Source organism: Rhodocytophaga aerolata, from assembly GCF_030503435.1.
In the GTDB taxonomy this organism is placed as follows: Bacteria; Bacteroidota; Bacteroidia; order Cytophagales; family 172606-1; genus Rhodocytophaga; species Rhodocytophaga aerolata.
Map to the genome: position 1 here is coordinate 807,401 of NZ_JAUKPO010000001.1, position 57,671 is coordinate 865,071.

A 57,671-nucleotide genomic window follows, 5' to 3' on the forward strand; every position below is an offset into this window, starting at 1 on the left:
TCTACTAATATCTGTTGCACATCCTGGCCCTGTGCCTGCAACTTGCCATCCTGCATGGCGATACCTGGCATTTTCTGCACCAGATCCTGGGCACTGGCATCCGGTGCTGTTTTAAAAGCCCCTGCATTAAACTGGGAAGTATCGCCTTTTTGTTCGCCAGCCAGCGTTTGTCCTATTATTTCTATCTCCTGCAAAGCAGTTGCTTCTTCCTGCAATGCCAGTATACCTACATTCAATGCCGACTCGCCTACCACAATGGGCTTGCTGAATGGGGCAAAGCCCAGGTAACTTACTTTAATCAGGTACTTTCCGGGTACTACTTGCTCGAATTTGAATTTGCCATTCAGGTCGGTAACAATGCCTTTTGTGGAACTATCGGCGATTTGCTGAAGAATAACGGCTGCACCGGGCAGATTAGTTTTATCACTTGCCTGCTGTACACTGCCATAGACATCAACTTTTTGGGAATAAACTTGCTGGAAGGTAAGAAGTAAAATAAAAACTAGTAAAAGGTTTCTCATGCAGTAGTATACTCAAGTATATCCTCTAAAGTATATACTTCAGTTCCGGAATGGAATAAGAGCCCGATAAGCACGTACATTTACTTACTCAACCGGGATATCTTCAGCCTAAATTTTCAACCGTTTATTTATCAAGCCATTCCTTGAAGCCTGGCGTACGGTCGCTGCTGACAATAATTTCTTCCGGAATCTCTGGGTACACCTCTACTTTCAGTCGGCCTTTAAAGTAGGGATGTATGGCTCTTACAGCATCAATATAGACAATAAATTTCCGGCTGATCCGGAAAAACACATCCGGGTTGAGCATCAGTTCTACTTGTTCCAGCGAATAATCTACCGGAAATTTCTGCCCGGCTGTAGTCATCAGCATAGATACTTTTTGTTCGGAGAAGAAGTAAGCTATTTCCGAGGTCTTAACAGCCCGGATGTTCATTCCATTTTTTACCAGGAAGCGGGATTTGTATTTGTCCGATCCGGGAGTAAGCTTTTTTATAATGGATTCAATATCCGGAAGCTTGGGAGGGCCAATGAGAGTTTTCTTTAACTCTTCCAGCTTATGGAGGCTGGTCACCAGTTGTTGATATTTTACAGGTTTTAATAAGTACGAAATACTGTTTACCTCAAAGGCATCCAGGGCATACTGATCGTAGGAAGTAGTAAAAATAACCGGACAAGTGACTTTTACATTTCTGAAAATTTCAAAACAGAGGCCATCCGACAATTGGATATCTACCAATAGCAGGTCAGGCTGGCTGTGGGTATTAAACCAGGCTACAGCACTTTCTACCGATGGCAGCACTTCCAGAATTTGTATCGTACTGTCGTAGCGGTGAACCAGATCAGTAAGCCGTTCGGCGGCCAGAGCCTCGTCTTCTATAATGAGTATTTTCATGTTGGGTGCGAGAGTTGCCATGTCTGTTCTGCAAAGGAATATCTTAGAAGCTGTTTGAATTAATTTCTTTAAACCACAAACATGCCTTTTCAGCTGCAACTTCGTTACTTTTTCGGTCTGTAGCCTCCGGCTACGCTCCTACAAAGTGCCTCGTTTCGCTTGAAAATTCATTGTTTTCGCTATTAAGCTATTAAATTAATAACTCAAACAGCTTCTCAGGCTTTTTCCAGATTTAATAGCGGAAGCTTTACAGTGAAATGTGTATCGCTGGGCACTACCTCCAAGGCTTTATCAGACAGGTATTCGTATCTTTTTCTAATATTGGCCAGGCCGGATTTGGCTGTAAACGATTCAATGGTTTTCACTTGTAAGTTATTTTGCACCACTATTGTATCCCCTTCGGCAAATATGTGAACAGTAAGCGGCGTTGTTTGAGATACCTTATTGTGCTTTACGGCATTTTCTACCAGCATCTGTAAGGACAAAGGTGGTATGTGTCGGCTAAGTAACGGCCTGGGTATATCTATTTGAATAAATAGTTGCTCCTTAAACCGTTTCTCCAGCAAATACCTGTACGACTCTATAAATTCCAGTTCGGTACGCAACTCTATTGACTCTACATTTTTGTTTTTCAGCACATAGCGGTATACATCCGAAAAATGCTCTAAAAATTCCTGGGCCGCATTCTTATCTTTATCTATAAGCAGGGAAAGTATATTCAGGTTGTTGAACAAAAAATGCGGGTCCAGGTGGTTTCTGAGCGAATCCAGCTGCGACTGGATGTTTTCCTGTTTGAGCTGCTGCGAATAGATAAAACTCTTTTTCCATTGCAGCATAAAGTAAATGCCAAAGTTTATCGAGATTACCGGAATAACAAACAATAAGCCGTACAGATTAAGCACTATCAATTGTTCGGTATCTGGGGCCAGGCCTAGAAAATAGGTTTTAAATAAGTAATAGGTGCCGTTTACACAAGCCAGAGAATAGAGGCTGCTGATGAAAAGCTGAATAAAAAACCGGGTAGAAACATATTTTTCCCAAGGCAGAAAACGATTGAGCCAGATAACCAATTGCCGGTTGCCTACCCATAACAGCACCGTTACACAAATAATCCAGTAAAAAGCAATATAGTAGATAAAGTCTACTTTTGCTTCAATAGACAATACCAGCAACAGGATTATTACTATGCCGGCAATAATATATGCTATGTTCCGTAACCAAACCAAATGCCTGCCGATTTGCTTAATGAGTAAAAGTTACATAATCTACTTTATTCCAGGGAACATACGTTGGTTTTTTTGAACTATTGGTAATTAAAATTCCCCAGTTTTTATCTGTTACATCATTTGTTCCGGTTAACTCTATTGTTTTTCCATTGGTGAATGTAACAGCCGCGTACCTATCGTTTTTGCGTTGAACAGACTTAATATGGGAGAAGCAGATATGATATAGCAGTTCTTTTGATTTTCCTTTCAGCAATTCCATGCTCATACTTTCGTCCAGGTCAAAAATAAGGGAGCCTTGTTGAATGGTGCCATCCATCAGTTTCACTTTGCCCGAAAGTGCTTTTGGCTTTCTATAGTCAGTATACGGTACTGGTTGCGGCACTTTAGTTGTAAAGGCTGCTTTCTGAAAATCATGCCATTTAATTTTAATTGTAACAGATTCGGCTGTTTTCACTAGTATGCCATGATTAGATTTTCCTACATCATCCGTATCAGACAGCTCTATTTTTTCGCCGGAAACTAATGTTAGGCGGCAGGTATTGTCGGCTATCTTTTCTATATGGCTAACTTCAGAAAACTGAAAGGCTTTTTTTGTTTCTCCTTGCTTGCCATCCAGGTAATGCATGTTCAGGCTTTCGTCCATATCCCATTGAATAAAGCCTGTTATTTCGCCTGAAGTAGTCGTAACTGTTCCGTATAAGGGAATAATGGTAGGAGCAAGCACATGAGATGGCGTACTTTTGAACACTACAGATTTAATAGCAGCCCACTCTAGTTTACTTCGCCGCCCTTGCTTATCTAATATATAAATTTTACGGCCGGTATCCTCCTGCCCGGAAACGTCTACGGTTGTGCCATTTTTTAAGGTGAGCCTGGCCGATTTTTCTCCGGTAACCGTAATAGAGCGGATATATCCAAACTGGCATTCAAATACATGTTGCTTGGCAGGATACCGGTTTTCCCAGAGCCGCATGAAGCCCCAATCCATTTTTTCGGTTTTCTCTTCTTCACTTAAGCGTTTAATTTCATCTGAACTCAAAAATTGAAGCACTTTATTCTCTTGCTTAGTAGCCCTAAAAATATCATTCCAGTGTAGCTCATTCCGGCTCCATTGAATCACTCCTTCATGGGTTGTATTGTCTACCATGGTTATTTTCCCATAGATGAAGCCTGCCTGAATTTGCCCGTGGGCAAGCAAAACAGGTATACATAGAAATAAGGAAAGCAGAATACCTATACAATTTTTTATCCGATAGAGGAACAAAACCAATTTGTTTAATGCGAAAAATCAGTCAATTTACACGAATTTATCTTTTTGAAAGCTAAAAAAAAAGCAGCATCCGCCAAACTGGGATAACTGCTTACTAGAAGAGGATAGTATGCTGATAAGATGGAACCGCATTTATCCTACTACTCTTGTTGTGAGAACACAACATTGCTCCTTACTCCCACTCAATGGTGGCTGGCGGCTTCGAGCTGATATCGTATACCACACGGTTTACTCCTTTTACTTTATTAATAATTTCACTGGAAACATCGGCTAGAAATTCATGCGGTAAATGTGCCCAGTCGGCAGTCATGCCATCTACACTGGTTACGGCCCGCAAGGCCACTACACTTTCATAGGTACGTTCATCCCCCATAACCCCAACCGACTGCACGGGAAGCAGAATAGCTCCTGCCTGCCATACTTCATTGTAAAATCCCCTTTCTTTGAGCGAAGTAATGAATATATCGTCTACTTCTTGCAATGTCTGCACTTTTTCGGCAGTAACCTCACCTAGTATCCGGATAGCCAAGCCAGGCCCGGGGAATGGATGGCGGCTAATAATATTATCCGGGATAGCTAATGTCCGGCCTACCACCCGTACTTCATCTTTGAATAAGGTATTCAGTGGCTCTACTACTTTAAGCTGCATTTTCTCCGGCAACCCACCCACATTGTGGTGCGATTTGATGGTAACAGACGGGCCTTTGACAGAAACAGATTCGATTACATCCGGGTAGATGGTTCCTTGCCCCAGCCATTTTACGCCCTGAATTTTGTGAGCCTCCGCATCAAACACATCAATAAATGTGCGGCCAATAGCCTTGCGTTTCAGTTCAGGGTCACTAATACCTGCCAGGGCATCATAGAAGCGGCTTTTGGCATTTACTCCTTTCACATTCAGCCCCAAATCTTTATATGAATGCAATACATCTTCAAATTCCCGCTTGCGTAGCAGTCCGCTGTCTACAAAGATACAATAGAGATTTTCGCCAATTGCTTCATGAATAAGCATGGCTGCCACACTGGAATCTACTCCACCCGATAGTCCTAAAACCACTCTGTCGTTCCCTAATTTCTCCCGCAACTGCCTGACTGTACTTTCTATAAAAATTTCCGGAGTCCAGTTTTGGGAACATCCGCAAATGTCTACCACAAAATTTTTCAGCAACACTTTCCCCTCTACTGTATGAGTTACTTCCGGATGGAACTGAATACCATAGGTTTCTTCCCCGGCAACTTTAAAGGCAGCTACTTTAACAGAGTCGGTGCTGGCTATAATTTCATATGCGGCCGGAAGCTGCGTAATGGTATCTCCATGCGACATCCATACTTGGGTAGCCTGGCTCAGATTTTTTAGCAGTGGATTAGCAGACTGAATGTATTGCAACCTGGCGCGTCCGTATTCCCGGCTGCTGGATGGCAGTACTTCTCCCCCATTCTGAAAAGCCATTAGCTGTGCGCCATAACAAACACCTAACACGGGTATTTTGCCGGTAATGGCCTGCAACTGTGGCTGCGGCGAACGGTGGTCGCGTACAGAACAAGGGCTGCCTGATAGAATTATACCTTTTATAGAAGAATCTTGATCAGGAATATGGGTGAACGGATGTATCTCACAATAAACATTTAACTCTCTGACGCGGCGGGCTATGAGTTGGGTGTACTGGGAACCAAAATCCAGTATGATTATTTTCTCTGTCATGCTGCAAAGGTAATGCTTTGTTTGTGTAAAGAAAATTATTGTCTGCCAAGCCGTAAGACAATTTGCTAGAATAGTATGCGTTTTTTGTAACCAAAGTCACTATAATCAAGTACTCATTCCAACCCATTTACTCATTTTTTCAATCTACACCTATGAAGATCAACTACCTTGTGTTATGCATTCTGGGAATGCTTATGCTATCGGTTTCCACGGTAGAAGCACAGCAGCGCAAACCTGCCTCCCGCACCAGAGTACTGGATATTGATGATATGCCGAAAAATGTAATTAAATTGAATATACTTAGCCTGGCAGTGGGTACCGTTTCCGGATTTTATGAACGGGTGATTAATGAACAAATGAGTTTTCAGCTAGGCGCCAGTTACACCAACATCAGCAGCGACTGGATACTGGATGTACGCTACAAGGGATATACGATTACGCCAGAGTTCAGGTATTATCTATCGTCTACAGAAGCACCCAGAGGCTTTTATGCCGCGCCATTTGTGCGTTACCGCCGCTCCGACGTAACAGGCAATATTACCAGAGATGGAAGGGAAATACCAGCTAATGGTAAAATTTCTGCGTATGGTGCCGGACTGATGGTTGGCGGGCAGTGGATCATTGGAAGACACTTTTCTTTGGATGCGTTTGTAGGACCTTCATTGAATGCACGTTCAATTAAAGTAAACACACCTGATGTAACAGAAAAAGAATTTCCAGTGCCCAATATACTGGGCGTTTTTGGGCTGCGCGCAGGCATTACAGTGGGCGTAGCTTTCTAACAAGAACTTATTCTCATTTTTTAAAGGCTTCAAACATGTAGTTCCTTTTGTATCACTATTGCATCTTTGCTTATTTTACTGTAGGATGTAAAGGGTATATAAAAGGATTTTTATTAAATGTTAGAGAGAATTAGTAACTCACAACCCATTTTATAACTTTTCATAAAAGAACAACTTCCTACCAGTGTAGGAAGTTATTCTTTTCAAGTTTGAATTTCCCCTGAAATATTCCTGAAAATAGAATATAATTCTGTTAATCAAGACTTTAACTAACTATCATTTCTTAAGAAAGAATTTTTCTCTTAAACTACCTAACGAATTCCTGACACTTTTTATCAGCGGTTGAGTTAATTGTAAAATATCATTCTTTTTTCTTACACTTCAATTTTTGCGTATATAACACATTATTTGGAAGTATGAGGGTCTGTCTGTTACACTTGTAACATCACAAAACAATAAACATTACCCTCAAATGAAAAAAATTACCCTCCTGTTTTTCATGTTTGTAGCTGTTATGCTGGCTTCGAACTCAGTAATGGCTCAAAAGCAAAATGTTATTAAACTTAACCCTTTAAGTTTAGCATTAGGCAACATTTCCGTTTCCTACGAAAGATTTTTAAGCGAGAGAGCTTCTCTGCAATTGCATGGTGCCTATTGGTTAGGTGGTTCTATTGGTGACACTAAGTGGAACGGTATGACCTTAACTCCAGAATTCCGTTATTATGTGAGCAACAATGAAAGACCAAAAGGCTTTTATTTAGCTCCGTTTGGTAAATATCAGAGCTTTACTGCAAAAAGTAAAGAAGTTGACTCTAAAGCTAGTATCAGCCGGGTAGGTGGTGGTGCTGCTTTCGGTTACCAGTTCTTGTTTGGCAGAGTAACCTGGGATACTTTCTTAGGTCCTCAGTATTTATCTAACACTGTAAAATATTCAGGTGAAGGTAGCGATGAGCAAGTAAATATCGACAGATTTGCTGGTAACTTCGGTTTGCGTTTCGGTACTACTATTGGTATTGCCTTCTAAGCAACAATTTACATTTCTTAAACACGAATAAAGAGGGCCTGAATAGGGCTCTCTTTTACTTTTTACATACCTTTATAGCATAAATTTTTAGCCTTGATTTATGCACCCACATACATCTGCTGCTTACTGGATTGAAAAACTACAAATGCTGCCACATCCGGAGGGCGGGTATTATGCAGAAACCTATAGAAGCAGCGAAACAATAGAGGCCGGCTACTTACCCAGCCGGTATAATGGCGACCGCACCTTTAGCACGGCTATTTATTTTCTGGTGGAAGGCAGTAAATTTTCTGCACTTCACCGGATTGCTTCTGACGAACTTTGGCATTTTTATACTGGGAGTACCTTAACTGTTTATGCTATAGCGCCTGATGGACATTTGCAGACCATCCATTTGGGAAATAATCCGGAAGCCGGGGAGGTTTTTCAGGCAGTAGTAAAAGCCGGATGCTGGTTTGGCTCTAAGGTGGAAGATCCTACAGGGTTTGCATTGGTGGGTTGTACGGTAGCTCCAGGGTTTGATTTTGCCGATTTTGAACTCGCTAACCGCAAAGAACTGGTAACTCTATATCCGCAGCATGGCCATATTATTGAAGCCTTTACAAATCCACTATAGGCTATTTAACTAAAGTTAAAGTTTTTTAATAATCGGATTAAAAGCTTTAGAAAATACCATAACCTGACTGCCTATAGCAAGTTGCTCGGCTTCCTCTTTGGTAGCAATTGTTTTAATAATGCTATTTCCAGTTAGGATTTCAATAATGTATACTACCTCACCAGGCACTATGCGGACTACTTCACCAGTCAGTTGTATTTTGCTGCTCAGGCGTTTTTCGCTGAATACTTCATCTGGCTTCCCACTTTTACTAATGCTGCCTTCTTCTATAATAAGCACTTTATTTGCCAGCCTGTATATTTCTGCCAGATCGTGACTAACAAGTAACGTAGTTGTCTGGAATTGCCGGTGCAGCAGATGGATTTCTTCCCGCAGTTTATGCCGCATCTCCTGGTCAAGCGCAGATAAGGGCTCATCTAGCAGGAGTATGCTGGGACGGCGAACCAATGCCCGGGCCAGGGCAATCCGCTGTTTCTGTCCGCCGGATAGTGTAGTGGGTTTGCGGTGTGCCAACTTCTCCATAGACACCATAGTTAGCAGCTGTTTAATAAATTCCTGATCTGGTTTATTTCCTGAGGCATATTGCAGGTTTTCCAGAACAGTCATGTTGGGAAATAAGGCAAAATCCTGAAATACAAATCCAATGCTACGTTTTTGCGGAGGCAGATTAATTTTTTTCTGTGTGTCCAGCCATACCTGGCCATCTACTTCTATATAGCCCTGTTCCGGTTGAATCAAGCCGGCTAACAAACGTAAAAAGGTAGTTTTTCCTGCCCCAGATCTACCATAAATGGCAGTAAAGCTACCCGTTTCCAGAGAGGTTTCTATCTGTAATGCCTTTTCTCCTTCACTCATCGATAAGGTTTTTCTCACCTGTATCCGGATCATTCTTTTGTATAGTTTAGTAACCGCTTATTTATTATATAAACCAGGAGCAGTATCGTAAAAGAGAGCAGAAGTAAGATAGAGGAATACACGTGAGCAGCTTCGTAATTCAGGGTTTCTACTTCGTCGTAGATAGCAATAGAGGCTACTTTAGTTTCTTCCGGAATGTTGCCCCCAATCATTAATACCAATCCGAATTCTCCAATGGTATGAGCAAAAGAAAGTACGATTCCTGAGAATAGCGCAGGCTTTATATTGGGCAGCAATACTTGAAACATTGTTTGTAGTTTGCTTTTTCCTAAGGTATACGAGGCTTCTTTCAGGCTTGCAGGCAAAGCCTCCAATCCCGCTTGTATGGGTTGTACCATAAACGGCAGGCTATAAAGAATGGATGCCACCACTAATCCTTCAAAGGAAAAAACCAACCGTATATCAAATACCCTTTCCAGAAAACTGCCTAACCAACCTGTAGGACTAAATGCCAGTAATAAATAAAAGCCTAGTACTGAAGGCGGTAGTACCAAAGGTAAACTAATGAAGGCTTCCAGTATAGACTTGCTTTTGTGTGTAATGCCAGCCAGAAAAGAAGCCAGCGGAATTCCCAGGATCAGCAAGAAGAAGGTGGTAGTAAAAGCCAGTTGAAAGGTAAGCAGCAGCGGGCCATAATCTATGTTCATGAATCAGATAGCTTCCATAATAGATATTTCATTTGTTTTTACCAGGCCCTCTACGTGGTCGCCTACTTGTAAATGCAACCTGTGAACAGATTGGGTGGTAATAATGGAATATAATAGCTGTCCTTTAAAATCCAAGGCAATTTTAGATACTATTTTTCCAGGCTCAATTGACCGGATAATCCCCGGAAAACGGTTCCGTAAGCTTAGCCCTCCTGTTAAATGCTTGGCTATAGACATTTCAGTTTCTTTAAAAATAAGGAATACATTATTTGCCTGTTTCAGATAAGAAGCCGTTTGCGGGGTATCTATCACTAATGAAAAAAATTCTGTTCCTTCTGCCAGTATTCCTACCAGAGAGATATTGCCATCTGTTTCAATACTTGTAATTACGCCATTGAGCTGATTCATGGGAGACGGTAGCCGTAGGTTTGAAAGATATTTTTTGCTTTGGTGGTGAATAGAAAATCATAAAATTGCCGGGCTGCTGCCTGGTTGCGGGTTGCAGCACTTTTCAACATAACCACTCCTTGTGCAATAGGTGTATACGTCTGTTGATCTACCTCTATCCATTGCCCTTTATTCTGCATGGAAGGTTCTTGTACAACTGATTTAGCTGTAAAGGCCAGGTCTGCTACTCCAGTTAATAAATACTGATTAACGCCGGCAATACTTTCGGCATACACCAGCTTGGGTTCTGCTTGGTCGTATAGCCTATTTTTACGCAGTGCCTGCACGGCTGCTTCTCCATAAGGAGCCAGTTTAGGATTTGCTATGGCTATTTTTTTTACAGATACCTCATTTACGGTTTGTAAACCTTTATTTAAATTTTTATCTATTAAACTCCACATCACTAACACGCCATAGGCATATACGTTAGGTTTATCTTCTGTTAAACCACTATCATATAAAGCTTGTGGGTATTTCATATCCGCTGAAAGGAACACATCAAATGGGGCCCCTTGTTGTATTTGTGTGGTTAGCTTGCCAGAAGAGCTAATAATTAACTGTGTATCAATCCCTGTTTCTTTTTCAAACGATCCTTTTAAAGCTTCCGCTACAAATTGTGCATTAGCCGCTACCGCTACTCTAATCTTTTGACTATACCCAGGCTGAAACAAACTTATAAAAACAAGCAAGCATATATATCGCATAGGAGATAATTACTATAATTTGGCCACTTTAATCGATTTTACCCATCGTACATGCCTGGGACCTGTAATGGTATCGGCTGTACAGATGAGCACAAAGGGACCATCCTCCACTATTTCTTTGCTGTTCTCCTCAAATAAAACATATACAGAGTCTCCGGTTTTATTGTTATATAGTTCATTCCATGAAAAAAGCACCTCATAGCCATCAGTTGCAGAAATAAGTACATAATACTTTCCTCTTTCTTTAGAATTGGCCATAGTTATTTTTGCTTCGTTCAGCAAATCTTTTAATAGCACCCCTTTATAACTGCCTATGGTACGTTTTACTTCGCCTTTAGAAGAGACAATAGTATAATTTTTTCCTTCCACTACCTTCCTTTTCTTTAAAGAAGCCACTGAAATGGAAAGAGGCTTTTCTACCAATCCTTCTACCTGCACTTCTGTAACAGATGGAAAGGCAGGTGTATCACTAGCTTTGGCTTGCGCAAGCACTTCAATACCAAACACATATAAAAGCAACAAGCAAACAATATTTTTCATAGAATAGCATCGATATATACACCAATATACAACGAAAACTAGTATTTGCCAGCTACGCAAGGTCTCAGGTTGAAAAAGTTTTATGAAAGGCTGCTTTTTCTTGCTCCAAAAATGTACAAAAACGTTGATGAAGCGCTTTAAAATAGACTATTAATTCTTCCCCATACGCTGTTATTTGTGCTCCTCCGCCACTTTGCCCGCCTTTTTGTGTTATCACCACAGGTTGATCGGCAACTTCATTTAATTCATCAATTAGCAGCCAGGCTTTTCTATACGACAAGTTCATTGCTTTGGCTGCCTGTGAAATAGACCCATGCTCTTTAATTAATTCCATTAGCTGAACCTTACCAGGCCCAATAAATTTAATATCATTCACTTCTATCCATATTCTTCCTTTTACTTCTACTGGTTTATTCATACCCATTATTACTAAGCTAATCCTAATTTCTGGTGTGCAATTCTTAACAATTCATTCATTGTGCGCCAGTTACGGGTAGTGGCCATTACCTGGAGTTTTCTTTCAAAAAATGTATTAGTTAATTTGGTTCGCCCATAGCCATTAGGGCAATACAGGTATATTACTTTATCATCCATCACGAATTCATCTGGCTCAAAAGTAAGCGCCTGGCATTTTTCTATAGCCTGCAAAGCAGGCGCATGCTGTAAAAAAGTAACATGTAGTTTATCTTTTTCTATATTATGGCGTTGCAAAAATGGATTTCGGGTTATAACTGCCTCCAAATCAGTAGCTGTGCTGATAAATACTGGTATGTCAAAAGTATACTCTTTATATAGGGCTTTTGTAATAAGCTCCGCCAGATAATCCGCATCTGAATGTGATGAGGTAAATACTACATTTCCGCTTTGTATATAGGTTCGTACGTTTTCCAGATCTAGCCCTTGGTATAGCTTTTCTAACTCCTGCATACGCACTTTTTTAGTGCCACTCACATTGATGCCCCGAAGCATAGTTACATAAGTTATCATAGTCTGTCTGAGTAAAAAACGTTGAAATTAACTGGTTTCATCAACTATCAAAGCTTCTTGTATCCATTGCCTCACTTGCGGCCAGTTGATCTGGGAAATGGAGACATAATGCACGGCTATTACTTCTTTTCTACCATTGCTTTGTAGCAATCCTTCTTCATTGCTCATCAGGTATCCTTTGCAAAAACCTAAAGCCACTCCTTCGGTAAGTCCGCCGTTTGGTACAGAGGCCGGCCATATAAAACAAACTCTGCTTTTTCTATAGTAGTAAGGAACACCATATGAAAGTTTCTCACGCAGCATAGGGGCCGTCTCTAAAATACAATTTCGCAGACCAAGAATTATCTTTTTTTCATTCTCTGGTAAGTTAGCAATCAGGTCTTTTACAAACATTGGATATGTTATGGGATATGAAGGTAAAAAGGTGTTTCTGCCTCGATTTCGCCATTGAGCATAATACCCAGGGTATGCTTTCCCGGATATAAAGTGCGGGTAGAATAGTGCTGCAGCTTCACTTTTTTGCGGATGGTAAACTTCTCTCCCCTGTCTAATTTTTTTTCGGCCAAGTAAAATACTTTTTTGCTTGCTTTGCCATTTTGCCTGGCGAAATCAATTATGTATTGAAGCCTTATTTCTACTGCTTGCCGGGCCATACAGGAAAAAGTAAACTCTAGGGTTTCATTCAATTGAAAAGTATCCTTATTTAAAATCACGGGAAATACTTCCACTACCTGTTTTGCTCCAAATCCGAATAATTGAAGGGCGTGTTCATGGCCAGTTTTAAGTAAGGTACGGCAAGCATGTTTGAGTAATTTATCTGTATTGGAATTAGCATTCTTCCATCTTGCCGCAAGTTGTAATACTACCTGAGGATGATCTTTAGATATATCATTTAAGTTATTTGCTACACTGCGGCGTACATACTCTGATGGATCAGCTTTTAAGTTTTCCAGAATAGGTAGAATAAGTGAAGGATCATTTTTCAGGAATGGGACAGCCATAGCCCAAGGGAGCCGTGGACGGCAACCTTCACTAGCTAATCTCCTTACATGTAAGTTGGGGTGCGTAGACCATACGAGCATGGTTTGGAGCATTTGCTGCGGATAAGTTAGTAAAAATGGCCGTACAGCAAATTCTGCACTGGCAAGAGAAGTTATTTCCTGTAAGGCATTAACTGATGGCTCAAAATAGTTTAAACCAAATTGCTCTACATAATCTGGTAAAAACATAAAGGCAAATGAATTGGCAAACCCTGCCTGTTGAGCTTTCTGTTTAATCTGAACCAAATAGGGAACAGCCTGCGGAAAATCTGTTGGCAAAAAAACAGCTAAAACCCGGCTAATATGCTGCATTCTGGCTTTTAATTCCAATGTTTCCCAGGCGGGAATGAAAATACGTCTAAAAAAATCTTTTTTGTTAAAATCTGGTACTGCTTCTTCTACTATCGTACTTAAATGCTCAAAAAACTGAGCATTGTACATATTCTTTAGCAAGTCAGGCATGGAAATTTAGCGATTGGAGGTGGCCAGGGGATGGCAAAGTAATAAACTAAAATTAAATATATTATAAAGTGAAATTGTTGTTTCCAGCTACCTATCACCAGGAAGAAAATGGATTTTTAATCAGACTGGCATTATAATATTTCGGCTGCATGGTTACTTCTTCACCTATCCAGGGTGGTAAATCTATGGGCTGAAACTCATCTTCCAGCTCTACCTCAGCTACTACTAAGCCTTTGTTTTCTGCCTCAAATTCATCTATTTCCCAAAGCAAATTGTTATACATAAGTTTGTAGCGTATTTTCTCAATAAGGGGTTTTTCGCATAGCTGGGTTAACATTTCTATGGCCTCTTCATAAGGTATTTCGTATTCATACTCACTTCTAACAGCACCCATAGTTTTCCCTTTTATGGTAAGGTAAGCCATGTTCTCAATTGTTCTGATTCTGACTACTCTGTCTGGATGACTGCTGATATAACCCTGTCTATAATAAACACCGGTAGTTAGTTGATTTTTCCAGCTATCATCTTTTATCAGAAATTTCTTTTCTATTTCTAATCCCATACTATTAAATAAGCATATAAATAAAAATTAAACAAAAAGCTGGCAAACGACTTACGCTGGCTGTGTTATGGATTCTTCGGTACGCCAGATGTTCCAGTAAAGCTGAAGGCGTATGATAAAGTCTTTCGGTTTTTCTGCGTAAATCCGTTTAGCCAGCGGATGAACCTGCTGTTGTAACGTGTTTCTATAACTTTCTATATGCATCAATAATTTATCAGCTGAAGATCTGCGGCCAAAGGTAAGTTGGCCAGATGTTATTTCTTCGTACAACATACCCATATCATGATCGTCGCCCAGTAGTTCCGATAATATTCCCAGCTGCACAGCATACGATTCCATCAAACCTTGCCAAACAGGCGTAAGCAGGCGGGTATGATACCAAAGTATCTTTACTTCTTTTCTAAATTCATGGAAACTGTCTATAGTCGGTTGTTTGCTTGCCTGTTCATAGGCTTTTTTACCCCTCGTATAGACTAACTGAATGCTAGCAGAAAGTTCATCGAACGAGTGTTGGGCCATTGCAATATCCGGTAGATTTTGTTGGGCTTCTTTTAAGGCTGAAAGTACTGCAGTGATAGCCTCTTTATTTTTGAAAAAACCCTCTGATACCTCCATTTGCTTAGCTAATAGTTGTTTGCGCAATTGGAAGCAAGCGGTTCTGGGCATAGCTTTTCTGTCTGATTTTCTCAGTTTCTCTACTGTTTTAATCATTACAGCAGCCTCCCTGACATGGGAAAGCATATGCCCTATATTCCGGTAGCGGATATTTTCTTGCTTGAAAAGTTCTTTATCTAAAAGCTTTCTTACCAAACGTAGTACCGCCCGGATTTTTTTAATACTCTTCCGCACCTCATGCACAGCTTTATCAGGTTCACTGCCAAAGTTTTCCATACTATGGATAGCAGCTGCAAGTTCTTCGGCCCATATTCTCCGGATGTTTTCGGCAACAGATTCATCCCTGATAAGTTCGTATGCCATTCAATAGAGTATAGCTAATATGGAAAATAGAAGAAGGGCTATAAACAAAAAAACATACGCAAAGGCATGTTTTTTATAGAAGGAGTAAAGAATATGGTTATTGAGCAATTTTCACATTCACTGCATTCATGCCTTTTTTGCCTCTCTCAACATCATAAACTACCTGGTCGTTTTCACGAATTTCATCGATCAGACCTGTAACATGTACAAAAATATCATCACCACCATCGGATGGTTTAATAAACCCAAAACCTTTTGAGTCATTGAAAAACTTAACGGTACCTTTTGGCATTTGATTGGTTATTAAAAAGTAGTAAAAATTTATTTCACACAAAGTAGTATATTTTTATTGTAAAATCAAATACCTTGTTTTACTGCCTTGAAATTTGATTGTTTTAAGGCACAGCATTTCAGGTATATCCATTACTTACTACTTGTGCTCAGGTGGTTATTTTATAGGCTGATATACGCTTTAGAAAATCATCAAAAGTAGCTTTTCTTAATTCTAGCCCCTTTATTTATAATCAGTACGCACGTAATAATATAAGGCATTTATTTCAACTAGATCTTTCACTTATCTAGCATATTTGTATATATCAACTTACTCTTCGTATGAATAATATATTGGACTCCTATAATTTGAACAGATCAGTTATACAGGATCAGGAAATGCTAACAGGTGGTGTTTTTGCTTCTGGCGATTATCTCAAAGTTCAGGAAAACATCAACAAATTAAAGTTTGCCAGTTTAGCGGTTATGGTGCTGGAAAGTGATATTATTTCAGAGAAGGATAAGAAAATGATTGTAAAGCTGTTGATCCTGGGAGAATACAATATGGCTATGAAAATAATTGAAAACTATGTGCTCTGAAAACTAATCATGGATATATTTTCAAACTAAAACACCCGGAAGAGCTCTTCCGGGTGTTTTAGTTTGAAAAATTACTGATCTTGTCTACACGTTTGATGCTTCCGATTGATTGTATTCAGATATAAAATGGAACTCAATGTCCGGATAAATATCTTTAGTCCAGGTAAGAGCAGAAGCAGTCTCTGCCAAAAATACCGGACGCTCGTCTTTATCATAGGCAATAAAGGCGGATTTCCTCTCAATAAAATCCTTCAGTTTTTGCTTATTAGAAGAAGTTATCCAGCATGCTTTGTACAATTGCATGGGGTAAAACTCACAGGAAGCCCCATATTCCTGTTCCAACCGAAACTTAATTACATCAAACTGCAACTCTCCAACAGTACCAATAATCTTCCGGTTACCAGGCTGCTTATAAAACAACTGCGCTACTCCTTCATCCGTTAACTGGCGTATACCTTTTTCTAACTGCTTCGTTTTTAAAGGGTTGGTATTTACAAGTTCTCTAAATATTTCCGGGGAGAAACTGGGAATGCCGGTAAACATAAAATTTTCGCCTTCTGTTAAGGTATCTCCGATTTTAAAGTTACTAGTATCATATAAGCCTACTACTTCTCCTGGCAAAGCATCTTCTGTTACACTTTTCTCATTGCCTAAAAAAGTATAGGGATTGCTAAACCGGAAGCTTTTACCCAGGCGTACATGGTGGTAAAACTTATTACGCTGGAAACGGCCTGAACATACCCGCAAAAAAGCAATCCGGTCACGATGCCGTGGATCCAGGTTGGCATGTATCTTAAAAACAAACCCACTAAAAGCCTCTTCATTAGCTTGAATTACTCGTTGGGTGGTCGGCTTGTCTCCAGGATAAGGAGCTACTTCTATAAAAGTGTCCAGGAGTTCTTTCACACCAAAGTTATTAATGGCACTCCCGAAAAAAACCGGAGCGAGCTTTCCCTCCAGGTACTGCTCTACATTAAAAGGTTCGTAAACGCCTTCAATTAATTCAGCATCTTCTCTGATCTGATCGGCATCCCGGCCAAGCAATTCATCTAACTCTGGTGTTTCCAGAGAAGCAAGACTGATTACCTCTTTTTCTAATTGGGTTTTATTGGCATTAAATAAATCCAAACGTTGCCGGTACAAGTTGTATACTCCTTTGAAATCAGAACCCATATTAATAGGCCAACTCAAGGGACGCACCCGTATCTGCAACTTTTCTTCTAACTCGTCTAATAAATCAAAGGGATCTTTTCCACTACGGTCCAGCTTATTTACAAAAATAATTACTGGTGTGTTACGCATTCTGCAAACCTGCATTAACCTCTCTGTCTGCTCTTCCACACCCTTTACACAATCTACTACTAATATCACACTGTCTACCGCAGTTAACGTGCGGTAAGTATCCTCAGCAAAATCTTTGTGCCCTGGTGTATCAAGTAAGTTTATATGAAAACCATTATAAGTAAAACCCATGACAGAGGTTGCTACAGAAATGCCTCTTTGCCGCTCGATCTCCATAAAATCGGAAGCAGCATGGTTTTTAATTTTATTGGATTTTACAGACCCGGCCGTTTGAATTGCCCCGCCAAAAAGCAGAAATTTTTCGGTAAGGGTAGTTTTTCCAGCATCCGGGTGGCTGATAATTGCAAATGTGCGCCTCTTTTGTAACTCTTCTTCTAATTTCATTCAGTTAGGAATTCTATACGTATTGATTAGCAAAACACTATTCTGCAAACTTACACGACAGAACAGTGTTTCAACCATTTCCTAACAGAAAAATAATAAAATCAGTTTAACCGGCTTCAACTATTGTGTTAAATCATGTCCGCTTTACTTTTTCCCAGATACCCGTCTGCGTAGTGGTTATATACTTAACAAAACCCAGAAACACTGTGTAATGCATAAAACTGAAATAAAAAGGCACAAACAGAGCCTGAATCCGCAGTTTGTTCTTTTCCAGCATATAACCTATAATAGCCAGTAAATAAAATAAACATTGCAGAATGAATACTGCTTCAAATAATTTACTTGAAGGGGCCAGTAACAGATTGGTAATGAATAATAATGGGATACACAGTGGAGCTACCGTCCAGCGGAATACCCTATGCGACAGGTACTGAAAACTAAGCAGGCCATACTTGAAAGGATTCAGCAGATGTTTTAGCCGGACTATGGACTGAAAACCTCCCGTACAAATCCGTACTTTCCGCTTCATTTCTTCAGCAATGGAAAATGAAGGAGTTTCGATGGCATAGGCTTCCGGCTCATATACCACTTTATAGCCTTTCTCGGCTATTCGCATAGAAATGATAAAATCATCCAGTAGCGTGTCTTTCTCTACAGGTTCGTACAATCCCGTGCGGATAGAAAATAGTTCTCCGGCAGCTCCTACAATGGTATTCAGTTCGGCATCCAGTTTTTTCAGCAAAGATTCATACTTCCAGTATAGTCCTTCTCCGGCACCGGCAGCCTCTGCCAACTGGGTAGTAGCTATGCGTTTTTCCCCAGATACAGCTCCCACATTCGGATCATTATAATGTTGTACTAATGTGAGTATTGCATCCCGGTTAAGTAGTGTATTGGCATCAGTAAATACAACTATAGGAGTAGTTACCAGTTTCATTGCCTGATTGATCGCCTCAATTTTACCTTTGCGAACCGTGCCAGCTATAACTTGTATTTGTGAATATTCACTCAAAAATTCTGTAGTGCCGTCAGTAGAGCCCTCCGTGACGAACATAAGCTGTAGTTTATGAGGCGGATAATTCAACTGCAGCGAGTTACGTAACTTCTGTGCAATACAAGAACGTTCGTTATACGCAGGTATGATCAGCGTAACTTCTGGCAAGGGTTTAAATAACAGGGTTTTCCGGGCTTTGTTGGATTGCATCCATTTTTTTAGCCTGACTACTGTATATAGCAACAAGCCATATCCTACATAGGAATAGAACAGCAAGAATAGCGCTATCCAGAATATAATACGGATGTAAGATTGTTCCATATTCCTTAATATTTTGTGAAAACAATTAGTAACTACTGCCTTCTTCTGACTTTACTTTCACAGGCCAAAAAGTATGTATGCTTGTATTGATTTAGCAAGTATGCACTATGCACGAGAGAAAGATCAAAATCTTACATACTATACGCCAGGGCGGTTTTGGAGGAGGAGAAACCTATTTATATAACCTGGTGACACGCCTTGACAAGGATATTATTGAGCCTGTGGTGTTGTCATTTACAGAGGGTGAGATGGTAGAGAAGCTAAGACAAGCAGGTATCAAAACTTATGTAATTCCAACCCTAAAGCCGTTTAATTTTGTTATATACCCCCAGGTGATCCAGATCCTGGAACAGGAGAAAATAGATGTTTTGCATATCCATGGTACCCGGGCTGGTACTAATACGTTAATTCCAGCCCTGTTGAAAGGAGCCAAGGTAATTTACACCGTACATGGATGGTCTTTTCATACAGGTAATTCTACACTAGCAACTCATTTACGTATTCTTTCTGAACGTTTTCTGACCCGTTTCGCTACACTAACTATATGTGGTTCGGCAGCTGATATTCAGCAAGGCAAACAATACTGCCCGGAAGGACACTACCAACTGATTAAAAACAGCATTGATACGCATTTTTTTACCCCTCACACATCTCATACAAGTCACCGGCATGAACTGGGGTTCGCTGAAACTGATCTAGTTATTTCATTTATTGCCCGGTTTACTTTCCAGAAAGACCCTCTTTCTTTTATTAAAGCAATTCCGGCTATTTGCCGGGAAGTTTCTGCAGCAAAGTTTCTAATGGTGGGTGAAGGAGAATTGAAAGAAACATGTATTCAGTTGGCTTCTGAGCTGAATATAGCAGACAAAATTGTTTTCTTACCTTTCCGCAAAGATGTAAAAGAACTTTTGCAGATCACTGATATTTTTGTTCTTCCAAGCTTGTGGGAGGTAATTCCATTAGGTTTGCTAGAAGCTATGGCTATGGAAAAAGCTTGTATAGCTACCCATATTCCAGGAACTACTGAAGCCATCACCGATCATCAGAATGGTATGCTAGTAGATGTTCATCAACCAGACCATGTGGCCAGAAAGGTTATTATGCTGGCTTTTAATCCGATACTACGCAAAAAATTGGGAAAAAATGCCAGACATACAGTGCTTACCCAATTTGGGATACAAGAGTTGGTTAAAGCCAATGAACATGTATATACTATGCTTACAGAACATGCAGTTACTTCACATTTAGCTACTGCGGACCTGGCCACTTCCCCGGATAATCCATTTGTAGCTAGTTAACTCTTCTAAAGCCATTGGCCCACGGGCATGCAGTTTTTGGGTACTGATACCAATTTCAGCTCCCAAGCCAAACTGTGCACCATCTGTAAAAGCTGTTGAGCTATTCACATATACGGCAGCGGCATCAACTACTGTTAAGAATTTTTCTATTACTTCCGACGATTGGGCAATAACCGCTTCGCTGTGTTTGGAGCTGTAGGTAGCTATATGATCCAGTGCATCCTCTAAAGTAGCAACAGTCTTAACAGCCATTTTTAATGATAGAAATTCTGTTCCGTAGTGTTCTGGTTGTGCCCTAGCAAGTAAGGCCTGAGGATAATGGCCTTCCAGCTGCCGGTAAGCTGGTTCGTCGGCAAACACCTGCACTTCTTTACTAGCCAATGGAGCAAGTAAATAAGCTATATCTGCTAACCTGCTTTGATGGATAAGCAGACAATCCAGAGCGTTGCATACACTCACCCTGCGGGTTTTAGCATTATGGATAATACTCTGGCCTATAGCCTTATCGCCACTTGCATCAAAATAAGTATGCACAATGCCAGCACCTGTTTCAATAACCGGCACTTTGGAGTGAGTCCGTACATAATTAATTAATGACTGGCCACCACGGGGAATAATTACATCTACGTAGCCGACTGCTTGCAGCATTTCTTCTATAGCAGACCGATCTGGAGGCAAAAGATGTACAATGTCATTGTTTAGGTTATGTTTTTGAAGCACACTTTGAATTAAAGTAACTATAGCTCTATTTGAATTGGCTGCATCACTTCCGCCTTTTAATAAACAAGCATTTCCGGATTTCAGGCATAAAGCGAAAACATCGAAAGTAACATTAGGCCTGGCTTCATACACAATACCAATTACGCCTAGAGGAACCGTAACTTTAGAAAGCTCTAGCCCATTTGGCAAAGTACGTGTAAGTAATGTCTTCCCTACCGGATAGGGTAAGCTGGCTACCTGCCGGATATCTGAAGCTATGCTCTTAATTCGTTCTGGTGTAAGTTTTAACCGGTCGTATTTAGCATCTTGCAAAGCCATAACAGCCAGGTCTTTTTTATTCTCTGCTAAAAGAATTTCTATAGCCGACTCAGCTGTATCCGCTACATCTACGAGCACTTGGTTTATTGTAGGTAGAGATAATAAAGGTATGGTGCGGCTTGCTTTTCGTATACGATCAAATATAGGGTTCATGGCTTTCAATATGTTAGATAACAGCTACTTCATAGAATGTTGATCTTCTTTACAAAGTCGTCTGCAGGGAACAACTATTCACACTATAACTTTTTCAACAAAAGCTAAATTTACTTGATATGGATAACACAATAAATATGACTTGTAAGATCACGTAAATAGGGTATTTAGCCTATGGCAAATGTAATATATCCAATCATAAAAATTGTACATTTACAATAAATATATAAAGTTTTTATAATTTTATTCTGATTTATGGAATCCTGGAACAGTAATTGTTTAAGTAAGATCAGGTTTAAGGTTAAAATAATATATGTGTTATTGAAAAAATCCCGGTTTATATAAGCCGGGATTTTTTATGGCTTATCTGTTAAGCTAATATTTTTAATACATTCATTTACTGAATTTTACAGACTATTTCTTATTTGTCCCGGCAATAATTTTTGTAATACTACTGTACGGAACCGTACACTCACTGCCCCAAAACGGACACTTTCTTACACATTTTAGTACCCTTTTTTATTAACTCTGCTACATATAATCTTTAAAAACAGTTACCAACATTTACTATGTGCAATATAGCTATATCTGTAGTATACCCATTAATTGTTAAGTTATATGTTTACCTTATTAACTCTTTTGTTTCTTCTACACGGGTCTCCTGCTACCTCTGCTAAACCATTACTCACAGAAAATTGCAAAGGTGAACTGAAAAACAACCTGAAGGCCGGACACTGGCAATGCTTCTACGACGATGGCAAGCTAATGCAGGAAGGAAACTATACAAACGGCAAAAAAGAAGGCATCTGGAAACTATATCATGCGAATGGAAAACTAGCCGGTGAAGGCCCCTATGCCAATGATGCCGAGAAAGGAAAATGGAAATTCTTTGACGATGAGGGTAAGTTAATATTAGAGCAGGAGTATTAGAATGAGCAAAGTTACGTAACATTATAAACCAAACGCATATCATAACAGAGGGGAACTTAAAAGCTCCCCTCTGTTATTTTACTATATCGTACTAGTAAAATTAGTGCATAAAAAAACGCACCGGTTAACCACTCCGGTGCGCACCTTACTTCATCAACAAACTAAAAACCAAATGAATTAATCTTGTTTGGCTGTAGGAGAAGGCTTCGAACCTCCACGGAGCGGTTAGCCATAGCTCACAATTTAACTTTAGTGGTCAACCCGTTAAGCTACGTTTATCCCGTTATCCCCACCCCCGAGACAGGAGGGCATGGCTGCCAATTTCATCATCCTACATTATATCTTCTGCTTTATTGTTATACAAAACTAACACTACTTACGTTATTTTGCAAATTTGGTAGTAAAATTTCTTAAAATTTATAATATTTACAATTTATTTGCCGTAAAATTTAAATTTTTATAAAACCTTATTTATAAAATGGATAAAAATTTAGAAATTGACAATACCGATTTACAAATCCTAGCCCTGCTAATGCAGGATGCTAATATGCCCTATACCGAAATAGGTAAAAAAGTTTTTGTTTCCGGAGGTACCGTGCATGTACGCATGCGAAAAATGATTGAAATGGGTATTGTAAAAGGTTCACAGCTTATTATTGATTATGCGAAACTGGGTTGGGATATCAGTGCTTACCTGGGTATATATCTGGATAAAAGCTCTTTGTATGCAGAGGTATCTAAAGAACTGGAAAAAATACCAGAAGTGGTTAGTGCTAATTATACTACCGGGAACTATAGTATCTTTGCCAAAATCATATGCCGCGACACGCAGCACCTACGCGAGGTTTTGCATGATAAAATACAGAAAGTCAGCGGAATACAGCGAACGGAGACATTTATTTCTTTGGAAGAAAGTATTAACCGCTCTATCCCTTTTGCCCGTAAATGAAGCTTTTTAGTATCTCATCTCGGGGTTATTTTCTAGGGTTGGAAGAGATTTATGAAAATATTTTGCAAATTGGTGAGCTTTTTAAAACAAATATTGTTATAGCTTTGTAGTTAAGAATGAATCTAAATAACGAGTTATTGATATGAGCAAAGACACTCAAATACTGGAGAACATTACGCAATCTGAATATAAATACGGCTTTGAAACCAAGATTGAAGCAGATGAGGCTCCAAAAGGGTTAAGCGAAGATATTATTAGATTTATTTCTGAGAAGAAAAAAGAGCCTCAATGGATGCTTGACTGGCGGCTGAAAGCATACCGTCATTGGCTTACCCTGAAAGAGCCTAGATGGCCTAATGTAACCTACCCGGAAATAAACTATCAGGATGTTATTTATTATTCTGCTCCCAAGCAAAAAATCAAACCTAATAGCCTCGATGAGATAGATCCTGAGTTACGGGCCACTTTTGAAAAACTGGGTATCTCTCTGGATGAGCAAAAACGCCTTACTGGTGTAGCGGTAGATGCGGTAATAGATAGTGTGTCTATTGCTACTACTTTTAAAAAGAAACTAGGCGAGCTAGGTATTATCTTTTGCTCGATGAGTGAGGCCGTAGAAAATCATCCGGAACTGGTAAAAAAATATATTGGCTCGGTTGTACCAGCCAGTGATAATTATTTTGCTGCACTTAATTCTGCAGTATTTAGCGACGGCTCTTTTTGCTACATTCCTAAAGGAGTACGCTGCCCGATGGAGCTTTCTACCTATTTCCGGATTAATGCAGCCAACACCGGCCAGTTTGAACGGACGTTGATTGTAGCAGATGAAGGCAGTTATGTAAGTTACCTGGAAGGGTGTACGGCTCCTATGCGGGACGAAAACCAGTTGCATGCCGCTGTCGTGGAAATTATTGCACACGAAAAAGCAGAAGTAAAATATTCTACTGTACAAAACTGGTATCCTGGCAGTAAGGAAGGCAAAGGCGGTATTTATAACTTTGTAACAAAGCGGGGCATTTGTTTGGGTGATTATTCTAAAATCTCCTGGACTCAGGTAGAAACTGGTTCGGCTATTACCTGGAAATACCCGTCTGTAATTTTGAAAGGAGATTATTCGGTAGGTGAATTCTACTCAGTAGCTGTTACTAACAATTACCAGCAAGCCGATACAGGCACTAAAATGATTCACATTGGTAAAAATACCAAGAGCCGGATCGTATCTAAAGGTATTTCTGCAGGCAAAAGCCAGAATTCCTATAGAGGCTTAGTAAGGGTATTACGCCGGGCAGAAAATGCACGTAACTTCTCTCAATGCGATTCCCTGCTGATGGGCGACCGTTGCGGAGCCCATACGTTTCCTTATATAGAAGTAGACAACCCGACTGCCCAGGTAGAACATGAAGCCACTACTTCTAAGATTGGTGAAGATCAAATATTTTACTGTAATCAGCGGGGTATAGATACCGAAACGGCTGTAGCCTTAATTGTAAATGGCTATGCCAAAGAGGTATTAAACCAGCTACCTATGGAATTTGCAGTAGAAGCACAAAAACTACTTGCCATTAGTCTTGAAGGAAGCGTTGGTTAAAATAAAACACATAGCATTAAATGAAGGCCTCATTAGTGAGGTCTTTTAGTAAATATATAATTCTCACTATCTACTTAACCTATACCAAATATGTTATCAATAAAAAACCTTCAAGCCAATATTGGAGATAAGCAGATTTTGAAAGGCTTGAATCTGGAAGTAAAAGCGGGCGAAGTACATGCCATTATGGGTCCGAACGGATCAGGCAAAAGTACCCTGGCATCTGTACTGGCAGGCCGCGAAGATTATGAAGTTACCGGAGGAGAAGTATTATTTTATGGCAAAGACCTGCTGGAACTTTCGCCGGAAGAACGTGCCAGAGAAGGTATATTTTTAGCTTTTCAGTATCCTATTGAGATACCAGGTGTAAGTACTACCAACTTTTTAAAAACAGCCGTAAACGAAGTAAGAAAGGCTCGCGGCCAAGAACCGCTGGATGCAGTGCAGTTTCTGACCCGAATGAAAGAAAAGATGAAGCTGGTAGAAATTAACCAGGCTTTACTGAGCCGTTCACTGAACGAAGGGTTTTCCGGTGGAGAAAAGAAGCGGAATGAAATTTTCCAGATGGCTATGCTGGAACCCAAACTGGCGATTCTCGACGAAACAGATTCTGGTCTGGATATAGATGCGTTGCGTATTGTAGCAGAGGGTGTAAACAAACTCCGCACAAAAGACAATGCTACCGTAGTAGTAACTCACTATCAGCGTTTACTGGATTATATTATTCCGGATTTTGTGCATGTGTTATATCAGGGCCGGATCGTAAAATCAGGTCCCAAAGAACTGGCTCTGGAGTTGGAAGAAAAAGGATACGACTGGATTAAAGATGAAGTATCTGCGTAACTACAGTCTTCAGTAACTTGCTTCCGGTCTTTGGGGCAGAAAATTACGGTTTACATGTAAACAGTTAGAAAGTATGCTCAGCTTTACTTTCAGCAACCAGAGACTACATACGAAAGACTAATTTATGAACAACTTCTCCCGGTATCCGAAAACGTTATCTTCTGGTATCCATAACACAGTTATTGCACTTTCTGAAGTGGAAGTAGCCAAATTGTTTGATGAAGATACCCGCTCGGATATTGGTTCAGAGGCAGAGAAAATGAAGTTTGCTAACCGGGTTAATGGACTAGTAGTTAAGTTTATCAGACTTGATTTTGATGAAGAGAAGAAAGCAGAAATGCTGGTGATGGAGAGATTATACCCGGTAGATTTCCGTGCTTTTGAATTAGAGAAACGAGAGTTGTGGCTAGATGTTTTTGAGGATGAACTAAAAGAACTTCACAAAGCCGGCTTTGCTCACAGGGATATAAAAAGGCCATCGGATGCATTAGGGCTAGCTTTTGATAATATTTTTCTCACCTTTACCGGATTGCGGTTAATTGATGTTGGCATTTCAGCTTTACGTTCGCAGGTGGGGGAAAAACTATTCGATTACTATAGAGAACAAGAATTAAAAGAAGTGGCCTTATTCAAGGAATTTTTTTTAACCAGATAATCATGAACGAAACTACCACATATACCACAGATCTTAAATCAAGACTGCTTTCCAGCTTTTCTCAATTCGAAAAGGAATTAAATGGTAGCATCTCCTCCCCCATACATACCCTCCGGAAAGATGCCCTTGAGCAATTTGACCGGTTGGGTTTTCCTACCACCAAACACGAAGAGTGGAAATATACCGATATAAAAGGGCTGTTGAAACAGGATTTTGACTTTGCTCCTACTAATAATGGCGTTTCTACATCAGTTTATGATGTTCAGGATTTACTTATACCGGATGCAGAGGCGAACATCCTTATATTTGTAAATGGTATATACCAGGTCGGTTTGTCCAAAATAGTAAGTCCTTCACAAGATATTATCATTAAAGACTTTACGGAAGCCTATACTACGCATGCTTCTGTAATAGATTCCTACTTTGCCAAATTTGCGGCGTATAATACCAATGCTTTTGTTGCGCTAAACACAGCTTTTGCACAAAAAGGCAGTTTTATCTATGTACCGAATAATAAGATCGTAGAAAAGCCGGTTATTATTTATCATATAGCAGATACCAGTGTAGGCAAACCAGTGTCTATGCCCCGCAATCTGCTGGTAACTGGTAAAAATAGTCAGGCGAGTGTAGTAGAAGTGTATCTGACCAAAGGAGAAGGAACCAGTTTTGCTAATACGGTTACAGAGATTGTTATACAAGAGAATGCCAGCCTGGAGCATATCAAAATTCAGAATGAAGGAAGCGAAGCCTACAACATTGGCACTACGCAAGTATACCAGGTAAGGGATAGCAAGTTTTTCTCAGTGACTATTTCATTGAACGGAGCTATTGTACGCAACGATTTGAATATTGTACTGGATGATCAGAATTGTGAAGCTAACTTATATGGTTTGTATATGCCAACTGGCAAAACCCATATAGATAACCATAGTCTGGTAGACCATGCCAAGCCACATTCCTATAGCAATGAATTGTACAAGGGTATATTAGATGGCAAATCTACCGGTGTGTTTAATGGGAAGATTTTTGTGCGGCAAGATGCCCAGAAAACCAATGCTTTCCAGTCAAATAGAAATATCCTGCTTTCCAAAGAAGCTTCGATGAATACAAAGCCGCAGCTGGAAATTTTTGCAGATGATGTAAAATGCTCGCATGGGGCTACTACTGGTCAGTTGGATAACGATATGCTCTTTTACTTGCGCTCTCGAGGAATAAGTCTGGAAAAAGCCAAAGCCCTGCTAATGCATGCCTTTGCAGCCGATGTAGTGAATCAGATTAAAATAGAACCAGTACGGCATTACATAGAAAATGCGATTACCAGCCGCTTAACTGAATAGTTTTCTGGTATTTTTTGTTCAGAACATAAGTACCCCTAAATCCCCTAAAGGTGCTATAAAAAGTCTCTTTAGGGGATTTAGAGGCAATACTACCAACACCTAAACTTGCAACACGATGTACAAAGTATTTGATGTACTGGAAATACGGAAGGATTTTCCTATTCTCAACCAGACCATTCATGGCAAACCACTGGTATATTTCGATAATGCAGCCACTACCCAGAAACCTCAATCGGTTATACAAGCCATCAGTGAATATTACCAGGAGTTCAACGCCAACATTCACCGGGGTATTCATACTTTAGCCGAGAAAGCTACTGCCGAGTATGAAGGCACCAGGGAAATGGTGCGTAAGTTTATTAATGCATCCTCTACAGATGAAATAATTTTTACCCGTGGTACTACAGAAAGCATCAATCTGGTTGCTGCTACCTTTGGCCGTCAGCAGGTAAAAGCTGGCGATGAAGTAATTATTACCACCATGGAGCATCATTCCAATATTGTTCCCTGGCAAATGCTGTGCGAAGAAAAAGGTGCTACGCTGAAAGTTATCCCTATTAATGATGCAGGCGAAATTATTCTGGAAGAATACGAGAAACTGCTCTCCGAACGTACCAAACTCGTAGCAGCCGTTTATGTATCTAACAGTTTAGGTACGATTAACCCAGTTAAAGAAATCATAGACCGGGCGCATGCGTTTGGCGCCAGAGTACTGATAGATGGTGCACAGGCGTCCGCTCATTTAGATATTAATGTGCAGGAACTGAACTGCGATTTTTATGCTTTTTCCTCCCATAAACTGTATGGACCTACTGGTATAGGTGTATTATATGGCAAGAGAGAATTACTGGATTCTATGCCTCCCTATCAAGGTGGTGGTGAAATGATAAAAGAGGTATCTTTTGAAAAAACGACCTACAACGAATTGCCCTATAAATTTGAAGCAGGTACACCCAATATTGCCGATACAGTGGCTTTTAAAAAGGCTCTGGAATATGTGAATGAAATTAGCAAACCGGTAGCTGCCGAGTATGAACATGAATTACTAACCTATGCAACGGAATCTTTACAGGAAATAAATGGTTTACGCATAGTAGGTACGGCCAAAGAGAAAATAAGCATTGTTTCTTTTGTGGTAGAAGGCGTTCATCATCAAGACATTGGAATTATACTGGATACACAGGGAATAGCTGTACGCACAGGCCACCACTGTACACAACCGTTAATGCAGCGGTTTGGTATTCCTGGCACCACACGGGCTTCCTTTGCCATGTATAATACAAAAGAGGAAATAGATAAACTGGTGAAAGGCCTACATAGAGTAGTAAAGATGTTCAGGTAAAAGAATTAACTAATGACCATAAACCAGATACAAGACGAGATAATAGAGGAATTTGCTCTATTCGATGATTGGACCGATAAATATGAGTACATTATTGATATAGGCAAAAAACTTCCTCCCTTATCTTCAGAATATAAAACGGAAGAGAATAAAATAAAAGGTTGCCAGTCGCAGGTATGGTTGCATGCGCATATGGATGGCGACAAACTTTTGTTTGAAGGAGATAGTGATGCAGTAATTGTAAAAGGCTTAATTGGTTTACTGATCCGGGTTTTGTCTGGCCAGAAGCCGGAAGATATAGCCAAAGCTACTTTATATTTTATAGATAAAATTGGCATGAGCCAACATCTGGCCCAAACCCGTTCCAATGGGTTGGCTTCTATGGTGAAACAGATGAAGCTCTACGGCATAGCTTTTCAGGCAAAACAAGAAGTAAAATAAATGTATAGAGTTTATTCTCTATTGACTAGCTCTAACCCAAAACGTTAAACGAATGATGACAGAAGCAGAACTACGGGACAAAGTAATGGATGCCATAAAAATGGTTTATGATCCCGAAATTCCGGTAGATATTTATGAACTGGGCCTGATCTATGACATTAAAATTTACCCAGTGAATAATGTATATATCTTAATGACCTTAACTTCGCCTGCCTGCCCGTCTGCCGGAACCATTCCAGGGGAGGTAGAAGAGAAAATTCGGGCTATTGAGGGAGTAGGCGATGTAAACGTAGAACTAACCTTCGACCCGCCCTATACCCAGGACATGATGTCGGAAGTAGCCAAACTAGAATTAGGCTTTATGTAAACAAGTGAATTATCAGTCGGCGCATTGCCAGTAGTTATTCAGCACATTTTCAAATTATTCAATTTTCAAATTATACACCTATGTACCCCGAACAATTAGTTGCTCCCATGCGCCAGGACTTAACGGTTGCTGGTTTCCGGGAATTAAGAACTGCCGATGAGGTAAAACAAGTATTGGATGAAACCACAGGTACTACACTGGTTGTAGTAAACTCTGTATGCGGTTGTGCAGCTGGTGCTGCCCGTCCAGGTATAAAAATGGCCCTTCAGAACAGTGATGCACATCCGGACCGTCTGGTAACAGTTTTTGCTGGTGTAGACAAAGAAGCTGTACAAACTGCCAGAGATTATATGTTGCCTTACCCGCCTTCTTCTCCGTCTATTGCCTTATTTAAAGATGGAGAACTGGTACACTTCATTGAACGGCACCATATTGAAGGCCGTAATGCACAAATGATTGCCAGCCATCTGATTGAAGTGTTTGATGAGTATTGTGACGAAGAAGATTAATATCCGTAAATATTTCTATTTACAGAGCCTTACAGAAATGTAGGGCTTTTGTTTTTACGCTCAGTTTATTTTTTCATATTAGCTTGAAATATTGAATATGTTTGAGATACATACCCAAAGGCTCCGGCTTATTCCACTCAATTTGCAAAACTTACTGCTGTTGAAAGAAGACAGAGCCGCCATGGAAAAAAATTTAAACCTGGCTATTTCACAGCAAGTCATAGACCCACCTATACAGGCAGAAATTGCCGATGCCATTGATTTCTGGATAGTAAAAGTAAGCCAGAATGAAGAAAATTATCCGTGGTTCACGAATTGGGAGATGGTGTTGAAAGAAAAAAATGTATCCATTGGCGGAATTGGGCTAACAGGTGCACCAGACAAACAGGGTCAGGTGATGGTCGGATATGGGCTTGATAAAAACTACCATAATCAGGGATTTGCTACCGAAAGCTTACAGGCACTTATTCAGTGGGTGTTCAAAAACCCGGATGCCAAAAGTATTATTGCCGAAACCAAAGCAGATAATGTAGCTTCCCAGAAAGTACTTTCAAAAAATGGATTTAAACAAGTTGACCGGAAAGAAGATCTGATGTTATGGAAACTGGAAAGAGAAGCCTGGGAAACAAAAAAGCCTGCCAACTAATGGGCAGGCTTATATAATTTTATAAGTGCAGCACAGATACTAGTTACCGAATTTTATCTTCTGCTTTTTTCTTTCTCCACTATCACTACATCTTCTACATCGGCAAAGATACGTCCGCAGTGTTCGCATACAATAATCTTTTTCTTATCGCGGATATCAGCCTGACGTTGCGGAGGAACCGTATTGAAACATCCGCCACAAGCTCCTCTTTTTACCATCACTACTGCCAGGCCGTTCAACGCATTGCTTCTGATTTTGTCATATGATTTCAATAACCGGTCTTCAATGTGCTGTATTTGCTTTTCCCGTTCTTCCCTCAGCTTATTTTCATCCTCTTCGCTCTCCGACACAAGCGCTTTCAGTTCGGTATTCTTGGTATTTAAATCTTTTTTTCGTTCAGAAAGTATACCTTGTGTATTTTTAATCTCATCCTGCTTACGGGCTATTTTTGCGTTGGCTTCATTAATCCGCTTGTCGGCCAGTTCCATTTCCAGTGTTTGCAATTCTATCTCTTTGGTAATGGCATCGTATTCGCGGTTGTTCCGCACATTCATTTGCTGATCTTTGTATTTATTTATCAGCTTTTCGGCTTCTTTTTTGGCTTGCTTATTCCGGTTTATTTCCTCCTCCAGAACAGCAATATCCTTTTCAAATTTTCCGACCCTGGTTTCGTAGCCTGCTATTTCGTCTTCCAGATCCATTACTTCCTCCGGAAGGTCGCCACGTACTTTCTGAATGGCGTCTAATTTGGAATCTATCTGTTGCAGGGTGAGCAAAGCCTCAAGTTTCTGTGCTACTGTTCTTTCCATTGAGTTCAAAGGTAAAAGATAGGATTGGTTATGATTTTTGACAAAATGAGTGCAATATTAGTAAATTTTTGGGACAAATACGTATGAATCAATTCTTTTGTAAATACTTCACTTTCATAGTGCCCAATATCTGCCAGAATAATTTTTGCATCAGCATCAAAAAACTCATGATACTTTACATCTGCTGTAATAAAAACATCGGCATTTTGCCGGATGGCATCTGGCAATAAAAAAATACCGGCTCCCCCACAGATAGCAATCTTTTGTATTGGTTTGTTGCGCAGACTTGTATATTTAATGCAATTCAGCTGCATTTGAGTTTTCAGATAGGATAAAAATGCTTTCTCCTCCATCGGCTGCGGCAGTTCGCCGATGGCACCGGAACCCACATCCTGGTAGGCATTTTCCAGCGAAGAGAGATAATACGCCACTTCTTCATACGGATGTGCTTGCCTTAAAGCTGCTAACACCCTTCCGGAAAGATAAGCCGGCATAATTACTTCTACCCGTTCCTCCTGCACCTCTTCTGGTTTATGCTGGTTCCCAATATGCGGATTGGCTTCTTCATTGGGTGTGAAGGTTCCGGTTCCGGCCGTACGGAAACTGCACCCGGAATAATTTCCAATATTTCCGGCCCCTGCTTCATACAAGGCATTCAATACCTGGGTGGTATTTTCAACCGGAATAAAAGTTACCAGTTTTTGCAATAGCTGTTTCTTGGGAGACAGAATACGGACTTTTTCTAATCCTAGTTTTTGGGCTATCTTAAAATTTACTCCGCCCTTTACATTATCCAGGTTGGTATGAATCGCATAAATGGCAATATCATTTTTTATAGCTTTCAGCACCGTCCGTTCTACATACGTTGCACCTGTTAGCTTTTTCAACCCTTTAAACACAATAGGATGGTGAGCAATAACCAGGTTACACGATTGATTAATAGCTTCTTCTACTACAGCCTCCGTAGCATCCAGGCTGATCAGCACTCCTTTTACCTCCCATTCGGGGCTGCCAGTAATTAGTCCGGCATTGTCGTAGCTTTCCTGGTAGGTAACCGGAGCCCAGTGTTCCAAATAGTTTGTAATATCTCTTATTTTAGGCATAGCTCAATAGTCATTGGTCAGTAGTCATTATACATTTCCCAGATATTTTTCCCGGATCACATTCAGGTGGTGCTGCTCGTGGCCGGCAATGACAAATAGAATAGCCCTGGCAGAAATATCTTTTCCATTGGCATTCCCTAGTTGAGATAAGCTTTCTTCGGTAAAACTATTAAACAAAAGCAAATTGGCTTCTCTAATCAACTGGTATTCTTTCAATACATCGGCAAAAGAGCCGATAGTGCTTGCAGCATGCTGGGCATATATATTTTCATCGAAACCCGGCAAGGCTTGTTTTTCGCCTCTGGCAATACACAAAGCCCGGTAACTCATCACCCGTTCGGTATCTACCATGTGCCGCAGCAATTCCAGCAAAGACCATTTTCCGGGTGCATAGCGGTAGTGGAGTTGTTCTGGAGTCAGCGAAGTAAATAACACGGTTACTTCATTCATCCCTTTTCTTAGCTGCGCCAACACATCATTTCCTTCTACTAAATTAATGTACCGGCTTGTATAGGGGCTTTGGGCATATTCATTTTCTTGTGGTTTGTTCATAGGTGTATAATTGTTTTATGATTTGAGCGTATCGTATTTATAGCCTTACCATCTAAAATATCGTACTTTTGTTGCAAGTAAATAAAAATGCACCAAATCGGCTACAGGTATAGAACAATGAATAACAGCTAATTTGGTAGTTAAGTATAAAGATACTATGCACAAAGAAGAAATAACGCAATGGTTTCAAGGATTGCAGGACCGTATATGCCATGCTATCGAACAGACAGATGGCAAAGCCACATTTGCGGAAGATCTATGGGAGCGGCCTGCCGGGGGTGGCGGCAGAACCAGGATTATTCAGAAAGGCACTATTATAGAAAAAGGAGGAGTACTTTTCTCGGCTGTTCATGGGCAAACACCCCAGAATATATTAACTGCTTTGAAACTCGAGGAAGCCGACTTTTATGCCACTGGTGTTTCTATTGTGATGCATCCCTACAACCCCATGGTACCCATTATTCATATGAATGTGCGGTATTTTGAAATGAGCAATGGCACCTACTGGTTTGGTGGCGGCATTGATCTTACTCCCCATTATGTAAATGAAGCAGATGCCAGCTATTTCCATACGCAGATAAAGCAAGCCTGCGACAAACATCATCCTACGTACTACCCCAGATTTAAACAATGGGCAGACGATTATTTTTATATTAAACACCGGCAGGAAACCCGGGGCATTGGCGGCATTTTCTTCGACCGGCTTTCTGCGACAGAAGACGTAACCAAAGAGCAACTTTTTGCTTTTGTACAATCTGTTGGGGAAACTTTTGCGCCGGTGTACACTTATTTTATGCAGAAAAATGCTCAATTACCTTTTGGCCCCCACGAAAAAGAATGGCAACTGGTACGCCGTGGCCGCTATGTAGAGTTTAATCTGGTATACGACAAAGGCACCAAATTTGGCCTGGACACAGAAGGCCGCACAGAATCTATCCTGATGAGTTTGCCCCCTCAAGCCCAATGGCACTACAATCATCAGGTGCAACCCAGAAGCAAAGAAGAACAAACCTTACAACTCCTGAAAAAAGGCATTGACTGGGTGAAGTAAAATGTCACCGTTTATTGAGGGTGTTGAATACTCATGTATAGTACTCATCAGAGAGTAAACTTGTTAAGTTTTGGAGACCTAACAGGTTTACCCCCATTGATTACTTCTATCTACTACAGATATCTTTATTTTTAGCACTACAACTGGCTATTATCTATTGACCTCTGACCGATACCAATACTTAATACCACTTAAATACCCGCAAGCCAATAATAAACGATATTATTCCATAGCCAAGAAGTAACACTACTTGCAAGGCTATTTGCGGAAAATCGGCTGCTTCATTAAATACACTGCGCAAGCCGTCTGCCAGCAGGGTTAAGGGCACATACCGGATTATTTTTACGGCCCACTCCGGGAAATTAGTATAGCTAAAAAATACCCCCGACAAAATAGTCATAGCCAGAGTAACAAAATTGATAATTCCACTACCTACCTGATTCCGCTCCGGCCGGGAGGCTATGAGTATGGCAATTCCTCCGAAAGCAATATTACCGGCAAGAAACAACAGAATCACATTCAATAAGCTGCCTTGTATTTGCAAGTCAAAAACCAGGTAGGCTAGCAGAACCAACAGTATATTTTCAAAAAAAGTAATTAGTAGCCTGGTAGTGAATTGGGCTAACAGAAATTCTGATTTGCTCATGGGAGTAGCCACCATGCGGCGCAGCAGCTTTTTAATACGCAGTTCTATTAAATTCCACCCAATGCCCCATATACAGGAGTTCATTAAGCCAAAGGCAATCATTCCCGGAATAAGGAAATCAATATAACGGCTACCCGGGGTAGATACGGCTCTTACCGTAGAAGCACCAGCCGGAGGTGAATGCAGTTTTTTCTCCAGCAATAAGTATTGCAAATTGGCTTCTTCATTGGCTGGGTCGAAATGATAAATTAGATTATTGTTTGCTGCCGGTTCTACCACCATGACTACTTCTCCCCTTTTCAACTTGAGAAAAGCCTGCTCTGGCTGAGCCACAAGTAAGGTTATTTGCCGATTACTTACTGAATCAAAAGACTGGCTTTGCAAACGGGCAATACCTGCATGAATAGGTGTAAAGGTATTTTCAATAATGGCTACACTGCTTTCTTTTACCCCTTGTTGCGAAAAAGCAAACCCTAATATTGCCGACAAAGCCAGTGGAAACAGCACCGACCAAAAAAGTACCTCTGGCTCCCGGTAAAACTCTTTAATCTGTAAGGTCACCAGATTGATAAATGAATTATTCATGCAAGCTCCTTCCTGTCATCGTTCTGAATAAATCATCTAAGGTTTTTTTACGGCTCTCAAAGGAAGTAATGGTATTTCCGCTGCTTTCTACGAGATTGAGCAGTACAGGCAATGTATGTGTAATACTTTCCACGGTTAACATCCCTTTTACTCCTTCTTCTATCCAATGAACATCCTTTACACCCCTTATCTCATACAAACTATTGGTTGCTAGTGGGCTACTTACCTGAAAGGCAATTACTTCTCCAGGATCATAGCTAGTCAGCAGCGTAGCTAAGGTATCGTCCGCCAGAATTTTGCCTTTGTCAATAATGACAATCCGGTCGCATAAATAGGCTGCTTCTTCCATATAGTGTGTCGTCAGAATCATGGAAGTGCCTCTTTCTTTTTTTAACTGCATCAGAATATCCCATATTTCCCGGCGGGCATTGGGGTCAAGGCCGGTAGTAGGTTCATCTAATAATAAGAGTTGGGGATTATTTAGCATAGCTACACCTAATGCCAGTTTTTGCCGTTGGCCGCCAGAAAGGGTTACCACATATGCTTTCGCTTTCTCTTCCAGGCGGATGGTTTGCAGAATTTGCCTGGTAACCTTCTTGCCTAACTTGTAAAAACTACCAAACAAATCCAGAACTTCGCTTACGGTCATTTTATCAGTAAACTTTGTCTCCTGCAGAGATATTCCCATAATAGTACGCAGAAAGGCAGCATCTTTCTGCCAGGTTTTGCCTTGTATGGTAATACTTCCACTATCTGGTTTTTGCAAGCCCTCAATCATTTCTACCAGGGTGGTTTTGCCAGCCCCGTTAGGACCCAGTAAAGCCACATATTCATTATACCCAACCGAAAGAGTCAGGTTATCTACGGCTTTTACACCTTTAAAACTTTTTGTAATAGCTTGGATAGTTATCAGAGGAGACGTATGCACCAGCGTAAGAAGATTTATAACAAGAATAACCCCATATACGGAAGCCTGTTACAAAAATTTGATTAAAAAGATAAAAAAATGAAAAACTGTATACATTGTTTGTAACTTTTCCTTTCCACTTACGTATACTTTCTCATATTTGCTAAAAATCATTAGAAATAGTGAATTTAGCTTATCAGGATTAAAAGGATTTGGAAAGGAGCTTAGGCTAGAGAAAAATTCTTTTAATCCTTTTTTATTGCCCTTCCCATCCCTTTCTTCTACTAAGAGGCTTACACATCCATTTGAGCCATGGAATTTCATTTTTGTCTTTTATCTCACATTTACATCTACCACCTATGCGGTTGTCGGTGCAGCAACAGCGTGGCTTATTTTAGCCTGTGGGTAAGCCGGAGATATACGGGATAGGCATTTCAAGGGTAAAATAAGCTCTGTTGGTACTATATTTTTCTTTTGTTACAGCCATACAAGCTGTCTCAAAGCTTACGCTTTGCCCTCTTTTGGACAAGCAAAAGAAAAGGAAGGCAGTAAGGTGAAATTTCTATAATTAAGTCTATACTTCAATTAGAATAGCTGATACTAAAATCTTCCTATTGCCAATTGTAATTATCTTAGCACCAACTTCCCTGTTCATTTCCATACAACCACTGTCCGTTTCCGGACACTTCATCTTCTACATTACTTAGCTAAAATGCATGCTATTGGTTCCAAACCCTGTTTTTTGCACTGGCAAAGCATTTGATATACCGAAATAGAAGTAATACCTGTACTTCCTACTTGTAGAATCAATCAATCATTGTTATATGCGACGAAGCGACCTGGGTGAATTTGAAGAAGTGGTGCTGCTTGCGGTGGCGGCACTTACTCCCAAAGCGTATAGTGTAGCCATTGCAGAAGATTTGGAAAAGGCTACCGGAAACACCATTACCACCGGTGCGGTACATGCCGCCCTGCAACGCCTGGAAGACAAAGGCCTGGTAAATTCCTATATGGGGGAGGCAACGGCTGAGCGGGGCGGCCGCAGAAAACGGCTGTTCAGTGTAACACCAGCAGGCAGCCGGGTACTGCACCAGGTACGTACCATACGGGAGAATTTGTGGAGCAGAATTCTGCCGCATGCTTTACCTAAAGTAGATCTGGCCCGGTAATGCTACAAGTATGAAAAAGGCAAGCAACCTGGACCAACCACCTACGCCGCCAAAATGGGGAGACAAACTTATAGAATGGTTTTGTGACCCCCATCTGCAGGAAGAAGTAATAGGCGATCTGCATGAACGCTTCCATTTGCGGACAAAAAACAGGGGCATAGACAAAGCTAAAAATCTATATATCAGAGAAGTAATAAGTTATATACGGCTTTCTACCATTACACAAAAAGCTGCCGGTTATTCCTCACCTTTATTTCTGCATCCAGATATGATACGTAACTATTTAACCATCGCTTACCGGAACCTTATCCGGAACAAAGGATACTCACTAATTAATATTGGAGGTTTTGCTGTAGGTATGGCAGTAGCTATGCTGATTGGTTTATGGGTGTGGGATGAGACTTCCTACAACAAATACCACCGCAACTACCATCGTATTGCACAGGTACTGCAAAACCAGACGTTTGATGGAGAAGTCCGCACCTGGTGGAGCCAGGCCATGCAACTGGCACCAGAACTCCGCTCAAATTATGGAGATAATTTTACCTATGTGATTACCGCCTCCTGGACAAACGATCGACTACTATCAGTGGGAGATAAGGTGCTGACAAAAAGCGGCAACTTTATGGAGCCCCAGATATCCCATATGCTGACACTTCATATGCTGGAAGGCACAAGGGAAGGTTTAAAAGAACCTAATTCTATTCTGCTTTCGGAATCTGTGGCAAAGGCATTTTTTGGAGATGCCAGCCCCCTGGGGCAGCTGATGAAAATTGACCACCGGATGGATGTAAAAGTAACCGGCGTATACGAAGACCTGCCGGCTAATTCTGATTTTGCTAACCTGGGCTTTATTGCTCCCTTTGACCTACTGGTAAGAAGTGACGATCTGGAGCAGAAGGTGGGATGGGGAAACAGCTGGTTCCAGACACTGGTACAGATTGCAGACAATGCAGATATGGACAAAGTTTCGGCAATTATTAAAAATGCAAAAAAGAAAAAAGTGACAGCCGAAGAAGGAGCCAGATTTAAGCCAGAGCTTTTTCTACACCCCATGAGCCGCTGGCACTTATACTCAGATTTTGAAAACGGCAAAAATGCAGGTGGCCGTATAGAATATGTTTGGCTATTTGGAATAGTAGGGATGTTTGTACTGCTGCTGGCTTGCATTAATTTTATGAACTTAAGTACGGCCCGTTCGGAGAAAAGAGCCAAAGAAGTGGGTATCCGCAAAACCATCGGCTCACTCCGGAGTCAGCTCATTAGCCAGTTTATGAGTGAATCTTTGCTGGTGGCACTAGTGGCATTTACTTTAGCTGTGGTACTGGTATGGCTGCTCTTACCTGCTTTTAATGAGGTAGCAGATAAAAAAATAGCCATTGCCTGGACAGCACCTTCCTTCTGGATGGCAGGTATCGGGTTTACCTGTTTTACAGGTTTTCTGGCAGGCAGTTATCCGGCCTTGTATTTATCGGCTTTTAACCCGGTAAAAGTGCTGAAGGGTACGTTTCAGATGGGCCGCCTGGCTACCCTCCCCCGCAAAGTACTGGTGGTAGTGCAGTTTACTGTTTCCGTAACCCTGATTGTAGGCACTGTGGTGGTATACAAACAAATTGAGTTTGCCAAAAACCGCCCGGTTGGGTACAGCCGCGATGGGGTGTTTTCCATCTCCATTAAAACCGACGAAGTACGCAAGAATTTTACAGCTTTCCGTAATAATCTGCTGCAAACCGGAACCATCGTAGCCATTTCTCAGTCGGAGAGTCCGGTAACTAATACCTGGATAACCAATAGCGGATTCGTGTGGAAAGGCAAAGACCCCAACATGCAGGATGAAGTAGTTACCATGGGCATTACACACGATTTCGGAAAAACAATCAGCTGGAAGATCAGGGAAGGACGTGATTTTTCTACCGCCTTTGCCACCGATTCATCCGGCTTTATCCTGAACGAAGCGGCTGTAAAATATATGGGCCTGCAACAACCTATTGGAGAAGTAGTGAAAGCATTCGGGCGTGAATATACCATTATTGGCGTAGTAAATGACATGGTAATGCAATCGATTTATGAGCCGGTAAGACCCACTGTTTTTTATATAGACTCTTTCAACAGGGTAGGTTTCATCAATGTAAAAATTCATCCGCAGGTAAGTCCGAAAGAAGCCTTGGAAAAAAGCGAAGCTACTTTTAAAAAACATTTCCCGGCCACCCCCTTCGAATACAAATTTGCTGACGAAGACTTTGCCGCCAAATACCAGGCTGAAGAACGCATAGGAAAGCTGGCCGCGGTGTTTGCTACGCTGGCTATCTTTATTTCTTGCCTGGGCTTATTTGGCCTGGCTTCTTTCACTGCCGAACAACGCACCAAGGAAATAGGTATCCGCAAAGTGCTGGGCGCTTCTGTACTAAACGTATGGGGATTGTTATCCAGAGAGTTTGTTTTACTGGTTTGTATTGCTTTTCTGACGGCCGCACCCATTGCCTATTATTTTCTTTCCGGCTGGCTCCAGAACTACACCTACCGCATTTCTCTCTCCTGGTGGATTTTTGCCTTGTCCGGAGCCGGTGCCCTGCTGGTCACTCTGCTTACCGTAAGTTTTCAGGCCATTAAAGCAGCCCTTGCCAATCCGGTAAAGTCTTTACGCAATGAATAATACTCCATAGCCAACAACGACTAACCTATGACGAATCAACGGCCTGCTCCGCCTCCCAAATGGCTAGACCAACTAGTAGAATGGCTCTGCGCCGATCACTTGTATGAAGAAGTACAGGGTGATTTGCATGAACGCTATTACATACGGGTGCAACAACTGGGCGGGCAGAAAGCCAGAAGTTTATATTATAAAGAAGTACTGGCGTACTTGCGGCCTTCTATAATTAAACGAAATTCTATTGATAATTCACCTTCTTTCCTCCAACCTGATATGCTCAAACATCTTTTTACTATTGCTTACCGGAACTTGCTTAAGCGTAAAAGTTATGCAGCTATTAATATTATAGGTCTGGCTGTAGGAATTACCTGCTGCCTGCTCATTGCTTTTTATGTGCAGCATGAACTATCCTATGACGGGTATCACACAAATGCCGACCGGATTTACCGGGTAATTCATGCCTTCCGCAACTCTCAGAATGGCGAAACCTTGCCTCCGCCAACCCCTGAAGAATACCAGGTATGGGGAAATGCACCAGTTGGTCCTGCGCTGGCTGCCGATTTTCCGGAGATTGAAAAAGTAGTGCAATTTACCAGTCATAATAGCTTACTGCTGCAAAACGGTGAAAAACGGTTTCAGGAAGAAAATCTGCTGTTTATGGATTCTACGGCTTTCCAGGTATTTAGCTGGAAACTGCTGGCAGGAAACCCAAATACGGCTTTAGTAGCTCCTAACAGTATTGTATTAACCGAAAGTACAGCCAAAAAATATTTTGGCGATACCAACCCACTCGGGCAAACCCTCCGGGTAGAAAATCAAGTTGTATTTACAGTAACCGGTGTAATGGAAGATGTACCTTCCAACTCCCATTTTACCTTCAATGCACTTATTTCCATGACCACGTTCCGGCAGTGGCGGGCAGAAATCTTCGACTGGTGGGGCTATGTTGATTTTTACACCTATCTGTTGGTGAAACCTCAAACCGATATAGCTTCCTTACAGGCAAAAGTACCGGCATTCCTGAAACGCCATAATGACAATAAGGGCTACACAATCTCATTTGAACGGCTCTCCGATGCGTACTTACACTCCGTAGCAGGCCGCCAGCCTGGTGTAACCGGCAATCTATCTAATGTGTATATATTCTCTTTAATTGCCCTGTTTATTCTGGTAATTGCCTGTATCAACTTCATGAACCTATCCACAGCCAGGTCGATGGAGCGGGCCAAAGAAGTGGGTGTACGTAAAGTGGTGGGTGCTCAACGAAGCGGGCTAATCAAGCAATTTCTGGCTGAATCTTTATTGCTTTCGGTACTGGCTACCTTGTTCTCATGGGTACTGGCTAAACTTGCCTTGCCTTTTGTGGAAGAATTGTCTGGCAAAAGTTTTTCCTCCGAAATACTTTTTACATGGGAAGTGTTGGTTTTATTGCTGGCAGGAGCCCTTATCGTGGGGGTGCTTGCCGGGAGTTATCCGGCCTGGGTGCTGTCTCAATTCCGGCCAACGCAAGTACTAAAGGGAGCTTTTCATTCTTCCAACAAAGGTATTGCGCTTAGAAAAGCCCTGGTAGTTTTTCAGTTCAGCCTTTCTATGGCGCTTATTGCCGGAACGGGCATTGTATTTTCCCAGCTCAAGCACTTACGTTCCCACGATCTGGGTTTCCATAAGGAGCAAATGCTAATAATTAATTTTGGAAATGATCAAGGAGTGCAGCAGAAGATAGATGTCATTAAAAATGAGCTGCTAAACCATCCTTCCGTTATTTCTGTATCCGCTTCCAGGGCAGTGCCGGGAGATTTTATTCCGAATGCCCACACAGAGATCCAGTCGGCGGAAGGAGCCATGTTGCAGAATGGGCCTTTATTGTATGAAATTGACTATGATTTTATTCCTACTTTCGGCATAGAGATGGCCGCCGGAAGACCTTATTCACGGGAATTTCCGGCAGATACCGCAAAGTCACTCATATTGAATGAAGCAGCTGCCAAGTTGTATGGATATGCCAACCCGGAAGAAATAATAGGTAAGCGGTTTTCTCAATGGGGCAGAGAAGGTACTGTGATTGGCGTGGTAAAAGATTTTAATTTCCGTTCGCTACATCAACGGGTAGAACCCCTGGCCTTACGTTTTGCACCTAAATCAGAAGGCGCTCTTGGCCGCCTGGCCCTGCGGATTAAGGCAGATAATATTCACTCTACTATTACAGCTTTAGAAAAGCAATGGAACCAGCTTTCCCCACAGCGGCCGTTTCTATATAGTTTAATGGACGAATCTTTTAACAAGCAGTATCAGGCCGATCTGCACTTCGGGCGGCTATTCAGCGTATTCTCCGGACTTGCTATCCTTATTGCTTGTCTGGGTTTATTTGGCCTGGCTTCTTTCACTGCGCAGCAACGCACCAAAGAAATTGGTATCCGCAAGGTATTGGGTGCTTCCGGCTTCAGCATTGTTACGCTGCTCTCAAAAGATTTTATCAAACTAATAGGATTTGCTGTACTGATTGCCACACCTGTTTCTTGGTATGTAATGAACCAGTGGCTGGATGACTTTGCTTACCGGATTACCATTAACCCCGGCATTTTTGCAGTGGCTGGTTTACTCGCTATTCTTATTGCCCTGCTAACCGTTAGCTGGCAGGCCTTTAAGGCATCCAGAGTAAATCCGGTAACAAGTCTCAAAAATGAGTAAATAAAGGAAGTATATGCCGCCTCGTCCGCCACAATGGCTAGATAAAATATTGGAATGGGTTTGTGTCGACCATCTGCTGGAAGAAATCCAGGGTGATCTGCATGAACGCTATTCCTTACGGGTGCAGCAGGTAGGCCAGCAGAAAGCTAAGCATTTGTACTTCCGGGAAGTATTCAGTTACATCCGATTATCTAATATCAACCGTCCATCCTCTACAAAAATCTTCACGACCCCTATGTTTACCAGTTACTTCACCATTGCCTGGCGGAACCTATCCAAGCACAAATTATACTCCGCCATCAAGATCGGAGGCTTTGCCCTTGGTATTGCCGCCTGTTTGCTCATTATGCTTTTTATCCGCGACGAACTTAGCTACGACCAGCATTACCCTAACAAAGACCGCATTTACCGGGTGGTAGGTTTGTTCAATGATAATGGAGAAATTGAGAGAGACGTTTGGTTTCCGGCTCCTTTGGCTGGCGTATTGAAGCAGGATTATCCGGAAGTAGAACTAACCGGCCGCATAAACCCCAGTGAACTTTTTGGCGCTGGCAGCAACCAGATCCGCCGGGCAGATGTGCAGGAAAACTCCTATGAAGAAGGCTTTACCTACGCCGATCAGTCGCTGCTGGATATTTTGCAGGTGCCTATGGTATACGGCGAACGGAAGCATGCGCTGGATAAACCTAATACAATTGTACTTTCCAAAAGCAAAGCCGATAAGTACTTCCCCAATGAAAATCCGGTAGGCAAGCTAATGATTCTGAACAATGACGAAAAAACTCCATTGACGGTAGGAGGTGTTATCGAAGACTTTCCGGCTAATTCCCACCTGTCCTACGATTTCCTGATCACGATGACTGGCCGGGAGTTCTGGGAGGGTGAACAAGCTGCCTGGAACAACAGTAATTACCATACCTATATCTTATTTAAGAAAAAAATAGATCCAGCTCAGGTACAGAATAAATTGCTAAGTATACTGGATAGCTACTACCTACCCAGCATGAAAAAAAATGGGGTGCCTGATCCGGAAAATATCCTTGCGAAAGCCAGCTTCTACCTTCAGCCTGTAACCGATATTCACTTGAAATCGGATGGTATACATGATAGCTTAACGCATGGCGATATCCGATTTGTGTATATTTTTGGAGCTATTGCTGCCTTTATATTGGTAATTGCCTGTATCAATTTCGTTAACCTTTCTACTGCTAAGTCGGCTAACCGGGCTAAGGAAGTAGGTGTACGAAAAGTGGTTGGCTCTCTGCGGGGCAACCTCATTAACCAGTTCCTGGCCGAATCTATGTTATTCAGCTTCCTTTCTTTCGTAGCAGGTATTTTACTGGCTTTACTATTGCTGCCTTATTTTAACAGTTTATCCGCCAAAACATTAACTATTCCCTGGCAGGCATGGTGGCTGCTGCCAGGCATTGCCTTATCAGCCGTAGTTATTGGGCTGTTGGCAGGATTTTATCCGGCCTTGTATCTATCGTCTTTCAAACCTATTGATGTACTGAAAGGCAAACTCAGCAGGGGCAGCAAAAGCTCGCTTACCAGAAGTGTACTAGTCGTTTTTCAGTTCACCACCTCTATTATATTAATTGTAGGCACCTTTGTCATCTACCGGCAGATGAACTATATTTTCCACCAGAAAATTGGTTTTGATAAAGACCAGGTACTACTTATCCAGGGAGCACATACCTTAGGAGACAAAGTAAAAACTTTGAAAAATGAGCTATTACGCCTGCCGGAGGTAAAACATGTAAGTATAAGCGATTACCTGCCTGTTAAAGGGACCAAACGGAATGGCAATGGCTTCTGGATTGATGGACGCAAGAACATTGACAAAGATGTAAGCGCCCAGTTCTGGCAGGTAGACGAAAATTATTTGCAAACGATGGGAATGAAGCTAGTGGCAGGCCGGAATTTTTCTCCTCAGCTGGCTTCCGATTCACAGGCCGTTATCATTAATGAGACAATGGTCAGAAAGCTGGGATTAAAAGACCCCTTGAACCAACGTGTTTTTAACTGGAAAGCCTGGAATGTAATAGGCGTGGTGGAAGATTTTCATTTTGAATCGTTGCGCGATAGTATACAGCCCATAGTCCTGGCTTTAGGCAACAGCCCGTCTATTCTATCTGTAAAAATCAATGCAGGCTCAGATATGCAGCAGCTACTGCAATCTGTTAACAAAGTCTGGAGAGAGGTTGCCCCTTATCAGCCTATCCGCTACACTTTTCTAGACGAAAGCTATGCCCGGATGTACGACGATGTACAGCGGACCGGACGTGTATTCAGCAGTTTTGCCATATTGGCCATTATTGTTGCTTGCCTGGGGCTGTACGGGCTATCGTCCTTTATGGTAGAGCAGCGGAGCAAGGAAATAGGCATACGTCTGGTGCTGGGAGCGTCTGTGCAAAATATTTTTGGCCTGCTCACCCTGAATTTTGTCAGACTCGTGCTTATCTCTTTTGCCATTGCGGTACCCATTGCCTGGTACCTGATGCAAAAATGGCTGGAAGATTTTGTCTACCGCACCGAAGTAAGCCCTGGTATCTTCCTGCTTGCCGGATTAGCAGCCTTGTCTATAGCTATTTTCACCATCAGCTATCAAGCTATACGGGCTGCCCTCACCAAACCAGTAAACAACCTGCGGACAGAGTAATGGGCGAAGTGCATAGAACTAGGAACAGAGAGCCTAGGTAAATCAAATTTTCTTTTGCCTGTGCCCTTTATGGTTCCTTTGTGTTCTCTGTGGTTAAGTAGGTAAACAGATTTGTTTTATAAAATAGCATTATAGAATCAGGTAATTATCAGATTAAAATTTGCACATCAGCACATTTTCTTACTCTTTTCTTTCACAGCAAAATAGAACTGCTACTACTTATGAACAAAAAAGAACTCTCCACAGAAATTGCCTTACAGGTGTTAAAAGAAAGCGGACAGGTATTTACAGAAGTATTCAACCATGGAAGCTTGTCTGTGGAAATATACAAACCCGATAAAGTAGACCACCAGAAACCCCACGACCGGGACGAAATTTATGTAGTGATCTCTGGAACCGGCACCTTTCTGAATGGTGGTAACACATGGCCATTTAAACCAGGCGATTTTCTGTTTGTGCCAGCAGGTGTAGAACACCGCTTTGTTGAGTTTACAGACGATTTCAGCACCTGGGTTTTCTTTTACGGACCTGTAGGAGGAGAAAAAGAGAATCTATAAATTGGCAGCATTCATTTTACAATAACTCCATGAACAAACACATTGAAAGAGACGGTAAAGCAACAGCCAAACATTTTGACACCCGTAATCTGCAAAATGATTATGCTACTCTGCCTCCGCTGCTAAAAGAAGGAATGCGGGTACTGGATGTGGGTTGCGGCACAGGTGCCATTTCTAAAGGAATAGCAGAATTAGTGGGGCCATCGGGCCATGTCGTAGGCATTGACCATACAGAAGCCTTTATCAGCAGCGGTAAAGAAACCTACAAGCATGTTCCTAATCTGGAGTTACACCATGCCGACCTGTTCACTTTCGAGCCGGAAGAAAAGTTTGATCTGATTGTTTCGGCCAGAGTGCTGCAATGGTTAAGCAATCCCAAAGTTGCCTTGCAAAAGCTGAAAAGTTTATTAAAACCAGGAGGTCAACTTTCTATTCTGGATTATAACCATGAAGCCCTGGAATGGCAACCAGAACCGCCTCAAAGCATGCGTACATTTTACCAGACATTTCTGAAATGGCGGGCCGATGCCGGTATGAACAACCACATAGCTGAAGATTTAGCAGAGTATATGCAGGAAGCTGGCTTCCATTCTATTGAGGTACTAAACGCCAATGAGATATATAAAAAAGGAGAAGCCAGCTTCAAAGATAAAGTAGCTATATGGTCGAAAGTAGCTGGTTCCCGGCAGATGGTGGACGAGGGCTACATTACGGATAAAGAGCGGCTACAAGCTATTGAAGAATACAATCAATGGATCGAAACAGATGCCCAGCTGATGGTTATGAAACTGAAAGAAACCAGAGGAAAAATTGATTGATAGGCTAATCATTTAATGTGCGGATGTGATGAGCAGTACCTGAAAATATAATCCCATGCAACAAGCAGACGAACTTCTAGGCATGATTGATAAAAGTGTAAAAGCTTTTGAACAAATACCACCAGAAGACTGGGTAGCTACACCTACTCCCGAAAAATGGTCTAAACAGGAAATATTGGGGCATTTGATTGATAGTGCCATAAACAATATCCGGCGGCTGGTGGTGGGCCAGTATGAACCCAATCAGAAAATGATTTACTTTCAGGATCAGTGGGTAGCTGCACAAAATTACCAGCAAGCCCCTTCCCGGGAGTTACTAGATCTTTGGCGGCTGCTGAATCTACAAATGGTACGGGTAATGAATAATGTTCCACCGGAAAAACTACAGAACACCGTTGATACCGGCAAAGGAACAGTCGCTTTTCATACGCTGGAATTCATCATGACGGATTATGTAGCTCACCTTAAACACCATGTAGCACAGATTGCAGGCAAGTAGAACAACCTTGATTCGGCATATACTAAAAACTACGCGTAGCTTTTAGTATAGCATTAAACCTGTTAGGTTTTCAGAAGCCTAATAGGTTTAATGCTTGTGGCATACAGTAAATTTACCTGAATGTTACTGTTTGAATGGGAAACCGCAATTCCACCTTTGTCCCTACCCCTGTTTGCGACTGCACCTTAATATTTCCTCCATGTAAGTGCATGATCTGCTTGGAAACTGGCAAGCCAATACCAGAACCAGCCGGCTTAGTGGAGTAGAAAGGAATAAATATTTTATCTAGTTTATCTGCCTCAATCCCTTTTCCATTATCTGCTACGGCTACAATTACTTTTGAATCTTGAGTGATGGCGTTTAATTCAATCTGAGGATTTACTACATCTTCCAGAGCCTGCAAACTATTGGTAAGCAAATTAATTAATACTTGTTCCAGCAGCTTAGCATCTGCCTGTATAGTTAAATCCGGAGGAACCGGCAGAACATATATGCTTGCTTTATATTTAGTTATTTCTCCTTGCATTAATCTGGAAACGGATGCTAACAGATTACCTATGTTGACTGGTGCCAGTTGAGGAGTAGGTATTCTGGTGAGTTGGCGGTAATCGTTCAGGAAATGCAGCATGCCTCTGCTTCGTTTTTGGATCGTTTTTAAAGCAAGCCGGATATCTTCCAGGTTTTCCTCCGTAATTTCTGCCAGAGGTTTCTGATTTCCATCTTCTTGCTCCACAATCATCAGCATAGTTTCTGTAAGGGAGGAGAGTGGCGTTACAGAATTCATAATCTCGTGGGTGAGAATGCGGATTAATTTATGCCAGGCTTCTATTTCTTTGCCTTCAATTTCATTTTTTATATCACTAAATGTAACAACCCGGTAAGGCTCCCCTAGTAATATAACCGGATTAACTCCTACAGAAAATTGTCTTTTTTCACCCTCAATCACTACCTCTGCCAAACTGCTTCCGCCTCTCAACCAATGGTCTACGGCTTGTGTAAAGGAATTTCTTTTACTCTGCAGCTGCTTCCATGATACAATATTTTGCACATCCAACAACTGCTCTGCCGCTTTATTTATCAGCACTATTTCATGTTTACTGTTTAAGGAAATTATTCCTGCCGATACATGCTCAACAATTAGTTTGAAGTAGTGATACTGCGATTCTTTCTGGGCTTCTACTTCCTTATACGCATTAATGGCCCCCTGAAATGACTGGTGTAATTCTTGAAAAGCCGGATGTGTGCCAGCATCATCAGCAAAACTAACGGAATAATCCTGATGCCTGACCGCTTGTAGAAACCTGGCTAAGTCGCGGGTTGTTTGGGTAACAAAATGAACGAGGTTATATATTTGAAAACTGAGAATAAACAGCAAAACCAGCTGGCTGAAAAACAGATCCGTTCTGGCAAAAATAAAAGCCAGGCAAACCACATTGGCCAGGATCAGCCCTACCCGGATGGCCACACCTACCGAAAACCGCTTATAAACCATATTTATTGAGTCTCCTGTACAAAGCCGGCCGGGTCATGCCTAACTCTCTGGCTACTTTAGATATATTTCCTTCGTATTTTTCTATCAGTTCCCGCAGGTAATTGCGTTCCACTTCCTCCAGCGTTAAGGTGCGGCCTGGCTGTGTTGTGGGCATGCGTACCTGATTCAGAAACAAATCCGGTGACGAAATACTAGTGCCTTCACTTAAAATAACTGCCCGTTCTACGGCATGTTGCAGCTCTCGGATATTTCCGGGCCAGATATATTTCTTTAGCTTAGCCAGTACAGCAGGCTCTATTCTCAACGCCGGTTTCTTGTATTTCCTGGCATACATTGCAAGAAAATGACTAATCAGTAACGGAATATCTTCTGCTCTTTCCCGCAAGGCAGGCACCCTAATTTCTACCGTATTAATCCGGTAAAGCAAATCCTGCCGGAAGGTATTTTCATAGACCATCTCATGCAGGGGCATATTAGTGGCACAAATCAGGCGTATATCTACTTTTTTCTCCTGGTGCGATCCTACCCGGCGTACCGTACGGCTTTGCAACACAGTTAATAGTTTGGTCTGCAATGGCAAAGTCAGATTGCCGATTTCATCCAGAAATATGGTGCCGCCGGATGCCAGTTCAAAGCGGCCTGGTTTGTCTTCTTTAGCATCCGTAAAAGCCCCTTTTACATGGCCAAATAACTCACTTTCAAACAAAGTTTCGCTGATAGCCCCCAGGTCTACGCTGATAAATACTTCTTTCTTGCGTAAGGAATGAGTATGCAAAGCCCGGGCTACTAATTCTTTGCCTGTGCCATTTTCTCCCAATATCAGCACGTTAGCATCTGTAGGGGCTACTTTCTCCAGTAAGCCATACAGTTCTTTCATTGCCGGAGAATTGCCGATTAATTCCCCGTATTGCCCGTGTATATCAGCACTTAATTGCTGCTGGGTATTGCGGAGTTTTTCAACTTCCAGCTTCGACTTACGCAGTTGTATAGCCGACAAAATCGTAGCCAGCAGTTTCTGGTTCTCCCAGGGTTTTAACACAAAATCCGTAGCTCCTGCTTTCAGAGCTTGTACAGCCAGTTCCACTTCGCCATAAGCTGTCATCAGAATAATACTAGCCTGTGGATCTTGTTGCAAAATCTGTTTTAGCCAATGCATGCCTTCTTTGCCACCATTTTCGCCTCTGGTAAAATTCATATCCAGCAGAATAACATCTAGTATAGATTTACTCAAGATAGCTGGTATGTTCTTAGGTTGTAGTTCTGTTTGTACGGTAAATCCATGCTGCTTCAAAAACATCTGGGCGGTGCTCAACACATCCGGGTCATCATCCACAATTAGTATACTTCCTTCTTGTTTGGTCATAAGATTCTCGGCTTCTACACCTGTGAGGTTTTAGAAACCTTACAGGTGTGTATTTCCATCAAGGTAAAAAACTGTAACGGAAATAACTAATCACCTGTAACGGAACTGTTACACCCGTCGAACCCATACGATAACTTGATTATATATAAATTACTGATTATCAAATAAATAATTTAATGGCATTGCCTTTGTCTTATGGAGTGGGCAGAGGAAGAATATATTGAAATTACTCTGCTTAAATATTGCTTACATTCTCAAAATTTCTAATTTTCAAATTATCTCATTCACCTATGCTCCACCACTATCTGAAAATTGCCATCCGGAACCTGCTGAAGCAGAAATTGTATACGGTAATCAATATTATGGGCTTGGCTATGGGCCTTGCCAGCTGTGTGCTGATCATCCTGTTTGTGATGGAGCACCTCAGTTTTGATAAGTTTCACCAACGGGCCGACCGCATTTACCGGGTCAATTACAAAGGAAAATTATCTGCGGATAGTGACCCATATCATATCGGTGCCACTCCACCACCCGTAGCACGTACCCTCATGAACGAATTTCCGGAAGTGGAACTGGCTACCCGGATTTATCCGAAAGGCAGTAACCTGATCCGTTACCAGGACAAATCTTTTGAAGAGCAACATGTGCTGGCGGTGGATTCAAACTTTTTCAAAATATTCAGCTTCAAATTACTAGAAGGCGATCCCTCTACAGTTTTCAGCGAACCTAATGCAGTAATTGTAACAGAAGAAATGGCTAAAAAATACTTCAATAATCAACCGGCCATGGGTAAAATTCTGAGTTTCGGCGATGAACGTACGCCATATAAAGTAGTAGGGGTGGCAGAAAATCCACCTTATAACTCTCATTTTACATTCCATATGCTCACGTCTATTAACACGGAAAAACAGGTGCAGCAGTTCGACTGGAGTTGGATATACTGTGCCCTTACTACCTATGTGCAAGTAAAAGAAGGTGCTTCTGCAGACAGGATACAAGCTAAATTTCCGGATATGGTCAGACGGCACGCAGGCAATACCATTGGACGAATTTTTGGTACTTCTATCAAAGACTTTGAAAAAAGCGGTAACAGCATACAATTATCTCTGCAACCCCTTCCAGCTATTCATTTGTATTCGGCAGGAATCGGCAGCGGACTTGGTACACATGGGGATATAAAATACCTATATATCTTTTCCTGTGTGGCTATATTCATTTTGCTGCTGGCCTGTATCAACTTTATGAATTTGTCTACGGCTCGTTCGGCTGGCCGTAGCAAGGAAGTAGGCGTACGGAAAGTACTAGGTTCGGTGAAAAGTCAATTGGTTGGTCAGTTTCTTACTGAATCTATGTTAACCAGCCTTATTGCCATGTTGCTGGCTTTTGCCTTGGGAGAACTTTTCTTGTTGTTGTTTAAAGATCTATTATTTGAAGGTCTGGATACCAATTTATTAAACCAGAACTGGATCTGGCTTTGCATGGTGCTGCTGGTTTTTATAGTGGGCATTGTGGCAGGAAGCTACCCGGCTTTTTATTTGAGTGCTTTTAGGCCTGTAGAAGTATTGAAGGGCAAGCTACGGATGGGAGTGAAAAACAGCCGGATCAGAAGTAGCCTGGTGGTTTTTCAGTTTGGTGTGTCTGTCTGCCTCATTATCTGTACGATGTTTGTATTCCGGCAACTTTCTCATTTGAGCAATATTAATACAGGCTTTACTAAAGAAAATGTGCTGGTAATTACCAATACTGACCGGCTGGGAACCAATAGAGGTGCTTTTAAGCAAGCATTAACCAATATGCCAGAGGTAGTGAATGCCAGCTATGCTACAAACCTTCCCGGAACCGTAATTGACTCAGATTTATTTAAGCCGGAAGGAGCAAATACAGAAGATCAGTTGCTGGAGTTCATTACGGCAGATTATGAGTATTTGCAAACATTGAATATAACATTAAAAGATGGCCGCAACTTCTCCAGAGATTTTCCTTCCGATGCCGATGAAGAAGAGGGTGCTATGCTTATTAATGAATCTGCGGCGGCTATTTTAGGCTGGGATAATCCTATAGGTAAACATTTACGAAGTGCCAGAGATGATAACAACCGTAAAACCATAGGGGTTATTAAAGATTTTAATTTCAGGTCTTTACATAGCCCGATTAAACCTTTGCTTATTTTATTGGCTCCGGAAGGAGATTACATGGTGGTACGAATAAAGCCCAGCGAAGGAAAAAAAGTGATAGGTGCTTTAGAAACGAAATGGAAATCTTTTTCGCCAAATGCGCCATTTGATCATTTCTTTATGGATGAACGGCTGAATGCACAGTATAAGGCTGAACAGCAAATTGGGCAAATATTCTCCATTTTCACGAGTCTGGCTATTTTTATTGCTTGCCTGGGGTTGTTTGGTTTAGCTGCTTACACCACCGAACAACGGGCTAAAGAAATAGGCATCCGCAAAGTATTGGGCGCTTCGGTAATGGGTGTGGTAAATTTACTATCCAAGGATTTCTTAAAATTAGTTTTGCTCGCCAATATTATTGCCTGGCCGTTAGCCTGGCTGCTGATGGATTACTGGCTACGTGATTTTGCTTACCGTATTGATCTAGAACCCTGGGTATTTTTGGTGGCAGCCTTACTGGCGGTGATCACTGCCCTACTTACCGTATTTTATCAGGCTTTTAAAGCTGCACAGAATAATCCGGTAGAGTCATTGCGGAGTGAGTAGTAAAGAGGTTTATAATACTCATATAAAATTCAGAGCACGTATTAACTTTCAAAAGGAGACTATATAGAGATTTTTTGTCCTCCAGGGCCGGACAGGCCCCGCCTTGTCAACACCGCTCTATACAATCCGCACATACCTGCTCCCAGTGCCAAAGATTGTATAAGGTGGCTTTTGGCAAGGCTGTTATCAATTACCAGGCTATCTGGTTTTTAGTTTAGTATACATTGAATACTGAATAAGAGAACAAGGAATGCCGAATATTGAAGGAAGCCCTTCCCTATTCATTATTCCTTGTTCATCTGTTCAACATTCCATCGCCCTACTCCGAACGCAACGCTTTTACCGGATTGGCTAAGGCTGCTTTGATACTTTGGTAGCCTACTGTTAGCAGGGCAATTAACGTTGCTGCGATCCCTACTCCTATGAAAATCCAGATGCTTATTTCAATCTGGTAGGGATATTCATTCAGCCACTGTTGCATGAAGAACCAGGCTAAGGGGATGGCAATGCCTAAGGCAATAAGCACCAATTTTATAAAGTCTTTGGAGAGCACAAAAATAATAGCTGGAATACTGGCTCCCAGTACTTTCCGGATGCCAATCTCCTTGGTCCGTTGCTCGATTACCAGCAATGCCACCGCGAACAATCCCGAGCATGACAACAAAATGGCTACAAAAGAGGCAAGTCCAAAAATCTGAAAGAGTCTTTCTACATCCCGGTACCAGGCTTCTATGTTTTCGTCCAGAAACGAGCCTATAAATTCCGTTCCAGGGGCTACTTCTTTCCATACCTCTTTCATTTTATCCATACTGGCAGACAGGCTTGCCGGAGCTACCCGCACGAATATGTAATGAATGGGCTCTGAATGGGAAAGATGCATGGTAATGGGCTTAATCTCATTGGCTAACGAATACAAGTGAAAATCAGGGACAACGCCAATAATTTGAATCTTCGCACCTGCCGTATCTGTCTGGAAAAACTTACCTACGGGTTCTTTTTCACCAATCATATCTGCCATACTTTGCGTAATAACCACCCGGTCTAAGGAATCGGATGGATAGGCCGGATCAAACTCACGGCCACCCAATAAAGGGATTTGTAAAGTCTTTATATAGTCATAATCTACCAACAGCCAATCGGAAGCCACTTCTTTGCCTTTGTAATTAAAACCTATAACGGACCGTGAATTGGTACCATCTTTCCCCCGCCCTAGATTTACGCCAGTACCAGTAATGGATACAATTGCCGGATCAGAGGCTAATTTGTTTCGCATCCGTTGAAGCACTTGCCGGCCATTGGCCTTGCTTCCTACCGGAATACTGATTACCTGCTCTTTCTCAAATCCCAGGGGCTTCTGCCGCATATAGTTTACCTGCTGAAAAGCGATTACCGAGCAACAGGCAAGCAAGGCAGACATAGCAAACTGGGCCACAATCAATGAATTGCGTAATACACCGGGACGTTTCAACGAAATTTTTCCTTTCAGCACTTCCACCGGATGGAAAGCCGCCATCTGTAAAGCCGGATATCCACCAGCTACCAGGGTAACCAGGACAAATAAACCAAATAGCAGGGCAATTACCTGTGGCTGGAGCATATACTTAATCGTGAATTTAGCTCCAAAAGCGGCGTTAAACTCAGGTAAAAGCACATAGGTAAGCAGCAATCCCACTACAAAGCCTAAAAAGCAGAGCAAGGTAGATTCTCCCCATATTTGTACAAAAAGTTGACCTTTCAGCGCACCCAATGTTTTCCGTACGCCTACTTCCCTGGCCCGGGTAAAGGAACGGGCTATACTTAAATTGACAAAGTTGATGCAAGCAATGAACAGAATAAATAATCCGATACCTATAATGGCATACACCATGGCTATTGGAGGGCCACTGGAAATATCTGTGTCAAAATGTACCTTGGAAAGATTCTGTAAGCGGATAGCAAATATGTCCCCGTTCTTATCAGGTTTAGCTCCTCTATTTTTTAAGCTCTCTATTTCTGCTGTCAGGTATTTCTGGGCAAAGGGCTTTAAGCGGCTCTCAAATGTTTTTTGGTCCACATGAGGGGCTAATTTTACAAATGCTTTATGCGAAAAAGCATCCCATTGGTTTTGAGTAGCCTGGTAATTAGGCAGGTTTTCTACCCGGATCAGGGCATCGAAGCGGATGGAAGAATTCTCTGGTACATCTGCCAATACACCGCTTACAATATAGCCTTTCTGGTTCCCTTCGCCTCCAATTTGCAGTACTTTCCCCATCGGATCTTCCTTGCCAAATAGTATCTGGGCCATAGTTTTGGTGATGACAATGCTCCGTAGGTCCATAAGCACCGTTTTGCTATTTCCTTTAATCAGCGGAAAAGAAAATATCTGGAAGAAATCCGGATCGGTCAGGGTTACATCTTTCTCTACAAACTTCCCTTTATACTCTAGGGTACTTTTCCTCATTTCCATCACTCTGGCGGCTCCTTCCACATCTTCATATTCTGCTTTTAAGGCGGGAGTCAGCGGTAAAGGCATATTACCCATACGCTCTATTTTTTCTGGCGCATTTTTAAAAAAATAGGTTTGAAAAATACGTTCCTGGTTCTGGTGAAAGGAATTGAACGAAAGTTGAAAATACGCAGTCAGAAACAGAAAGGTGCAGATACAAAAGGCCACAGACAAGCCAATACTATTAATGGCCGCATAACCTTTGTTGCGCCAGAGCGTACGCAAGGCGATAGTAACATAACTTTTAAGCATATCGAAGGGGAATATAGGGGTAGATGGATATAAAGATGATTTTCGTTTAATGGCAAAAGGACGGATAAAGCCCAGTACATCCCAGATATAACGCTGGCGGGCCTGCCTCTCCCCTATCCGTTCTACTTGGTAATAGAATTCCTCATGCAAGTCTCCCTGCAACTCTTCCAGCAGATGTGGCGCACAAAACCACTCCAGCAATTGATCGGCCCAGCGGGGCGGCTGTGGTATGTTGGGGTGTTGGTTCATATACTGGTAAGCGGTTTGAGTGGACGGGGCAGTAAATGGAGCAGTTGAGAACGGATAGCTTGAATATCTAATAACGTTTGCTCGCCATAGGCTGTAATAGTAAACAGGCGTTTGCGTCTGCCGCCGCGTTCGGCCGTAGCTTCACCCATTCTGGAGTTTACCATTCCTTTTTCTTCCAAGCGCTGCAAGGCCGCATGCACCTGGTTCAGCCGGACACTGCGGCCGGTTTGTTCGATAATTTCGTGGGTAATGGCTACTCCATAGGCATTGCCTTCCAAGAGGACCACTGTTAGCAAAACTATTTCTTCAAATTCGCCTAGGTATGTTCGTTTCATTCAATAAGCATTAAATCTATATTTGCTGATCAAATGCTTTGCCAACAGAATAAAAGTGCGATTGTGCTAAAATTAAGCCTGTTTAACTAGTATACGAACTCTAAAAAGTGTCCGCTTCCGGACAGTTGATTGTCCGGTTTTGAAAGAGGGAAAACTACCATTGACAAATAAAGAAAAAAACCTGTTAGGTCTTCCCTGACTTAAATCTGTCTTGAATGTTAGAAAGACCTAACAGGTTTACTCTCATTGCAACGTCCTTTAGAGCTTGGTAAAAAATTACCCAATCAGACTCTTCTCTGGCTTAGCAGATTTTACACCAGACGAAAGTTTGTAGAAACGGAAGGTGAGCAGTACAGCTGAAACGGTAAGCCCGGCCAGTAGTCCGATCCAGATTCCTTGTACGTTCATATGAAAAGTAAAGGCCAAGATATAACCCAGGGGCAAGCCAATTACCCAGTAGGCTACCAGAGCAATAACTGTAGGAACGTTTACATCTTCAATACCCCGTAAAATACCCAGTCCTACTACCTGCACGCCATCCGATAATTGAAAGAATCCTCCAATAATGACCAATGAAGCCGCCAGACTAACCACTTCTATGTCTTGTATATATAACCTCACCAGAAAATAATTGAGTGAAAGAAACAGTATACAGGTAAGGGACATAAAGATAACCGCCAGAGTGAGGGAGACAGTGCCTGCCCGGACAATCTTTGGCTGGCTGCCTATGCCAAAAGCCTGTCCTACACGAATGCCGCCGGCAGCACCAATTCCGGCAGCAACCATATAGGTAACGG

The 57,671-nt window shown here is 41.6% G+C and carries 56 protein-coding genes (2 of these 56 running past the window's edge); 26 read left to right on the forward strand and 30 right to left on the reverse strand.

From position 1 onward, the window contains the following. The 5 genes from Q0590_RS03225 to guaA all read right to left on the reverse strand — a co-directional run. Positions 1–521 carry the start of an outer membrane beta-barrel protein gene (locus tag Q0590_RS03225; RefSeq protein ID WP_302036033.1) on the reverse strand. It extends 2,251 nt beyond the left edge of the window, so 521 of the gene's 2,772 nt are visible here — the first part of the coding sequence; its start codon is at positions 519–521; its stop codon lies off the left edge, out of view. Between the two features lie 124 nt (positions 522–645). After that, the gene (locus Q0590_RS03230) at positions 646–1,413 is read right to left on the reverse strand and encodes a LytR/AlgR family response regulator transcription factor (protein WP_302036034.1); all 768 of its coding nucleotides are present in this window, start codon (positions 1,411–1,413) and stop codon (positions 646–648) included. A 215-nt stretch (positions 1,414–1,628) separates the two neighbouring features. Then, complete coding sequence (locus Q0590_RS03235) at positions 1,629–2,639, reverse strand: sensor histidine kinase (protein WP_302036035.1); 1,011 nt, start codon at positions 2,637–2,639, stop codon at positions 1,629–1,631. Between the two features lie 16 nt (positions 2,640–2,655). After that, positions 2,656–3,903, reverse strand: coding sequence for a hypothetical protein (locus Q0590_RS03240; protein WP_302036036.1), 1,248 nt, complete (start codon positions 3,901–3,903; stop codon positions 2,656–2,658). Positions 3,904–4,081: 178 nt separating this feature from the next. Next, on the reverse strand, positions 4,082–5,611 hold the full coding sequence (gene guaA, locus Q0590_RS03245) for a glutamine-hydrolyzing GMP synthase (protein WP_302036037.1): 1,530 nt from the start codon (positions 5,609–5,611) through the stop codon (positions 4,082–4,084). Between the two features lie 152 nt (positions 5,612–5,763). Between guaA and Q0590_RS03250 the strand changes: the two genes are divergently transcribed. The 3 genes from Q0590_RS03250 to Q0590_RS03260 all read left to right on the forward strand — a co-directional run bounded on the left by Q0590_RS03250 (position 5,764) and on the right by Q0590_RS03260 (position 8,033). Further along, positions 5,764–6,393 carry a DUF3575 domain-containing protein gene (locus Q0590_RS03250; protein WP_302036038.1) on the forward strand — a complete coding sequence of 210 codons (630 nt, stop codon included), beginning with the start codon at positions 5,764–5,766 and terminating at the stop codon, positions 6,391–6,393. A 472-nt stretch (positions 6,394–6,865) separates the two neighbouring features. Then, positions 6,866–7,417 carry a DUF3575 domain-containing protein gene (locus Q0590_RS03255; protein WP_302036039.1) on the forward strand — a complete coding sequence of 184 codons (552 nt, stop codon included), beginning with the start codon at positions 6,866–6,868 and terminating at the stop codon, positions 7,415–7,417. A 100-nt stretch (positions 7,418–7,517) separates the two neighbouring features. After that, positions 7,518–8,033 carry a cupin domain-containing protein gene (locus Q0590_RS03260; RefSeq protein ID WP_302036040.1) on the forward strand — a complete coding sequence of 172 codons (516 nt, stop codon included), beginning with the start codon at positions 7,518–7,520 and terminating at the stop codon, positions 8,031–8,033. A gap of 15 nt (positions 8,034–8,048) precedes the next feature. Here the strand turns inward: Q0590_RS03260 and Q0590_RS03265 are convergent, their stop codons facing one another. From Q0590_RS03265 to Q0590_RS03320, 12 genes are all read right to left on the reverse strand, one after another. Beyond that, positions 8,049–8,921 carry an ATP-binding cassette domain-containing protein gene (locus Q0590_RS03265; protein ID WP_302036041.1) on the reverse strand — a complete coding sequence of 291 codons (873 nt, stop codon included), beginning with the start codon at positions 8,919–8,921 and terminating at the stop codon, positions 8,049–8,051. Next, the gene (gene modB, locus Q0590_RS03270; RefSeq protein WP_302036042.1) at positions 8,918–9,595 is read right to left on the reverse strand and encodes a molybdate ABC transporter permease subunit; all 678 of its coding nucleotides are present in this window, start codon (positions 9,593–9,595) and stop codon (positions 8,918–8,920) included. The genes Q0590_RS03265 and modB overlap by 4 nt, the downstream gene beginning before the upstream one ends. Positions 9,596–9,598: 3 nt before the next feature. Continuing rightward, a complete protein-coding gene (locus tag Q0590_RS03275) occupies positions 9,599–10,003 on the reverse strand; it encodes a TOBE domain-containing protein (RefSeq protein ID WP_302036043.1) in 405 nt (134 codons plus the stop codon). Further along, positions 10,000–10,746, reverse strand: coding sequence for a molybdate ABC transporter substrate-binding protein (modA, locus tag Q0590_RS03280; RefSeq protein ID WP_302036044.1), 747 nt, complete (start codon positions 10,744–10,746; stop codon positions 10,000–10,002). The genes Q0590_RS03275 and modA overlap by 4 nt, the downstream gene beginning before the upstream one ends. A gap of 12 nt (positions 10,747–10,758) precedes the next feature. Continuing rightward, entirely contained in the window at positions 10,759–11,286 is a 528-nt protein-coding gene (locus Q0590_RS03285) for a molybdopterin-dependent oxidoreductase (protein ID WP_302036045.1), read from the reverse strand. 64 nt (positions 11,287–11,350) lie between these two features. Continuing rightward, on the reverse strand, positions 11,351–11,704 hold the full coding sequence (locus Q0590_RS03290; protein WP_302036046.1) for a winged helix-turn-helix domain-containing protein: 354 nt from the start codon (positions 11,702–11,704) through the stop codon (positions 11,351–11,353). 11 nt (positions 11,705–11,715) lie between these two features. Continuing rightward, entirely contained in the window at positions 11,716–12,273 is a 558-nt protein-coding gene (locus tag Q0590_RS03295) for a DUF1697 domain-containing protein (protein WP_302036047.1), read from the reverse strand. 27 nt (positions 12,274–12,300) lie between these two features. After that, positions 12,301–12,666, reverse strand: coding sequence for a DUF1801 domain-containing protein (locus Q0590_RS03300; protein ID WP_302036048.1), 366 nt, complete (start codon positions 12,664–12,666; stop codon positions 12,301–12,303). Between the two features lie 8 nt (positions 12,667–12,674). Then, positions 12,675–13,775, reverse strand: a complete 1,101-nt coding sequence (locus tag Q0590_RS03305) for a DNA alkylation repair protein (protein WP_302036049.1) — start codon at positions 13,773–13,775, stop codon at positions 12,675–12,677. Between the two features lie 94 nt (positions 13,776–13,869). Further along, complete coding sequence (locus Q0590_RS03310; RefSeq protein ID WP_302036050.1) at positions 13,870–14,337, reverse strand: CYTH domain-containing protein; 468 nt, start codon at positions 14,335–14,337, stop codon at positions 13,870–13,872. Between the two features lie 51 nt (positions 14,338–14,388). Then, positions 14,389–15,315 carry a CHAD domain-containing protein gene (locus Q0590_RS03315; RefSeq protein ID WP_302036051.1) on the reverse strand — a complete coding sequence of 309 codons (927 nt, stop codon included), beginning with the start codon at positions 15,313–15,315 and terminating at the stop codon, positions 14,389–14,391. A 97-nt stretch (positions 15,316–15,412) separates the two neighbouring features. Continuing rightward, positions 15,413–15,607, reverse strand: a complete 195-nt coding sequence (locus Q0590_RS03320) for a cold-shock protein (RefSeq protein ID WP_302036052.1) — start codon at positions 15,605–15,607, stop codon at positions 15,413–15,415. Positions 15,608–15,927: 320 nt separating this feature from the next. Between Q0590_RS03320 and Q0590_RS03325 the strand changes: the two genes are divergently transcribed. Beyond that, a complete protein-coding gene (locus Q0590_RS03325) occupies positions 15,928–16,185 on the forward strand; it encodes a hypothetical protein (protein WP_302036053.1) in 258 nt (85 codons plus the stop codon). Between the two features lie 84 nt (positions 16,186–16,269). On the opposite strand, the gene Q0590_RS03330 is transcribed toward Q0590_RS03325, so the two are convergent. Beyond that, positions 16,270–17,871 (reverse strand): peptide chain release factor 3, encoded by a 1,602-nt coding sequence (locus tag Q0590_RS03330; RefSeq protein WP_302036054.1) that lies wholly within the window; start codon positions 17,869–17,871, stop codon positions 16,270–16,272. 133 nt (positions 17,872–18,004) lie between these two features. Further along, positions 18,005–19,186, reverse strand: coding sequence for a glycosyltransferase family 2 protein (locus Q0590_RS03335; RefSeq protein WP_302036055.1), 1,182 nt, complete (start codon positions 19,184–19,186; stop codon positions 18,005–18,007). A 107-nt stretch (positions 19,187–19,293) separates the two neighbouring features. Here Q0590_RS03335 and Q0590_RS03340 point away from each other — a divergent pair, with 107 nt between their 5' ends. Then, positions 19,294–20,484: a glycosyltransferase gene (locus Q0590_RS03340; protein WP_302036056.1), complete on the forward strand. Its 1,191-nt coding sequence runs from the start codon at positions 19,294–19,296 to the stop codon at positions 20,482–20,484. Here Q0590_RS03340 and Q0590_RS03345 read toward each other — a convergent pair. Then, complete coding sequence (locus Q0590_RS03345; protein ID WP_302036057.1) at positions 20,431–21,675, reverse strand: glutamate-5-semialdehyde dehydrogenase; 1,245 nt, start codon at positions 21,673–21,675, stop codon at positions 20,431–20,433. The genes Q0590_RS03340 and Q0590_RS03345 overlap by 54 nt on opposite strands. A 618-nt stretch (positions 21,676–22,293) precedes the next feature. On the opposite strand from Q0590_RS03345, the gene Q0590_RS03350 reads away from it, so the two are divergent. From Q0590_RS03350 to Q0590_RS03400, 11 genes are all read left to right on the forward strand, one after another. Then, positions 22,294–22,605: a toxin-antitoxin system YwqK family antitoxin gene (locus tag Q0590_RS03350; RefSeq protein ID WP_302036058.1), complete on the forward strand. Its 312-nt coding sequence runs from the start codon at positions 22,294–22,296 to the stop codon at positions 22,603–22,605. Between the two features lie 478 nt (positions 22,606–23,083). Beyond that, complete coding sequence (locus Q0590_RS03355) at positions 23,084–23,554, forward strand: Lrp/AsnC ligand binding domain-containing protein (RefSeq protein ID WP_302036059.1); 471 nt, start codon at positions 23,084–23,086, stop codon at positions 23,552–23,554. Between the two features lie 142 nt (positions 23,555–23,696). Then, positions 23,697–25,142, forward strand: a complete 1,446-nt coding sequence (gene sufB, locus Q0590_RS03360) for a Fe-S cluster assembly protein SufB (protein WP_302036060.1) — start codon at positions 23,697–23,699, stop codon at positions 25,140–25,142. A gap of 90 nt (positions 25,143–25,232) precedes the next feature. Continuing rightward, positions 25,233–25,985: a Fe-S cluster assembly ATPase SufC gene (gene sufC / locus Q0590_RS03365; RefSeq protein ID WP_302036061.1), complete on the forward strand. Its 753-nt coding sequence runs from the start codon at positions 25,233–25,235 to the stop codon at positions 25,983–25,985. 124 nt (positions 25,986–26,109) lie between these two features. After that, positions 26,110–26,640, forward strand: a complete 531-nt coding sequence (locus tag Q0590_RS03370) for a hypothetical protein (RefSeq protein WP_302036062.1) — start codon at positions 26,110–26,112, stop codon at positions 26,638–26,640. Positions 26,641–26,642: 2 nt separating this feature from the next. Next, positions 26,643–27,977 carry a Fe-S cluster assembly protein SufD gene (gene sufD / locus Q0590_RS03375; RefSeq protein WP_302036063.1) on the forward strand — a complete coding sequence of 445 codons (1,335 nt, stop codon included), beginning with the start codon at positions 26,643–26,645 and terminating at the stop codon, positions 27,975–27,977. 115 nt (positions 27,978–28,092) lie between these two features. Then, positions 28,093–29,319, forward strand: a complete 1,227-nt coding sequence (locus tag Q0590_RS03380) for a cysteine desulfurase (RefSeq protein WP_302036064.1) — start codon at positions 28,093–28,095, stop codon at positions 29,317–29,319. 12 nt (positions 29,320–29,331) lie between these two features. Next, complete coding sequence (locus tag Q0590_RS03385) at positions 29,332–29,760, forward strand: SufE family protein (RefSeq protein ID WP_302036065.1); 429 nt, start codon at positions 29,332–29,334, stop codon at positions 29,758–29,760. A gap of 55 nt (positions 29,761–29,815) precedes the next feature. After that, the gene (locus Q0590_RS03390; protein WP_302036286.1) at positions 29,816–30,127 is read left to right on the forward strand and encodes an SUF system Fe-S cluster assembly protein; all 312 of its coding nucleotides are present in this window, start codon (positions 29,816–29,818) and stop codon (positions 30,125–30,127) included. Positions 30,128–30,207: 80 nt separating this feature from the next. Then, entirely contained in the window at positions 30,208–30,636 is a 429-nt protein-coding gene (locus tag Q0590_RS03395) for a BrxA/BrxB family bacilliredoxin (RefSeq protein WP_302036066.1), read from the forward strand. Between the two features lie 97 nt (positions 30,637–30,733). Next, the gene (locus Q0590_RS03400; RefSeq protein ID WP_302036067.1) at positions 30,734–31,282 is read left to right on the forward strand and encodes a GNAT family N-acetyltransferase; all 549 of its coding nucleotides are present in this window, start codon (positions 30,734–30,736) and stop codon (positions 31,280–31,282) included. Between the two features lie 53 nt (positions 31,283–31,335). Here the strand turns inward: Q0590_RS03400 and Q0590_RS03405 are convergent, their stop codons facing one another. Genes Q0590_RS03405 through Q0590_RS03415 form a run of 3 tightly spaced genes read right to left on the reverse strand, consistent with a single transcriptional unit; the run spans position 31,336 to position 33,746 of the window. Continuing rightward, positions 31,336–32,091, reverse strand: coding sequence for a zinc ribbon domain-containing protein (locus tag Q0590_RS03405; protein ID WP_302036068.1), 756 nt, complete (start codon positions 32,089–32,091; stop codon positions 31,336–31,338). Positions 32,092–32,096: 5 nt separating this feature from the next. Next, positions 32,097–33,194 carry a Nif3-like dinuclear metal center hexameric protein gene (locus Q0590_RS03410; RefSeq protein WP_302036069.1) on the reverse strand — a complete coding sequence of 366 codons (1,098 nt, stop codon included), beginning with the start codon at positions 33,192–33,194 and terminating at the stop codon, positions 32,097–32,099. Between the two features lie 27 nt (positions 33,195–33,221). Further along, positions 33,222–33,746, reverse strand: a complete 525-nt coding sequence (locus Q0590_RS03415; protein WP_302036070.1) for a DinB family protein — start codon at positions 33,744–33,746, stop codon at positions 33,222–33,224. A 157-nt stretch (positions 33,747–33,903) separates the two neighbouring features. Here Q0590_RS03415 and hemF point away from each other — a divergent pair, with 157 nt between their 5' ends. Continuing rightward, the gene (gene hemF, locus Q0590_RS03420) at positions 33,904–34,797 is read left to right on the forward strand and encodes an oxygen-dependent coproporphyrinogen oxidase (protein WP_302036071.1); all 894 of its coding nucleotides are present in this window, start codon (positions 33,904–33,906) and stop codon (positions 34,795–34,797) included. 181 nt (positions 34,798–34,978) lie between these two features. On the opposite strand, the gene Q0590_RS03425 is transcribed toward hemF, so the two are convergent. Both Q0590_RS03425 and Q0590_RS03430 read right to left on the reverse strand, forming a co-directional pair. Then, positions 34,979–36,028 (reverse strand): ABC transporter permease, encoded by a 1,050-nt coding sequence (locus Q0590_RS03425; RefSeq protein WP_302036072.1) that lies wholly within the window; start codon positions 36,026–36,028, stop codon positions 34,979–34,981. Beyond that, positions 36,021–36,956 (reverse strand): ABC transporter ATP-binding protein, encoded by a 936-nt coding sequence (locus Q0590_RS03430; RefSeq protein ID WP_302036073.1) that lies wholly within the window; start codon positions 36,954–36,956, stop codon positions 36,021–36,023. Before Q0590_RS03430 ends, Q0590_RS03425 begins: the two co-directional genes overlap by 8 nt. 139 nt (positions 36,957–37,095) lie before the next feature. Between Q0590_RS03430 and Q0590_RS03435 the strand changes: the two genes are divergently transcribed. The 8 genes from Q0590_RS03435 to Q0590_RS03470 all read left to right on the forward strand — a co-directional run bounded on the left by Q0590_RS03435 (position 37,096) and on the right by Q0590_RS03470 (position 47,978). Beyond that, the gene (locus tag Q0590_RS03435) at positions 37,096–37,344 is read left to right on the forward strand and encodes a hypothetical protein (RefSeq protein ID WP_302036074.1); all 249 of its coding nucleotides are present in this window, start codon (positions 37,096–37,098) and stop codon (positions 37,342–37,344) included. A gap of 415 nt (positions 37,345–37,759) precedes the next feature. Further along, complete coding sequence (locus Q0590_RS03440) at positions 37,760–38,104, forward strand: PadR family transcriptional regulator (protein ID WP_302036075.1); 345 nt, start codon at positions 37,760–37,762, stop codon at positions 38,102–38,104. A gap of 10 nt (positions 38,105–38,114) precedes the next feature. Next, a complete protein-coding gene (locus tag Q0590_RS03445) occupies positions 38,115–40,757 on the forward strand; it encodes an ABC transporter permease (protein ID WP_302036076.1) in 2,643 nt (880 codons plus the stop codon). Between the two features lie 27 nt (positions 40,758–40,784). Beyond that, the gene (locus Q0590_RS03450; protein ID WP_302036077.1) at positions 40,785–43,442 is read left to right on the forward strand and encodes an ABC transporter permease; all 2,658 of its coding nucleotides are present in this window, start codon (positions 40,785–40,787) and stop codon (positions 43,440–43,442) included. A gap of 13 nt (positions 43,443–43,455) precedes the next feature. Further along, the gene (locus tag Q0590_RS03455) at positions 43,456–46,104 is read left to right on the forward strand and encodes an ABC transporter permease (protein WP_302036078.1); all 2,649 of its coding nucleotides are present in this window, start codon (positions 43,456–43,458) and stop codon (positions 46,102–46,104) included. A 221-nt stretch (positions 46,105–46,325) separates the two neighbouring features. Further along, positions 46,326–46,661, forward strand: coding sequence for a cupin domain-containing protein (locus tag Q0590_RS03460; RefSeq protein ID WP_302036079.1), 336 nt, complete (start codon positions 46,326–46,328; stop codon positions 46,659–46,661). 29 nt (positions 46,662–46,690) lie between these two features. Then, positions 46,691–47,479, forward strand: a complete 789-nt coding sequence (locus Q0590_RS03465; RefSeq protein WP_302036080.1) for a methyltransferase domain-containing protein — start codon at positions 46,691–46,693, stop codon at positions 47,477–47,479. Positions 47,480–47,534: 55 nt separating this feature from the next. Beyond that, a complete protein-coding gene (locus Q0590_RS03470; protein WP_302036081.1) occupies positions 47,535–47,978 on the forward strand; it encodes a DinB family protein in 444 nt (147 codons plus the stop codon). 112 nt (positions 47,979–48,090) lie between these two features. Here Q0590_RS03470 and Q0590_RS03475 read toward each other — a convergent pair whose 3' ends face one another. Continuing rightward, on the reverse strand, positions 48,091–49,470 hold the full coding sequence (locus tag Q0590_RS03475) for a sensor histidine kinase (RefSeq protein WP_302036082.1): 1,380 nt from the start codon (positions 49,468–49,470) through the stop codon (positions 48,091–48,093). After that, positions 49,460–50,833 (reverse strand): sigma-54-dependent transcriptional regulator, encoded by a 1,374-nt coding sequence (locus tag Q0590_RS03480; protein WP_302036083.1) that lies wholly within the window; start codon positions 50,831–50,833, stop codon positions 49,460–49,462. Before Q0590_RS03480 ends, Q0590_RS03475 begins: the two co-directional genes overlap by 11 nt. A gap of 290 nt (positions 50,834–51,123) precedes the next feature. Here Q0590_RS03480 and Q0590_RS03485 point away from each other — a divergent pair, with 290 nt between their 5' ends. Then, the gene (locus Q0590_RS03485; RefSeq protein ID WP_302036084.1) at positions 51,124–53,553 is read left to right on the forward strand and encodes an ABC transporter permease; all 2,430 of its coding nucleotides are present in this window, start codon (positions 51,124–51,126) and stop codon (positions 53,551–53,553) included. A 319-nt stretch (positions 53,554–53,872) separates the two neighbouring features. Here Q0590_RS03485 and Q0590_RS03490 read toward each other — a convergent pair whose 3' ends face one another. From Q0590_RS03490 to Q0590_RS03500, 3 genes are all read right to left on the reverse strand, one after another. Beyond that, positions 53,873–56,539: a permease prefix domain 2-containing transporter gene (locus Q0590_RS03490; protein ID WP_302036085.1), complete on the reverse strand. Its 2,667-nt coding sequence runs from the start codon at positions 56,537–56,539 to the stop codon at positions 53,873–53,875. Beyond that, a complete protein-coding gene (locus tag Q0590_RS03495) occupies positions 56,536–56,874 on the reverse strand; it encodes a PadR family transcriptional regulator (RefSeq protein WP_302036086.1) in 339 nt (112 codons plus the stop codon). Before Q0590_RS03495 ends, Q0590_RS03490 begins: the two co-directional genes overlap by 4 nt. A 276-nt stretch (positions 56,875–57,150) precedes the next feature. Further along, positions 57,151–57,671, reverse strand: the 3' portion of a protein-coding gene (locus Q0590_RS03500) for an MATE family efflux transporter (protein ID WP_302036087.1). The gene runs 868 nt beyond the window's last position; the window shows 521 of its 1,389 coding nt (coding positions 869–1,389); its start codon lies off the right edge, out of view; the stop codon is at positions 57,151–57,153.

Coding starts and splice junctions, on each gene's coding strand:
- Q0590_RS03345 (WP_302036057.1), bottom strand. CDS start 21,675: ATGAACCCTATATTTGATCGTATACGAAAAGCAAGCCGCACCATACCT.
- hemF (WP_302036071.1), top strand. CDS start 33,904: ATGCACAAAGAAGAAATAACGCAATGGTTTCAAGGATTGCAGGACCGT.
- Q0590_RS03265 (WP_302036041.1), bottom strand. CDS start 8,921: ATGATCCGGATACAGGTGAGAAAAACCTTATCGATGAGTGAAGGAGAA.
- Q0590_RS03350 (WP_302036058.1), top strand. CDS start 22,294: ATGTTTACCTTATTAACTCTTTTGTTTCTTCTACACGGGTCTCCTGCT.
- Q0590_RS03305 (WP_302036049.1), bottom strand. CDS start 13,775: ATGCCTGACTTGCTAAAGAATATGTACAATGCTCAGTTTTTTGAGCAT.
- Q0590_RS03390 (WP_302036286.1), top strand. CDS start 29,816: ATGACAGAAGCAGAACTACGGGACAAAGTAATGGATGCCATAAAAATG.
- modB (WP_302036042.1), bottom strand. CDS start 9,595: ATGAACATAGATTATGGCCCGCTGCTGCTTACCTTTCAACTGGCTTTT.
- Q0590_RS03490 (WP_302036085.1), bottom strand. CDS start 56,539: ATGAACCAACACCCCAACATACCACAGCCGCCCCGCTGGGCCGATCAA.
- guaA (WP_302036037.1), bottom strand. CDS start 5,611: ATGACAGAGAAAATAATCATACTGGATTTTGGTTCCCAGTACACCCAA.
- Q0590_RS03300 (WP_302036048.1), bottom strand. CDS start 12,666: ATGTTTGTAAAAGACCTGATTGCTAACTTACCAGAGAATGAAAAAAAG.
- Q0590_RS03485 (WP_302036084.1), top strand. CDS start 51,124: ATGCTCCACCACTATCTGAAAATTGCCATCCGGAACCTGCTGAAGCAG.
- sufD (WP_302036063.1), top strand. CDS start 26,643: ATGAACGAAACTACCACATATACCACAGATCTTAAATCAAGACTGCTT.
- Q0590_RS03450 (WP_302036077.1), top strand. CDS start 40,785: ATGACGAATCAACGGCCTGCTCCGCCTCCCAAATGGCTAGACCAACTA.
- Q0590_RS03310 (WP_302036050.1), bottom strand. CDS start 14,337: ATGGGATTAGAAATAGAAAAGAAATTTCTGATAAAAGATGATAGCTGG.
- Q0590_RS03395 (WP_302036066.1), top strand. CDS start 30,208: ATGTACCCCGAACAATTAGTTGCTCCCATGCGCCAGGACTTAACGGTT.
- Q0590_RS03340 (WP_302036056.1), top strand. CDS start 19,294: ATGCACGAGAGAAAGATCAAAATCTTACATACTATACGCCAGGGCGGT.
- Q0590_RS03315 (WP_302036051.1), bottom strand. CDS start 15,315: ATGGCATACGAACTTATCAGGGATGAATCTGTTGCCGAAAACATCCGG.
- Q0590_RS03320 (WP_302036052.1), bottom strand. CDS start 15,607: ATGCCAAAAGGTACCGTTAAGTTTTTCAATGACTCAAAAGGTTTTGGG.
- Q0590_RS03415 (WP_302036070.1), bottom strand. CDS start 33,746: ATGAACAAACCACAAGAAAATGAATATGCCCAAAGCCCCTATACAAGC.
- Q0590_RS03370 (WP_302036062.1), top strand. CDS start 26,110: ATGAACAACTTCTCCCGGTATCCGAAAACGTTATCTTCTGGTATCCAT.
- Q0590_RS03380 (WP_302036064.1), top strand. CDS start 28,093: ATGTACAAAGTATTTGATGTACTGGAAATACGGAAGGATTTTCCTATT.
- Q0590_RS03325 (WP_302036053.1), top strand. CDS start 15,928: ATGAATAATATATTGGACTCCTATAATTTGAACAGATCAGTTATACAG.
- Q0590_RS03290 (WP_302036046.1), bottom strand. CDS start 11,704: ATGAATAAACCAGTAGAAGTAAAAGGAAGAATATGGATAGAAGTGAAT.
- Q0590_RS03440 (WP_302036075.1), top strand. CDS start 37,760: ATGCGACGAAGCGACCTGGGTGAATTTGAAGAAGTGGTGCTGCTTGCG.
- sufC (WP_302036061.1), top strand. CDS start 25,233: ATGTTATCAATAAAAAACCTTCAAGCCAATATTGGAGATAAGCAGATT.
- Q0590_RS03295 (WP_302036047.1), bottom strand. CDS start 12,273: ATGATAACTTATGTAACTATGCTTCGGGGCATCAATGTGAGTGGCACT.
- Q0590_RS03385 (WP_302036065.1), top strand. CDS start 29,332: ATGACCATAAACCAGATACAAGACGAGATAATAGAGGAATTTGCTCTA.
- Q0590_RS03260 (WP_302036040.1), top strand. CDS start 7,518: ATGCACCCACATACATCTGCTGCTTACTGGATTGAAAAACTACAAATG.
- Q0590_RS03275 (WP_302036043.1), bottom strand. CDS start 10,003: ATGAATCAGCTCAATGGCGTAATTACAAGTATTGAAACAGATGGCAAT.
- Q0590_RS03335 (WP_302036055.1), bottom strand. CDS start 19,186: ATGGAACAATCTTACATCCGTATTATATTCTGGATAGCGCTATTCTTG.
- Q0590_RS03410 (WP_302036069.1), bottom strand. CDS start 33,194: ATGCCTAAAATAAGAGATATTACAAACTATTTGGAACACTGGGCTCCG.
- Q0590_RS03425 (WP_302036072.1), bottom strand. CDS start 36,028: ATGAATAATTCATTTATCAATCTGGTGACCTTACAGATTAAAGAGTTT.
- Q0590_RS03475 (WP_302036082.1), bottom strand. CDS start 49,470: ATGGTTTATAAGCGGTTTTCGGTAGGTGTGGCCATCCGGGTAGGGCTG.
- Q0590_RS03445 (WP_302036076.1), top strand. CDS start 38,115: ATGAAAAAGGCAAGCAACCTGGACCAACCACCTACGCCGCCAAAATGG.
- Q0590_RS03495 (WP_302036086.1), bottom strand. CDS start 56,874: ATGAAACGAACATACCTAGGCGAATTTGAAGAAATAGTTTTGCTAACA.
- Q0590_RS03330 (WP_302036054.1), bottom strand. CDS start 17,871: ATGAAATTAGAAGAAGAGTTACAAAAGAGGCGCACATTTGCAATTATC.
- Q0590_RS03455 (WP_302036078.1), top strand. CDS start 43,456: ATGCCGCCTCGTCCGCCACAATGGCTAGATAAAATATTGGAATGGGTT.
- sufB (WP_302036060.1), top strand. CDS start 23,697: ATGAGCAAAGACACTCAAATACTGGAGAACATTACGCAATCTGAATAT.
- Q0590_RS03460 (WP_302036079.1), top strand. CDS start 46,326: ATGAACAAAAAAGAACTCTCCACAGAAATTGCCTTACAGGTGTTAAAA.
- Q0590_RS03285 (WP_302036045.1), bottom strand. CDS start 11,286: ATGAAAAATATTGTTTGCTTGTTGCTTTTATATGTGTTTGGTATTGAA.
- modA (WP_302036044.1), bottom strand. CDS start 10,746: ATGCGATATATATGCTTGCTTGTTTTTATAAGTTTGTTTCAGCCTGGG.
- Q0590_RS03470 (WP_302036081.1), top strand. CDS start 47,535: ATGCAACAAGCAGACGAACTTCTAGGCATGATTGATAAAAGTGTAAAA.
- Q0590_RS03400 (WP_302036067.1), top strand. CDS start 30,734: ATGTTTGAGATACATACCCAAAGGCTCCGGCTTATTCCACTCAATTTG.
- Q0590_RS03230 (WP_302036034.1), bottom strand. CDS start 1,413: ATGAAAATACTCATTATAGAAGACGAGGCTCTGGCCGCCGAACGGCTT.
- Q0590_RS03250 (WP_302036038.1), top strand. CDS start 5,764: ATGAAGATCAACTACCTTGTGTTATGCATTCTGGGAATGCTTATGCTA.
- Q0590_RS03480 (WP_302036083.1), bottom strand. CDS start 50,833: ATGACCAAACAAGAAGGAAGTATACTAATTGTGGATGATGACCCGGAT.
- Q0590_RS03465 (WP_302036080.1), top strand. CDS start 46,691: ATGAACAAACACATTGAAAGAGACGGTAAAGCAACAGCCAAACATTTT.
- Q0590_RS03405 (WP_302036068.1), bottom strand. CDS start 32,091: ATGGAAAGAACAGTAGCACAGAAACTTGAGGCTTTGCTCACCCTGCAA.
- Q0590_RS03255 (WP_302036039.1), top strand. CDS start 6,866: ATGAAAAAAATTACCCTCCTGTTTTTCATGTTTGTAGCTGTTATGCTG.
- Q0590_RS03355 (WP_302036059.1), top strand. CDS start 23,084: ATGGATAAAAATTTAGAAATTGACAATACCGATTTACAAATCCTAGCC.